The organism is Streptomyces sp. NPDC052301 (genome assembly GCF_044593395.1).
In the GTDB taxonomy this organism is placed as follows: domain Bacteria; phylum Actinomycetota; class Actinomycetes; order Streptomycetales; family Streptomycetaceae; genus Streptomyces.
In genome coordinates this window covers 653,618-708,754 of the sequence record NZ_JBIUBE010000004.1, presented here as the reverse complement: position 1 = coordinate 708,754, position 55,137 = coordinate 653,618, and the positions used below count along the sequence as shown (strand labels likewise).

Below are 55,137 nucleotides of genomic sequence, written 5' to 3'. Positions count from 1 at the left end.
CGACGGTGCCGTGGGCCGCCGCGACCGCGAACGAGCCGGCGCCGAGCGGGTATCCGGGCAGGTCGACCGCGCTGATGTTCACCCGGACGAGGGGACTCGAGGTGGGTTTCAGGGGTGGGGGCAGGACCGCTGCGACCGCGTCCGGGTCGGTCTCCCAGACGGCCACCACCCCGGTGGACCAGATCTCGGGAAGCCGTGCGCCCGCGGTGCGCGTGGCGGCGATCTCCCGCTCGGTCCGTGCTCCGTACCGTACGCGTGCGTGTGCCATGCGTCGTACCGCCCTTCTCCTGACGGACCGCTCCCGAGAGTTCCTGACGGCCCGTCACCTGTAACACAGTTACAGCAGACCTCGTCCGGGGTAAAGACGCGTGTGCGGACCGGAGTTGGGGGGATCATGCCGAGCGGGGCGAGGAGTGCGCTGAGCAGGGAGGCGGTGCTGGACGCCGCGGCGGGACTGGTGCGGCGGCACGGTCCGGACGGCCTCACCATGCGTCGGCTGGCCGCCGAGCTGGGCACCGCCGTGACGTCGATCTACTGGCACGTCGGCGGCCGGGAGGCGCTGGTCGACGCCCTGGTGGAGCGGACCGTGGCCGACCTCGGCGAGATCCGCCCGTCAGGCCGCACGCCGGAGCAGCGTGTGGTCTCCGTGGCGCGCGCCCTGCGCCGGCAGCTGCGCGACCGTCCGCACCTGGTGGCCCTGGTGCACGAGCGGGGCCTGACCGAACGGATGTTCCTGCCCGCCCAGCAGGTCCTGGTGCGCGAGGCGCACGCGGCCGGGCTGCGCGGCGCCCGGGCCGCCGAGTTCGTGCGGGCCGTGCAGTTCCAGGTCGTCGGGCACGTACTGGTCGAGCGCAACCGCGAGCGGGCCCCGGCGCAGCATCCGGGCGAGGAGGAGCTGTGGAGCGCCGAGACCGCAGGGGACGACCCCGCGCTGGCCCGCGCGCTGGCCCTGCCGGTGGACACGGAGCGGCTGTTCGCGACGGTCGTACGGGCCCTGGTGCGGTCCCTGCTGACAGCGCCAGGGACAGAAAGGACATGACGGACCCGCAGCCGACAGGGCCGCCGGGCACGCGCACGCGTGTACGGTGACCGAGCGGGTGGACCGGCCGCGGAGGCGGCGCCGGCACCTGAGGGACGGCGCTGTCAGTCGTGGCCCGTATCCTCAATGACCATGCTCGAAGACCGTGCGACCGCAGTGTCCTCCCCCACCCAGTGGCCGGCCGCGTATCCGAACGGATATGCGGTCGTTGACGTGGAGACCACCGGCCTGGCCCGGGACGACCGGATCATCTCGGCGGCCGTCTACCGGCTGGACGCGCGGGGTGAGGTCGAGGACCACTGGTACACGCTGGTCAACCCGGAGCGGGACCCGGGCCCGGTGTGGATACACGGTCTGACGAGTGAGGTGCTCGCGGGCGCGCCGCTGTTCGCGGACGTCGCCGAGGAGTTCGCGGCCCGGCTCGACGGCCGGGTGCTCGTCGCGCACAACGCCGTCTTCGACTGGCAGATGATCGCGCGGGAGTACGCGCGCGTGCGCGGCGAGGCCCCGGTGCGGCAGCGGCTGTGCACCATCGCGCTGTCGAAAGAGCTGGGGCTGCCGCTGCCCAACTTCAAACTGGAGTCGCTGGCGGCGCACTACGGGGTCGTCCAACAGCGGGCGCACCACGCGCTGGACGACGCGCGCGTGCTGGCGGAGGCGTTCCGGCCCAGCCTGCGGGCCGCGGCGGCGGGCGGCGTACGACTGCCACTCCTGGAGTGCCGCCCGCTGACGGAGTGGTCGGACCGTCCGGTGCCCCGACAGTCGACCGGTGGCTACGGCGGTTACCGGTCCGGCAGTTGGCGCCCGTCCCGCAAGCGCCCCGCCTGCCCCTACCCCAACCCCGGCCGCTACGAAGAGGGCAAACGACTCAAACAGGGCATGCGGGTGGCGTTCTCCGGCGACACCTCGACCGAGCGGGAGCTGCTGGAGGACCGGGCGACCGAGGCCGGGCTGCACGTGGCCTCCAGCATCTCCCGGCTGACCAGTCTGCTGGTGACCAACGACCCGGACTCGGGCACCTCGAAGACCGTCAAGGCGCGGCAGTACGGCACCCCTGTCGTGGACGAGGCGGCCTTCGGTCAGCTGCTGAGGGACGTGGATCCCGCCGACGGCTGACGGCCCGCGGGGGCGAGGTGACCGCACGACGGCCCGCGACGGGCGCATGACCGTAGGACGGCCCGCGGTGAGCAGATGACCGTACGAACGGGTGATTGCCGTACGACTCACCCGCCCGCCGCTCGCCCGCGCCCGGGCGACGGCTCACCCTGTGGCGCATGGCGAAATGCGAAGTTTGCGGCAACGACTATGGAATGACCTTCGAGGTCCACGCACAGGGCGCTGTGCACGTGTTCGACTGCTTCTCCTGTGCGATCCACCGCATGGCCCCCATCTGCGAGCACTGCCGGGTGCAGATCATCGGCCAGGGCGTGGAGGCCGAGGGCAAGTGGTACTGCGGTGCCCACTGCGCCCGGGCCGAGGGGAGGACGGGGATCGTCGACCGGGTGTGACCCGGTACCCGCCTGAATGCACCCCACGGCCCGGCGGTACCGTCGTGGGGTGCACCGCTACCGCTTCCTGTTGTCCCTCCAGTGGGTCATCCTCACGATCGTCGCGATCGCGCTGATCCCGACGATGATCAGGCTGGGTTTCTGGCAGCAGCACCGGTACGAGGAGCGCACGGCCCGCAACAACCTGGTCTCCTCGGCACTGCACGCGAAGCCGGTCCCGGTCGAGCGGCTCACCTCCCCCGGCCACGCGGTGACCCGCACGGAGAAGTACCGCACGGTCACCGCCACCGGCACCTTCGACACCGCCCGGGAGGTCGTGGTCCGGCGCCGCACCAACTCCGACGGCGAGGTCGGCTTCCACGTCCTCACCCCGCTCGTCCTCACGGACGGCAAGGTGGTGCTCGTCAACCGCGGCTGGATCCCCGCGAACGGGGTGCAGACCGCCTTCCCGAGGATCCCCGCCCCGCCGGCCGGCCGGACCACCGTCACCGGGCGGCTGATGGCCGACGAGACGACCGCGGCGAGCGGCATCAAGAACGTCAAGGGCCTGCCCGACCGGCAGATCATGCTGATCAACAGCGCGGAGGAGACGCACCGGCTGGATGCCCGGGTGCTCGGCGGCTACGTCGAGCAGACCGCGCCCACGCCGAAGGGCGGCTCCCCGGAGCAGATCTCCGACCCCGGCAGCGAGGACGCCCCGCTGAACTACGCCTACATGATCCAGTGGTGGCTGTTCGCCGCGGCCGTACCGGTCGGCTGGTGGTTCCTGGTCCGGCGCGAGATCCGCGACCAGGAGGAGGCCGGCGCCGAGGCGGCGCCGGAGGAGACGGAACCGGCCACCGTACAGCGCACCGCCTGATTGGTCCCCCGACCGGCCGGGAAACCGCATCCCGTGAACGTGCACATCGAGGACTACGCCCTCATCGGCGACGAACAGACCGCCGCCCTGGTCGGCAAGGACGGCTCGATCGACTGGCTGTGCCTGCCGCGCTTCGACTCCGGTGCCTGCTTCGCCCGGCTGCTGGGCGACGAGAACAACGGCCACTGGCGGATCGCCCCCGAGGGCGCGGACACCTGCACCCGCCGCGCCTACCGCTCCGACACCCTCGTCCTCGACACCGAGTGGGAGACCGCCGACGGCACCGTCCGCGTCACCGACCTGATGCCGCAGCGCGACCGCGCCCCCGACGTCGTCCGCATCGTCGAGGGCGTCAGCGGCCGGGTCACCGTCCGCAGCACGCTGCGCCTGCGCTTCGACTACGGCTCGATCATGCCGTGGGTGCGCCGCTCGGACGGCCACCGGGTGGCCGTCGCCGGCCCGGACTCGGTCTGGCTGCGCGCCGAGCCGGCCGTGCGCACCTGGGGCGAGGACTTCGGCACCCACTCCGAGTTCACCGTCGCCGAGGGCGAGCGGGTGGCCTTCGTGCTCACCTGGCACCCCTCGCACGAGCGGCGCCCGCCGCTCGTCGACCCGTACGAGGCGCTGGAGAGCAGCGTCACCGACTGGCGGCGCTGGGCGGGGCAATGCCGTTACGACGGCCCCTACCGGGACGCCGTGGTCCGCTCCCTCATCACCCTCAAGGCGCTCACCTACGCCCCGACCGGCGGGATCGTCGCCGCGGCGACCACCTCGCTGCCGGAGAAGCCCGGCGGGGTGCGGAACTGGGACTACCGGTACTGCTGGCTGCGCGACTCCACCCTGACCCTCGGCGCGCTGCTCACCGCGGGCTACCAGGAGGAGGCCGAGGCCTGGCGCAACTGGCTGCTGCGCGCGGTCGCGGGCAACCCGGCCGACCTGCAGATCATGTACGGCGTCGCGGGCGAGCGGCGGCTGTCGGAGACCGAACTGCCCTGGCTGCCCGGCTTCGCCGGTTCCACGCCCGTACGCACCGGCAACGGCGCCGTCGACCAGCTCCAGCTCGACGTGTACGGCGAGGTGATGGACTCGCTGTCGCTGGCCCGCGACTCGGGCCTGACCGCCCGGCCGCACATGTGGGCCATGCAGCGTTCGCTGATGGAGTTCCTGGAGTCGGCGTGGCGGCAACCGGACGAGGGACTGTGGGAGGTGCGCGGCGGCAGGCGCCAGTTCGTGCACTCCAAGGTGATGGTGTGGGTGGCCGCCGACCGGGCCGTGCGGACCCTGGAGAGCCACGAGGACCTCGGCGGCGACCTGGACGGCTGGCGCCGGCTGCGCGACGAGGTCCACCAGGAGGTGTGCGAGAAGGGCTTCGACGCCGAGCGCAACACCTTCACCCAGTACTACGGCTCCCGGGAACTCGACGCCGCGCTGCTGCTCATCCCGCGGGTCGGCTTCCTGCCCCCGGACGACCCGCGGGTCGTCGGCACGGTCGACGCGATCCGCGAGGACCTCGGCCACGGCGGCTTCCTGCGCCGCTACGACACCGAGGCCCCCGACGACTCGGTCGTCGACGGGCTGCCGAGCGGCGAGGGTGCGTTCCTCGCCTGCTCGTTCTGGCTCGCCGACGCGCTGCACATGACCGGCCGGACGAAGGAGGCGCGCGAGCTGTTCGACCGGCTGGTGGGCCTCAGCAACGACGTGGGCCTGCTGGCGGAGGAGTACGACCCCGTCGACGGTGTCCACCTGGGCAACTTCCCGCAGGCCTTCAGCCACATCGGCCTGGTGAACACCGCCCTCACCCTCTTCGGTGACGACCAGAGGCAGGAGGCAGGATAGGAACCATGGATCTTGGACTGAAGGACCGGGTGTACGTGGTCACCGGCGCCACGCGCGGGCTGGGCCACGCCGCCGCGCGCGAGCTCGTCGCCGACGGGGCGAAGGTGGTGATCAGCGGCCGGGACGACAAGCAGGTCGCCGAGGCCGCCGCCGAACTGGGCCCGAACGCGGTGGGCGTGGCCGTCGACAACTCCGCCGCGGACGCGCCCGAGCGGCTCGTCGCGGCCGCCCATGAGCACTTCGGCGGATTCCACGGGGTGCTGGTGAGCGTGGGCGGGCCGCCGCCGGGGTTCGTCGCCGACAACACGGACGACCAGTGGCGCACTTCGTTCGAATCGGTGTTCCTCGGCGCGGTGCGTCTCGCTCGCACGGCGGCGGCCGAGCTGGAGCCGGGCGGAGTGATCGGGTTCGTGCTGTCGGGGTCGGTGCACGAGCCGATCCCGGGGCTGACCGTTTCCAACGGGCTGCGGCCCGGGCTCGCGGGCTTCGCCAAGTCGATCGCCGACGAGCTGGGGCCGCGCGGGATTCGCGTGGTGGGGCTGCTGCCGGCGCGCATCGACACGGATCGCGTGCGGGAGCTGGACGGGTTGTCCGCGGACCCGGAGGCCACCCGGGCCGCGAACGAGGCGAGGATTCCGTTGCGGCGGTACGGGGCGCCGGAGGAGTTCGGCCGGGTGGCCGCGTTCCTGCTGTCTCCGGCCGCGTCGTATCTGACGGGGATCATGGTGCCGGTGGACGGGGGCATGCGGCACGGGTTCTAGCGTGCGAGGGGGCGCTCCTGCGGGTGGTGGGGGTGCTCACGCTGATCCCCGCGCCCCTGGGCCGGTGAGCCGCGCGTCGGATCTCAAGTGACCCTTTCCGCTCGGTGCCTGCCCGCCCTCAGGTGCACCTCCGCCGGGAGTGCCGCCACGCCCGCCGACTCGCGCGCGCGGGTCAGTGACCGGCCGGTGAACGTGTCCAGGGCCGCCGCCGGGGCCACGCCCGGTTCCAGTCGGAGCCGGGCGCTCACCCCGGGCGCCGTGCGACGGCGGCCCCTGAGGAGGACCTGCGCGTGCGCCACGCCGTCCTGGCGGGTCGCTTCCTCGGCCAGGGCCGACTCCAGTGCCCGGCCGCGCAGCAGGGCGCCCCTGCCGTCGCCGGTGTCGACCAGGACCTCGGTCAGCCTGCGGCGGCGCAGGACCGCCGTCAGCCACCACAGGGCGAGCAGGACCACGACGGCCAGGGCACCCAGGACCGTCGGCCACCACCAGCCCGCGCCGCGCCAGTGGGTGCGCTCGGCCCTGGTGAGCAGGACGTCGTGCGGGCCGGTGTGGATCCACCAGGAGGGCGGCGGCGCGCCCAGGCCGACCGCCAGGACGGAGCCGCCGACGGTGAGCAGGACCAGGCCCACGAGGGCGAGCAGGACGCGGTTGAGGACGCCGGAGCGCATCACCGTCACCCCTTCCGTCCGGGCCGGGTCATGCGCATCGAGAGTGTGGGCGGCCGGGTCAGGCCGAGGTCCCGGATCGTCGCGGCGAGCGAGGCGTCCAGGTCGGCGCGGACGTCGTCCAGGTCACGGAAGTGCGAGACGGCTCGGACGTGCGCCTTGGTACGGCGCATCCGCACGCGGACCGCTCGTACGCCGGAGATGTCCATGGCCCGGTCGCGCAGGAACAGGGCCGCCGCGTCGCGGTGGAGGGCGGCGCGGACGTCGGGGTGCGGGCGCCGCATGGGCAGCAGGCCGCGCAGACCGGGGGTGACCGCGAGGACGATCAGCCACAGGCCGAGCGCGGCGACGACGCCCGCGCCGGTGAGCACCCGGACGTCGTCCAGGGGCTGCGTCGCCAACTGCCGGGCGAGTGAACGGCGCCAGTGCATCGCGGAATGGTGGACGCGTACGGCGGCGATGTCGTAGACCAGCAGGCCGGCCCCGGCCGCGAGGAGCACGGCGACGATGCCCGCGGGAACGCGGCGCGGCGACCAGAAACGGCCGCTGCCGCGCCGTTCGCGCCGAGTGGTGCCGGTGTCCTTGTCGAGGACCGGGGTGGTCGTCCGCGGCTCGCTCATCACGCCCTCCCGTGCGGTAGCGGGTGCAGCCGTTCGACGCGGACGGCGACCTCGGACACCTCCATGTCCAGCAACGCACCTACCCGCTCGGTGACTTGACGACGCACGGCGGCGCAGCGGGCGCCGATGTCGCAGGGGTAGCCGAGGTCGATACGGACGCGGACGCGGGCCGTGCCGTGCCGGACCACGACCGTGGCGTGCGGGACCGCGGCCTCGCCGGGCAGGGGCGGCAACGCCTCGCGGGCGGCCAGTGCGGCAATCTTCGTGACGACCCGCTCGGCGATCCGGGTGGCGCCGCGCTCGCCCGCGGGCACGAGGGTCGGCGGCGGGCGCAGGGTGCCGGTCTCGGCGCTCACCACCGTCACCGTCGCCGGTCGCGCCGGTCGTCGCGGGCGCGGATGAAGTCGCCCAGTACGAGGTCGCCCTCCGCGAACCGGCCGATGACGAAGCCGATCGCGCCCAGCGCCGCCACCAGCAGAAAGGCGCCGAAGCCGCCGAAGTACCCGGCGAAGCCCAGCGCCATGCCGGCGATCATGCCGACCATGGCCGTGCTCATGCTGCGCTCCTCAGCTCATCGGGTGTGCGGGGTGGGGCAACGGGTCTCACTGGATCCGGGGCTCCGGTTCCTCGTCCTCTTCCTCGGGCAGCTTGACGTCGCTCACCGCGATGTTGACCTCGACGACCTCGAGTCCGGTCATGCGCTCCACGGCGGCCACCACGTTCTCCCGGACGGCCCGGGCCACGTCTCCGATGGAGACGCCGTAGTCCACGACGATCTCCAGGTCGAGGGCGGTCTGCACCTCCCCGACCTCGGCCTTCACGCCCCGGCTCACCGACTTGCTGCCACCGGGCACCCGGTCGCGCACGGCGCCCAGGCTGCGGGCGAGCCCGCTGCCCATGGCGTGGACGCCGACCACGTCCCGGGCCGCGAGTCCGGCGACCTTCTCCACCACACCGTCGGCGATGGTGGTCCGTCCACGGGTCGCCGGATCGCCGCCGCCGCGGCGGGTGGTCGTGCGGGTCAACTGCGACTCGGGGCCGTCCTCTGGGGTCGTCGTCATGTCGGTCATCGCCGTTACGTCCCTTTCGGTCGTCGTCCTGCCACCACCGTAAGCATGGTTGCGCCGCCGCGCCCCGGGGATGCGGCAGGCTGGAGGAATGACGGATGAGCAGTGGACTCGGGTGGTGCGGTACCAGGTGGGGCTGGGCAGGCTGCTGCCGCTCGGCGGGCCATGCGACGGCGCGTGGATCACCGAGGGGGCGGCCGGGGAGGTTCTGGGGCGCGCGGCGGCCGAGGGTGCGCCGGGGGTGCGGCTGGGGGCGCTGCGGATCGCGCCGGCCGATCCGGAGGAGGGGCAGGCGTCCGTCGTACCGGCTCCGCCGAGCGCGTTGCCGCCGGGCGCGCTGCGGGTGACGGCGGACTTCGCGGCGACGGCCGCGGAGCCCCTGCCGGCGGTGGCGTCCGGGCTGCGGCGGGTGCTGGCGTCGGCGGCGGAGTGGGTCGGGCTCGCGGTCACGGAGGTGGACCTGCGGGTGACGGACCTGCTGGAGGCGGACGAGCCGGCCGCCGCGGTACGCGCGCCACGGCCGGTACCCGCCCGGCAGGTCACGGACCCGGACGAGGCGCGGGTGGCCGCGGTCGTGCTGGCCGTGCCCGGGGTGACCGGACTGACGGGTTCGCTCGGCGGTCTGGGCCGGGCGGTGCATGTGGAGGAGCACACGGACGGCCCGGCGCTGCCGCACCGGCATGTGCGGGTGGAGCTGACGACCGGCACGGGGCACCGGACCCTCGACGTGGCCCGCCGGGTCCGCGCCGCCGTACGGGACGCGCTGGCCGACCGGCCGACGGTGGCGGTCCTGGTGACACGGGTCGACTGAGGGCCGGCGCGCTACCAGCCGGGCCCGGCGAAGCCGCACAGCCGCCGATCCCGCGCCGACCACCCCACAGCCCGTGAAGCCGACCACGCGACCCTCGACATGACCCGCCAGGTCCGCGCCGCCGTACAGCACGCGCCGACCGACCGGCCGACCGTGGCCGTGCTCGTGACGCGCGTCCGCTGAGAATCGGCGTGCTATTCGCCGAGGCCGGCGAGGTCACGCAGCCGTCGGGCCTGAGCGGCCCGCTCCGCCGCGCGCTGCTCGTCGTAGGTACGGTCGACGGCACCACGGAGCAACGCCTTGGTCTCGACGACCGCGTCGCGCGGCGCGGCGAGCAGCGCCGCGGCCAGGTCCCGCGCTGCCTCGTCCAGCTGACCGCCGGGCACGGCGAGGTTGGCCAGGCCGGACGCCACGGCCTCCTCGGCCCCGACGAACCGCCCGGTCGCGCAGATCTCGAGCGCGCGGGCGTACCCGACGAGCCCGACCAGCGGGTGAGTGCCGGTCAGGTCGGGGACGAGGCCGAGGCTGGTCTCGCGCATGGCGAACTGCACGTCGTCCGCGACGACCCTGAGGTCGCAGGCGAGCGCGAGCTGGAACCCGGCTCCGACGGCATGCCCCTGGACAGCGGCGACGGACACGATGTCGCTGCGCCGCCACCAGGTGAACGCCTCCTGGAATTCGGCGATGGTCGCGTCGAGCCCGGCGTCGTCACGACGCGCCAGGTCGATGAAGGTCGGCTCGCCCGGGATCCCCTCCGGGCTGAACATCTGACGGTCCAGCCCAGCGGAGAAGGACTTGCCCTCGCCGCGCAGCACGACGACGCGGACGGAGCCCGGCAGCAGCCGGCCGGCCTCGGTGAGCGCCCGCCACAGGGCGGGGCTCTGCGCGTTGCGCTTGGCCGGATTGGTCAGCGTCACCGTGGCGAGCGCGTCGTCGACGGTGAGCCGTACGCCGTCCTTGTCGAGTACAGGAGCGAGGTCCTGGTCGGGCGTGGCCATGGGGCGCCTCCGAGGGGTGCGGTCATCACACAGTGCCTTACGGCATGCTAAGTGACTGCACAGTAACCACCCGGCCGATCACAGTGCCGACCGGGTGGCCACCATCGAAGACGATGGGCCGCCCGGAGTCAGGACGTAGCGGCCTTCTTGCCCCGGGTCGCTCCGCCACGCCCACGCAGCGTGACGCCCGACTCACTGAGCATCCGGTGTACGAAGCCATACGAGCGGCCGGTCTCCTCGGCCAGCGCCCGGATGCTCGCACCGGAGTCGTACTTCTTCTTCAGGTCTGCCGCGAGCTTGTCGCGCGCGGCGCCGGTCACCCGGCTGCCCTTCTTCAGAGTCTCGGCCACCCGTGCCTCCTCATGGGAAGTGCGCTCTGGTCTCCTCATGATCACCCCTCCGGGGCGTGATGGCCACCCATTCGGCAAGGTCGGTGAGACATCGTTGTGACGACAGGAGCGCGCCCCCACAAGCGGAACAAGGGATTCCAGCAGTTCGTGTCCGCAGGGCCGAACGGGTGGATTCGCGAAGTGCCAGGTCAGCGACGCGAAGCGGTCGATCCCTTGCCATGCAAGGGATCGACCGCGATATCGGTGTAGGACACACCTCGATACGAGGAGATCTCACACAGATGATGGATCACGACTCGGCCGAATGATTCATACTCAGTGGATCATTCTTTGTGGATCGCTCTTCCGATCACGCCAGGGCGACGAGATCCGCGTAGTCGGAGCCCCACAGGTCCTCGACACCGTCCGGCAGCAGGATGATCCGCTCCGGCTGGAGCGCCTCGACGGCGCCCTCGTCGTGCGTGACGAGGACGACCGCGCCCTTGTAGGTGCGCAGGGCCCCGAGGATCTCCTCGCGGCTCGCGGGGTCGAGGTTGTTGGTCGGCTCGTCCAGGAGCAGCACGTTCGCCGCGGAGACCACCAGGGTGGCCAGGGCGAGACGGGTCTTCTCGCCGCCGGAGAGGACACCGGCCGGCTTGTCGACGTCGTCGCCGGAGAACAGGAACGAGCCGAGCACCTTGCGGACCTCGACGAGGTCCATGTCGGGGGCGGCCGAGCGCATGTTCTCCAGGACCGTGCGGTCCGCGTCCAGGGTCTCGTGCTCCTGCGCGTAGTAGCCGAGCTTCAGGCCGTGGCCGGGAACGACCTCGCCGGTGTCCGGCTGCTCCACCCCGCCCAGCAGACGCAGCAGGGTGGTCTTGCCGGCGCCGTTGAGCCCGAGGATGACGACCCGCGAGCCCTTGTCGATGGCAAGGTCGACGTCGGTGAAGATCTCCAGGGAGCCGTACGACTTCGACAGGCCCTCGGCCATCAGCGGAGTCTTGCCGCAGGGCGCGGGCTCCGGGAAGCGGAGCTTCGCGACCTTGTCGGACTGGCGGACCGCCTCCAGACCGGAGAGCAGCTTGTCTGCACGGCGGGCCATGTTCTGCGCGGCGACCGTCTTGGTGGCCTTGGCGCGCATCTTGTCGGCCTGCGAGTGCAGGGCGGCGGCCTTCTTCTCCGCGTTGGCGCGCTCGCGCTTGCGGCGCTTCTCGTCGGCCTCACGCTGCTGCTGGTAGAGCTTCCAGCCCATGTTGTAGACGTCGATCATGGACCGGTTGGCGTCCAGGTAGAACACCTTGTTGACGACCGTCTCGACCAGGTCGACGTCGTGGGAGATCACGATGAAGCCGCCGCGGTAGGTCTTCAGGTAGTCCCGCAGCCAGGTGATCGAGTCCGCGTCGAGGTGGTTGGTCGGCTCGTCGAGGAGCAGGGTGTCCGCGTCCGAGAACAGGATCCGGGCCAGCTCGATACGGCGGCGCTGACCACCGGAGAGGGTGTGCAGCGGCTGACCGAGCACCCGGTCGGGCAGGTTCAGCGCGGCGGCGATGGTGGCGGCCTCGGCCTCGGCCGCGTACCCGCCCTTGGTCAGGAACTCCGTCTCCTGGCGCTCGTACTGCTTCAGGGCCTTCTCGCGGGTGCCGCCCTTGCCGTTCGCGATGCGCTCCTCGTTCTCGCGCATCTTGCGGATCAGTACGTCGAGCCCGCGGGCGGACAGGATCCGGTCCCGGGCGAGGACGTCCAGGTCACCGGTGCGGGGATCCTGCGGGAGGTAGCCGACCTCGCCGGAGCGGGTGATCTGGCCGGCGGCGGGGATGCCCTCACCGGCCAGGCACTTCGTCAGGGTGGTCTTGCCTGCGCCGTTGCGGCCGACGAGGCCGATGCGGTCGCCCTTGGCGACACGGAAGGTGGCGTTCTCGATGAGGACGCGCGCACCGGCGCGCAGCTCGATACCGGAGGCGGAGATCACGGACAGACTCCAGGGCGTACAGGGATTGGCGGGTGGGCGGCTGAGGACGTTCCCGCCGTCTAATGCGCGAGGAGAATGGCCATGAGGCCAAGTCTAACGGGGTCGTGCAAGCAGTTTTTCTGCGTCCAGGTGTTCGGGCCGCCTGTGCGGGGGCGTTGTCGGTGGCGGCTGCCAGACTGAGCGGAACGCCACAGCACCGACGCACGAAGGAGTGATCGGCATGGCAGGCACGGGCGCCGGACGGCCGAGTCTCTACCCCACGCTGTTGTACACGGACGCGAGAGCGGCGATGAGGCAGCTCACCGAGGCCCTCGGCTTCACCGAGCTGTCGCTGTACGAGACGGAGGACGGCAAGGTGATGCACGCCGAGCTGGTCCAGGGCAACGGTGCGGTGATGATCGGCTCCAAGGGCCGCGGCGGCCGCTTCGACGCCCTGATGAAGGACGCCGGGCCCACCGGGGTGTACGTCGTCGTGGACGACGTGGACGCCCACCACCAGCGGGCCCTGGAGCACGGTGTGGAGATCCTCATGCCCCCGACGGACCAGGCCTACGGCTCGCGGGACTACCTGGCCCGGGACATCGAGGGCAACATCTGGAGCTTCGGGACGTACGCCCCGGAGGTCGGCACCTGATCCGCCCCGGCGCCGCTCATCCCCCGGTGTGCACCTGGAAGGCGGCCCGGCGCACGGCCTTGGCGAGGGCCGGGTCGGGGTGTGCGGCGGCGAGCGCGACCAGGACCTGCACGGTGCGCGGGTGGCCGACGGCGCGGACCTCGTCGAGCAGCTGGGGGACGGTGGGCTGCACCGCGGCCTCCAGATGCCGGACCAGCATCGGCGCCTCGCCGTGGTCGGCGACGGCGGCGGCCGTGTCCACCCACAGCCAGGTCGCCTCGTCGCGGGTGAGGACCTCGTGGGCGTCCTCCGGGTCGACGCCGTCGTGCTCGGCGATCCACAGCAGGGCGTAGGGCCGCAGGGCGGGCTCGGAGACGACGGCGCGTACGTCGGGCTCGGCGGGGGCGCCGACGACGCGCAGCGCCTCGAAGGCCAGGCCGCGCAGCAGGGCGTCCTCGCCACGGGCGGCGTGGATCAGCTCGGTGACGGCGCTGCCGACGGGGCGGGCGGCGAGCCAGGCGCGGTACTCGGCGCGGGCCGCGTTGGGCCGGAGCTGGGCGCAGCCGCGGAGCATGTCCTCGGCGGACTGCTCGATGTTGCCGGCGGGGCTCTGCGCGGCGACGCAGATCTGCTCCAGTTTGACCCACACCGCCCAGCTGCCGAGCGGGGTGAGGGTGGCCTGGGCGGCGTCGTAGGTGAGGGCCCCGACCGAGGCGAGGGCGCGCAGTGCCCAGTCGAGCAGAGGGGCGAGCGGGGTGTCCGGGGCGGGTTCCGCCGGGCCCGGAGAACCGGCGCGCTGCTCGGTTCCGGTCCCGTAGGAGACCTCGCAGCGCTCGGTGCGCAGTTCGGTGACCCGCTGCTGGAGCAGGTCCAGCAGCTGCTCGACCGGGACGGGACCGGCGGACAGCTGGAGGAAGGAGAGCACCTGGGGCATGGCGGAGACGACCTCGGCGACGGCGGCCGCCTCGGGCTCGTCGGGCTCGTGGAAGGCGAGCGACCAGGCGTCGAAGAGGGCGACCCAGCCGCGCAGCACGGCGCTGTCGTCGCGGTCCCAGGCGCGCAGGCGCCAGCCGGGGCGCGCGCTGTCGCCGTGCACCTCGATCAGTCCGGCGAGGCGGGCGATGTCCCAGTCGGCGCGGACCTGGGCGCTGCTCAGCCCGAGCTCGGCCGCGGCGCGTTCGGCGGTCTCCGTGGAGAGGGTGGCCTTGCCGTCGGCGGTGGCGCCGTCGCGGCCGGGGCCGAGGGTGGCATCGGCCCAGCGGGCGACGCGGACCGCGCCGGCCAGGCCGGTGCGTGCCATTCCGGCCAGTTCGGCGGGGGCGGGGGTGCCCTCCGGCGGCCGGGGTGCGGGGCGGCGGGGGCGCCGCTGGTTCACAGCTCTGGGGGCGGCGGCCAGGGGTCGCGGTCGGACGAGTCGGAGCCTGGAGTCGCGCGGGATACGGGACGTCACGGGTGCAGTCTTCCGGTTGACGGTCCGAAAACCCAAACGGAATGTCACGGGGGGCGACGGGGCTGGCCAAGGGACGGTGTCCGGTGCGGGGTGAGGAGGCGTGATCGAGCCAGCCGTCCACCCTTAAACGGAATGCCCTGCACCGCCCCGGCGGGCGCCCCGCTCCGGGGCGCCCGGCGGTCCGGTCCGCGCCCTCTCACATCAGCGGGGTCAGGAAGCGGCGCAGCCGCTCCTCGTACTCCTTGGGGTCCGCGTTCCACATGGCCCCGTGCGGGGCGTGCTCCACCGTGTGCAGGGCGACGAGGTCGGGGCGGCGGCGGGCGAGCCGGCGGGAGAACTCCCACGGGGCCACCCGGTCGTCGGGGCCGTGGACGATCAGGGTGGGTACGGCGAGCTCTGCGGGGTCGGCGGTCTCCGCGACCCGGTCGGGGTGCAGCCCGGCCCGGCCCTGGGCGGCCCGCACCGCGAGCGGCAGCAAGGGCTGCGGGGTGTGGCGGGCCTGGGCCAGGGCGCGCAGCGTGGCCTCCCAGCTGAGCACGGGCGAGTCGAGGACCAGCCCGGAGATGCGGTCGCGCACCGGTGAGTGCTCGGCGGCGCGCAGGGCCATGGTGGCGCCGGTGGACCAGCCGAGCAGGACGACCCGGCGGGCGCCGTAGCGGACGGCGTAGCGGATCGCGGCGTCCACGTCCCGCCACTCGGTCTCGCCGAGGTGGTTCAGCCCGTCCGGCGGGCGGGGCGCGCCGAGGTCGCCGCGGTAGGCGAGGGCGAGCACCGGCAGGCGGCGGCCGTGCAGGAAGCCGAGGACGTTCAGGGCGTGTTCGCGGGTGGTGCCGAGGCCGTGCACGGCGATCACCCAGGTGTCCCGGTGACCGGGCACGAACCAGGCGGGCAGGGCACCCAGCTCGCCGGGCACGTCGACGTCGGCGTGGTCGAGGCCGAGGGCGGTGGCCGGGTTGCCGACGTAGAGGTTGGGCGTGAGCCAGGCCGTGTCACCGGGGGCGAAGCTGCCGTGCGTGACGCGCACCAGGCGGCGTACGACGGTGTCGGCGGTGTGCGGGGCCGCCTCCAGGACGGAGCCGACGACCGCGTGGGAGCCGTTCCCGGCGAGGCCGTAGCTGCCGGGGCGCAGGGAGGCCAGATCGCGGGTGAGCGTGATCCGGTCGACGTCCGTGCCGTGCACGGTGAGGCGGGGCTCGGTGGGCAGCGGCCGGCCGGCGGGCGCCTTCAGCGCGGCGTCGCTGGCGAGCCGGCCGGCGGCCACGGACGCCACACCGGCGGCGAGAACCGCGGTGATTGCGGTGGCGGTCGCTCTGACGGTGCGCACGGGTCCAGTGTCGTGGTGGTTCCCGCCACCGGCCAGCGGAAGGGTGGGGGCGGGCGGCCGGAGCGGGGGCGCGAGACGGCGCGGCAGCGCCGGCCAGGGGCCTCGTGGCGGGGCGCCGGCGCGGCGGGCCACGGGCAGCCGACTCAGGAAGGAGCGGCGGGCCGAAGCGAGCCGGGCGGGAAGGGGACGGTGCGCGGGACTGGGCAGCAAGGGGTCACCTCCGTTGGCCGTACCCCTTCAAGCGTTCCCCGACCTCGGCCAGTTGTGCCTCGGTCAGCAGGGAAGGGCTGAGGCCGGGCACGGTGGACGCCGTCAGCCACAGGCGGCACATCCACTCCAGCTGGGCGGTGCGGTCGTAGGCCTGGTCGAGGCCGGCGCCGTAGGTGATCGTGCCGTGGTTCTGCAGCAGGCAGCCGGAGCGGCCGGTGAGGGCGCGGAGCATGTTCTCGGCCAGCTCGTCGCTGCCGTAGGTCGCGTAGGGGGCGACCCGTACGGGACCGCCGAGGGCTGCCGCCATGTAGTGGACCAGCGGAAGCTCCGGCACGAGCGTGGAGACCGCGGTCGCGTGCACGGCGTGGGTGTGGACGACCGCGCGGGCGTCGGTGGTGCGGTAGACGGCGAGGTGCATGGGCAGCTCGCTGGTCGGCACCAGCGTGCCGAGCACCTGGCGTCCGTCGAGGTCGACTCCGGTCAGGTCGTCGGGGGTGAGCCGGTCGTAGGGGACGCCCGACGGGGTGACGAGCACGAGGTCTCCGACGCGTGCGGAGACGTTGCCCGAGGTGCCTACGACCAGTCCGTCGGCGACCGAACGGCGTGCCGTCGCGACCAGTTCCGCCCAGACCCGCGCGTGCTCCGTGTCCCCGTGCCACCGCTGTTCAGCCATGCCCGCGATCCTGCCAGCCGAAGGTTCCGGGGGCGGACCGGTCGTCCGCATCGGGCCGGAAGTCGTGCCACCGAACGGGCGGATGTCGGGGCGAATCACCACGCGTCTACGCCGATCCGGTGAGCGCCCGACCTTCAATGGTCCCTCTTGCCCGCCGGACACCGTCCGTCACCCCGGGGAGACACATGGCCCGTGAACGCACCCCTGCCCGTCGCCGCGCAGGTGCCCTCGCCGCGGCCACGGCGGCGCTGGCCCTGACCGGCACCGCGACTCTCCAGACCGGAACAGCGACCGCCCTCACGGGCACCGCGACCACGCTGACCGGCACCGCGACGGCTCAGTCCGGCACCGCGGCCACCGTGACCGGCACCGCGACCGCTTCCACCGGCACCGCGACCGCCCCGACCGGCGCCGCGGCCGACCGGTCCGTCCTGCCCCCCTGGGCCGGGGCCGTCACCGACCGGTCCGACCTGCCCGCCCGGGCCGCGCGCCCGCCCCGGGGCCCCGACGTGTCGTCCTACCAGAAGCACGTCGACTGGCCGGCGGCACGCACCGAGGGCGCTCGGTTCGTCTACGTCAAGGCGACCGAGTCCACGGACTACCGCAACCCCTACTTCCACCGGCAGTACACCGGCGCGCGCACGGTCGGCCTGATCCGGGGCGCGTACCACTTCGCGCTTCCGGACCGGTCCTCCGGCGCCCGCCAGGCCGCCTACTTCGTGCGGCACGGCGGCGACTGGCGGGCGGACGGCTGGACCCTGCCGCCCGCGCTCGACATCGAGGACAACCCGTACAGCAGGGAGCTCACGTGCTACGGGCTGGGCCAGGGGAGGATGGTCCGCTGGATCCGCTCCTTCAGCGACGAGATCGAGCGGGAGACCGGCCGCCGCCCGGTGATCTACACGACGACCCGTTGGTGGCGGCTCTGCACCGGCGACAGCCGCGCCTTCTCCACGACGCACGCCCTGTGGATCGCCCGGCACGGCACCTCGCGGCCGGGGAAGCTGCCCGGCGGATGGCGGTGCTGGACGTTCTGGCAGTACGACACCGACGGCGGGCTGCCGGGTGACCAGAATCTCTTCAACGGGTCGGCGAGCCGGCTGCGGGACTTCGCGCGAGGCCGGTAGCCCAAGGGGCGCCTGGGGCCACCGGTCCAAGCGGAACCGCACCCACGCGTTGCCGACACCGCGACGCCTGCCTCAGTTCATCTTCCGTTCACCCAGGTTGCCTACGTTCATCCAGCCAATGACCTCGAACGATTGCCTGGGTAAATGGAAAGCTTCTCGCTGATCCTCGCGATTGTGGTGGTAACCGCACTCGCGTTTGATTTCACGAACGGTTTCCACGACACCGCCAACGCGATGGCCACCACCATCTCGACAGGCGCCCTGAAGCCCAAGATCGCGGTGGTCATGTCCGCCGCGCTCAACCTGGTGGGCGCCTTCCTCTCCGTGGAGGTCGCGAACACGATCTCCAAGGGTCTCGTCGACGAGACCGGCATCCGGCCCGAGGTCATCTTCGCCGCCCTGGTCGGCGCGATCCTCTGGAACCTGCTGACCTGGCTGGTGGGCCTCCCCTCCAGCTCCTCGCACGCCCTGATGGGCGGTCTGATCGGCGCCACCGTCGCCTCGGCCGGCTTCGGTGCCGTGCACGGCGACGTGCTGGTCACCAAGGTGCTGCTGCCGGCGGTCGCCGCGCCGGTCGTGGCGGGCGTCGCCTCGATGCTGGCCACCCGCTTCTCCTACGGCGTCGGCGGCAAGGCCGAGGGCGAGGCCACCCGCAAGGGCTACCGCGCCGGGCAGATCGCCTCCGCCGGCCTGGTCTCCCTGGCCCACGGCACCAACGACGCCCAGAAGACGATGGGCATCATCACCCTCGCGCTGATCGCGGGCGGCGCCATCGCCCCGGGCTCCAACCCTCCCACCTGGGTGATCCTCTCGGCCGGCCTGGCCATCGCGCTCGGCACCTACATCGGCGGCTGGCGCATCATCCGCACCATGGGCACGGGCCTGACCGAGCTCGAGCCGCGCCAGGGCTTCGCCGCCCAGACCAGTGCCGCGACCGCCATCCTGGCCTCCTCGCACCTCGGTTTCTCCCTCTCCACCACGCACGTCGTCTCCGGCTCGGTGATGGGCGCGGGCCTCGGCCGCAAGGGCGGGGTGGTCCGCTGGTCCACCGCGACCCGCATGGCCGTCGCCTGGGTGCTCACCCTCCCGGCCGCCGCGCTGGTCGGCGCCGGCGCCGAGTCCGTCACCGACCTCGGTGACTGGGGCACCGCCGTCGTCGCCGTCTTCCTGGTCGCCTCGAGCGCCGCGATCTGGAAGATCTCCCGGCGGGAGGTCGTCGACCACACCAACGTCGTCGCCGACACCGAGGAGCCGGCCGGCGTGGTGACCACCGCCATCGCCGCGGTGACCCCGCCTCCCGCGGGCCAGATCACCGAGGACCTGAAGGCCACGATCGCGGCTCCGGCCCCCGCCGAGCCCGCGGCCCCGGCCGTCCCGCCGGCCGCCACCGTCTGACCCCGGTCACCCCGGTTACTGAAGGAAGCATCCCCATGAAGATCGACTGGGCGGCCCTCGGCTCCGTCTTCGGCGTCAGCCTCGCCTTCACGGTGGGCCTGGTGGCCCTCTTCACCCTCGGCATCAACGGTCTGGCCCGGCGTGAGAAGGCCGCCGCCCAGGGCGACTCCGCCGCCCTCGCCGTCACCGGCGCCTACGTCTGCTTCGCGGCCTGCGCGGCGGCGGTGGCGTACGGCATCTACCTGATCGTGGCCAAGGCCTGATCGAGCATCACGAAGGCTCCCCTCCGTCGGCGACGGAGGGGAGCCTTCGCCGTGCCCAGGGGCCACGGACGCCCCACTGTGTGGGGATCGGCACACTCTCCCCGTCCAGGTCAACGGCAAGTTGACGGCCCTTCCGGGGCCGTGGTGGACTGCCCACGCCATGTACGGCGGCAGGAGAGGAAGCCGGTGCGAATCCGGCGCGGTCCCGCCACTGTCACCGGGGAAGAACTTCCCGGGAGCCAGGAACTCTCACCGCCGAATCTCGTCGAACCAGGGCGCGGACACCCTGAGTGAGGACCTGTATCGCCATGCTCGGCTGCCGTTCGAGGACCACTACCAGGCGCACTCCCGCTCCCACGGCCGGCTGAGCCGATGGGTGCCGATCGCTCCTACGCGTACGGCGCCGCCGCCGGCCTTCTCGGTGACCTGCTCCTCGGCGATCCGCGCCGCGGGCATCCGGTGGCCGTGTTCGGGCGGGCGGCCGCGGCCGTGGAACGCGCGTTGTGGCACGACCACCGCGGCTGGGGTGCGCTGCACACCGCCGTGTGCGCCGGAGGCGCCGTCGCCCTCGGCTCGGTGGCCGCACGCGCCGTACGCCCCTCCTCCGCCGCCTCCGCCGCGCTGACCGCCGCGGCCACCTGGGCCGTCGTCGGCGGCACCTCGCTGGCCCGCGAGGCCCGCACGATCGGCCGCGCCCTCGAAGCCGGGGACGTCGAGGCCGCCCGGGCCCGGCTGCCGCACCTGTGCGGCCGGGACCCGCAGGCGCTGGACGCCGACGGGATCGCCCGGGCCGTGGTCGAGTCCGTCGCCGAGAACACCTCCGACGCCGTCGTGGGCGCCCTGGTGTGGGGTGCCGTGGCGGGCGTGCCCGGGCTGCTCGGGTTCCGCGCCGTCAACACCCTGGACGCGATGGTCGGTCACACGTCGCCCCGCCACCGGCGCTACGGCTGGGCCTCCGCGCGCCTGGACGACGTCGCCGGCTGGCCGGGGGCCCGGCTGACCGCCGTGCTCGCCGCCCTCGCCGGCCCCGATCCCCGCGGTGCCGTACGGGCCTGGCGGGACGACGCGGCCAAGCACCCGAGCCCCAACGCCGGTCCCGTCGAGGCGTCGTTCGCGGGGGCGCTGGGGGTGCGGCTGGGCGGCACGCTGTCGTACGGCGGCCGGGTCGAGCACCGCCCCGTGCTCAACGGAGCGTCCGGACGCGCCGTTCGGGTCACCGACATCGACCGGGCCGTACGGCTCTCCCGCCGCGTCGGCCTGCTCGCGCTCGGCGTCACCGTCGCCGCGCGCCGACTCGTGAAGGGACGTGGGAAGTGAACGGGGGTCTCCTCGTCGCCGGCACCACCTCCGACGCCGGCAAGAGCGTCGTGACGGCCGGGATCTGCCGGTGGCTCGTGCGCCAGGGCGTCAAGGTCGCGCCCTTCAAGGCGCAGAACATGTCCCTCAACTCGTTCGTCACGCGGGAGGGCGCGGAGATCGGGCGGGCCCAGGCCATGCAGGCCCAGGCGTGCCGGATCGAGCCGACCGCGCTGATGAACCCGGTGCTGCTGAAGCCGGGCGGCGAGCAGAGCAGCCAGGTGGTGCTGCTGGGCAAGCCGGTCGGCGAGCTGAGCGCGCGCGGCTACCACGGCGGGCGGCAGCAGAGGCTGCTCGGCACGGTGCTGGACTGCCTGGCCGAGTTGCGGGGCACGTATGACGCGGTGATCTGTGAGGGGGCGGGCTCGCCAGCGGAGATCAATCTGCGCCGGACGGACATCGTGAACATGGGGATCGCGCGCAACGCGCGGCTGCCCGTGCTGGTGGTGGGGGACATCGACCGCGGGGGCGTCTTCGCCTCCTTCTTCGGCACGGTCGCCCTGCTCTCCCCGGAGGACCAGGAGCTGATCGCCGGCTTCCTGGTGAACAAGTTCCGCGGCGACGTCTCCCTGCTGGAGCCGGGCCTGGAGATGCTGCACGGCCTCACCGGACGGCGCACCTACGGCGTCCTGCCGTTCCGGCACGGGCTCGGCATCGACGAGGAGGACGGACTGCGTGTCTCGCTGCGCGGCACCGTCCGCGAGTCCACCGTGGCCCCGCCCGTCGGCGAGGACGTGCTGCGGGTCGCCGTGTGCGCGATCCCGCTGATGTCCAACTTCACCGACGTGGACGCGCTGGCCGCCGAACCCGGAGTCGTGGTGCGGTTCGTGGACCGCCCGGAGGAGCTGGCGGACGCGGACCTGGTCGTCGTACCGGGCACGCGCGGCACCGTACGGGCGCTCGAGTGGCTGCGCGCGCGGGGCCTCGCCGACGCACTCGTACGGCGGGCCGCCGAAGGGCGCCCGGTCCTCGGCATCTGCGGCGGCTTCCAGATCCTCGGCGAGCACATCGAGGACGAGGTCGAATCGCGCGCCGGCGCGGTCGACGGGCTCGGGCTGCTGCCCGTGCGGGTGCGGTTCGCCCGCGAGAAGACCCTCACCCGGCCGGTGGGCGAAGCCCTCGGCGAGCGGGTCGAGGGGTACGAGATCCACCACGGGGTGGCCGACGTCCTGGGCGGTCAGCCCTTCCTGGACGGCTGCCGGGTCGGCCAGACCTGGGGCACCCACTGGCACGGTTCGCTGGAGTCGGACGGCTTCCGGCGGGCCTTCCTGCGCGAGGTGGCCGCCGCCGCGGGCCGCCGCTTCGTGCCCGCGCCGGACACCTCCTTCGCCGCGCTGCGCGAGGAGCAGCTCGACCGGCTCGGCGACCTGATCGAACAGCACGCGGACACGGACGCGCTGTGGCGGCTCATCGAGTCGGGCGCGCCGCAAGGACTGCCTTTCATCCCACCGGGAGCGCCCGCATGAGCACAGTGTTGTTGTTGTCGACCGCCGACACGGATCTGCTGGCGGCCCGGGCCTCCGGCGCGGACTACCGCATCGGCAACCCGACCCGGGTGGACGTCGCCGGGGAGCTGCCGGGCCTGCTCGACGGCGCGGACCTCGCCGTCGTACGGCTGCTGGGCGGCAAGCGCGCCTGGGAGGAGGGGCTGGCCGCGCTGAAGGCGGCCGGGATCCCCACCGTGCTGCTGGGCGGCGAGGCCGTGCCGGACGCCGAGCTGATGGCCGAGTCGTCCGTGCCGGCCGGTGTGGTGGCGGAGGCCCTGAAGTACCTGGTCGAGGGCGGCCCGGCGAACCTGCTGGAGCTGTCCCGGTTCCTGTCGGACACCGTGCTGCTGACCGGCGAGGGGTTCGAGGAGCCACGGAAGATGCCGGAGTACGGCGTCCACGGCTCGTACGAGGTCCGAGACGGCCGTCCGACCGTGGGCGTGCTCTTCTACCGGGCGCACGAGCTGAGCGGCAACACCGCCTTCGTGGACACCCTGTGTGCGGCGATCGAGGCGAAGGGCGCCAACGCCCTGCCCGTCTACTGCGGTTCGCTGCGTGGCGCGGACTCCGGGCTGTACGAGCTGCTGGGCCGGGCCGACGCGCTGGTCGCGACCGTGCTCGCGGCCGGCGGCACCCACGCCTCGCAGGCCTCGGCGGGCGGTGACGAGGAATCCTGGGACATCGGCGCGCTGGCCGACTTGAACGTCCCCGTGCTGCAGGGGCTCTGTCTCACCTCCTCGCGGGCCGCCTGGGCGGAGTCGGACGCCGCCCTCTCCCCCATGGACGCGGCGATGCAGGTCGCGATCCCGGAGTTCGACGGCCGGCTGGTCACCGTGCCGTTCTCCTTCAAGGAGCAGGGCCCGGACGAGGTCCCGGTGTACGTGGCCGATCCGGAGCGGGCCGCGCGGGTGGCCGGGATCGCCCTCGGGCACGCGCGGTTGAAGCACAAGCCGAACGCCGAGAAGAAGATCGCGCTGGTCTTCACCGCGTACCCGACCAAACACTCCCGGGTCGGCAACGCGGTCGGCCTGGACACGCCCGCGTCGGCGGTGCGGGTGCTGGACGCGCTCCGGGACGCCGGGTACGCGCTCACCGAATACCCCTCCGGCGGCGACGAGTTGATCCACCGGCTGATCGAGGCGGGCGGCCACGACGTCGAGTGGCTCACCGAGGACCAGCTGGCCGCCGCGCCCGCGCGGGTGCCGCTGGCGGACTACCGCGCCTGGTTCGGGAAGCTGGACCCGGAGCTGCGGGACGCGATGACCGAGGCGTGGGGCGAGCCGCCGGGCAGCCTGTACGTCGACGGTGAGGACATCGTGCTCGCCTCCCTGCAGTTCGGGAACGTCGTCGTGATGATCCAGCCGCCGCGCGGCTTCGGCGAGAACCCCATCGCGATCTACCACGACCCCGACATGCCGCCCTCGCACCACTACATGGCGGCCTACCGCTGGCTGGAGAACAGTTTCGGCGCGGACGCGATCGTGCACATGGGCAAGCACGGCACGATGGAGTGGCTGCCGGGCAAGGGCCTCGGCCTGAGCGCGGGTTGTGCCCCGGACGCCGTCCTCGGCGACCTGCCGCTGATCTACCCGTTCATCGTGAACGACCCCGGCGAGGGCACCCAGGCCAAGCGGCGCGGCCACGCCACGGTGGTGGACCACCTGGTGCCGCCGATGGCCCGCGCGGACACCTACGGCGACCTGGCCAAGCTGGAGCAGCTGCTCGACGAGTACGCGCTCGTCTCCGACCTGGACCCGACCAAGGCCCCGGCGGTGCGCGCCCAGATCTGGACGCTGGTCAAGGCGGCCGAGCTGCACCACGACCTGCATGTGGCCGAGCAGCCGGACGACGACGAGTTCGACGAGTTCGTCATGCACATCGACGGCTACCTCTGCGAGATCAAGGACGTGCAGATCCGCGACGGCCTGCACATCCTGGGCGGCGGTCCGGTGGGCGAGCCGCGCGTGAACCTGGTGCTGGCCGTGCTGCGCGCGTCCCAGGTCTGGGGCGGACAGGCGAACGCCCTGCCGGGGCTGCGGTCCTCGCTGGCGGCGCACTTCGGGCTGGACGAGAAGGAGCTGCTGGGCGAGCCCGGCGCCCCGGTGAAGGTGCCGGTGGAGCTGACCGACCTGGTGGCGGGGCCGGCGCGTACCGCCTCCGACGCGATCGACCTGCTGGAGCAGCTGTGCCGGCGGATCGCGGAGGGCATGGAGCAGCGGGCCTGGGAGCGCGCGGCCGTCCCGGCCGTCCTGTCGGACGTGCTCGGCGCCGAACTGCCGGCCGCGCTCGCGGTGCTGGAGTTCGCCTGCGACGAGGTCGTCCCGCGGCTCGCGCGGACCACGGACGAGATCGGGCACATCCTGCGGGCGCTGGACGGCGGTTACGTCCCGGCGGGTCCGTCGGGCTCCCCGACCCGCGGCCTGGTGAACGTCCTGCCGACCGGCCGGAACTTCTACTCCGTCGACCCCAAGGCCATTCCGTCCCGGCTGAGCTGGGAGGTCGGGCAGTCGCTGGCCGACTCGCTCGTGCAGAGGTATCTGCAGGACACCGGCGCGTACCCGCGGTCCGTCGGCCTCACGGTGTGGGGCACGTCCGCGATGCGCACCCAGGGCGACGACATCGCCGAGATCCTGGCGCTGCTGGGCTGCCGTCCGGTGTGGGACGACGCCTCGCGCCGGGTCACCGGCTTCGAGGTGGTCCCGCTCGAGGAGCTGGGCCGTCCGCGCATCGACGTCACGGTCCGTATCTCCGGGTTCTTCCGGGACGCGTTCCCGCACGTGGTCGGGTTGATCGACGACGCGGTGCGGGCCGTGGCCGAGCTGGACGAGCCGGCGGAGCGGAACTTCGTGCGGGCGCACGCCGACGAGGACATCCGCGAGCACGGCGACCGGCGGCGCGCGACGGCCCGGATCTTCGGCTCGAAGCCGGGCGCGTACGGCGCCGGCCTGCTGCCGCTGATCGACGCCCGCAACTGGCGCTCCGACGCGGACCTGGCCGAGGTGTACGCCGTCTGGGGCGGCTACGCCTACGGGCGCGGGCTCGACGGGCGGGCGGCGCGCGGCGACATGGAGACCGCGTTCAAGCGGATCGCGGTCGCCGCGAAGAACGTCGACACGCGCGAGCACGACCTGGTCGACGCCGACGACTACTTCCAGTACCACGGCGGCATGGTCGCCATGGTCCGGCACCTGACCGGCGCCAACCCCGAGGCGTACGTCGGCGACAGCGCCGTACCTGACCAGGTGAAGACCCGCACGCTCGGCGAGGAGACGCACCGGGTGTTCCGGGCCCGCGTGGTCAACCCGCGCTGGATGGCGGCCATGCGCCGGCACGGTTACAAGGGCGCCTTCGAGATGGCGGCGACCGTGGACTACCTGTTCGGCTACGACGCCACGGCGGGCGTGGTCGACGACTGGATGTACGAGAAGCTCAGCGCTGAGTACGTCTTCGACCCGGAGAACCGGGACTTCATGAAGACGTCCAACCCGTGGGCGCTGCGCGGCATCACCGAACGGCTCCTGGAGGCGGCCGACCGCGGCCTGTGGGCGGAACCGGACGCGGACACGCTGGAGCGGCTGCGCGCCACCTACCTGGAGCTGGAAGGCGACTTGGAGGGCGACGACCAGTGACCACCCCCTTCCCTTTCACGGCCGTTGTCGGCCAGGACGACCTGCGGCTCGCGCTGCTGCTGAACGCCGTCTCGCCGGCGGTCGGCGGGGTGCTGGTGCGCGGCGAGAAGGGCACGGCCAAATCGACGGCCGTGCGCGCGCTGTCGGCGCTGCTGCCCGAGGTGGCCGTGGTCCCCGGCTGCCGGTTCTCCTGCGACCCGGCGGTACCGGACCCGTCCTGCCCCGACGGTCCGCACGAGCCGGGGCCGGGCGCGCACCGGCCCGCCCGGATGGTCGAGCTGCCCGTCGGCGCCTCCGAGGACCGGCTGGTCGGCGCCCTGGACATCGAGCGGGCCCTCGCGGAGGGCGTGAAGGCGTTCGAGCCGGGCCTGCTGGCCGACGCGCACCGCGGGATCCTGTACGTCGACGAGGTCAACCTGCTCCACGACCACCTGGTCGACCTGCTGCTGGACGCGGCGGCGATGGGTGCCTCGTACGTGGAGCGCGAGGGCGTCTCCGTGCGGCACGCCTCGAAGTTCCTGCTGGTCGGCACCATGAACCCCGAGGAAGGCGAGCTGCGCCCGCAGCTGCTGGACCGGTTCGGGCTGACCGTGGAGGTCGCCGCCTCGCGGGAGCCGGACCAGCGGGTCGAGGTGGTGCGGCGCCGGCTGGCGTACGACGACGATCCGGCCGGCTTCGCCGCACGCTGGGCGGAGGAGGAGGCCGCCGTACGGCAACGCATCGTGGCGGCACGTCAGTTGCTGCCGCAGGTGCGGCTGGGCGACGGCGCGCTGCGGCAGATCGCGGCGACCTGCGCGGCCTTCGAGGTGGACGGCATGCGCGCCGACATCGTGATGGCGCGTACGGCGACCGCGCTGGCCGCGTGGGCCGGGCGGACCGACGTGCTCGCCGAGGACGTGCGGCAGGCCGCGCTGCTCGCGCTGCCGCACCGCAGGCGCCGTAACCCCTTCGACGCGCCGGGGCTGGACGAGGACACGCTGGACGAGACCCTGGAGCAGTTCTCCGGGGAGGACGAGGGCGACGACGATCCCGATCCCGACGGACCCGGCGGGGGCGGCGGCCGGCCGCAGCCCGACTCCGGCCCGCAGGGCGGCGGAGACACCTCCGCCCGCCCGGAGGCCGGTGAGGGCGGCGAACCGCAGACGTCCGGTTCCCGGGAGCAGTCGGCCGTCCGGGCCGCCGAACCCTTCCGTACCAAGGTGCTGAGCGTCCCCGGGATCGGCGAGGGCGCCGCAGGGCGGCGGTCGCGGGCCCGCACCGAGCACGGGCGGACGACCGGCGCCCGGCGGCCCCGGGGCGCGCTGACCAAGCTGCACCTGGCCGCCACCGTGCAGGCGGCGGCTCCGCACCAGCGGGCGCGCGGCCGGTCCGGGCCGGGGCTGGTGATCCGCCGGGACGATCTGCGGCAGGCGGCCCGGGAGGGGCGTGAGGGCAACCTCGTGCTGTTCGTGGTGGACGCCTCGGGGTCGATGGCGGCGCGGCAGCGGATGAGCGCCGTGAAGGGCGCCGTGCTGTCGCTGCTGCTCGACGCCTACCAGCGGCGGGACAAGGTGGGGCTGGTGACGTTCCGCGGGTCCGGTGCGGAGGTGGCGCTGCCGCCGACCTCGTCCGTGGACGCCGCCGCCGCGCGGCTTCAGTCGCTGCCGACCGGTGGCCGTACGCCGCTGGCGGCCGGGCTGCTCAAGGCGCACGAGGTGCTGCGCGTGGAGCGGCTGCGGGACCCGGCGCGGCGGGCGCTGGTCGTGCTGGTGACGGACGGGCGGGCCACCGGCGGCCCGGAGCCGGTCGCGCTGGCCGGCCGCGCGGCTCGGCTGTTCGCGGCCGATCAGGTCGCCTCGGTGGTCGTGGACTGCGAGTCGGGGCCGGTGCGGCTGGGGCTCGCCGGGCAGCTCGCGGGTGAGCTGGGCGGTACGGCGGTGACGCTCGACGAGTTGCGGGCGGACTCGATCGCCGGGCTGGTGAAGGACGTGCAGAGGAGGGCCGCGTAATGCCGCAGGGACAGCCGAGTGTGGTGCCGGACGACGGTCTGACGACCCGGCAGCGCCGGAACCGGCCGCTGGTAGTGGTGCACACGGGCGTGGGCAAGGGAAAGTCCACCGCCGCGTTCGGGCTCGCGCTGCGTGCCTGGAACCAGGGGTGGCCGATCGGGGTGTTCCAGTTCGTCAAGTCGGCGAAGTGGAAGGTCGGCGAGGAGAACGCCCTGCGGGTGCTCGGCGCCTCCGGCGAGGGCGGGACCGTCGACTGGCACAAGATGGGCGAGGGCTGGTCCTGGGTCCAGCGCGACGCCCAGATGGACAACGAGGAGAAGGCCCGGGAGGGCTGGGAGCAGGTCAAGCGGGACCTGGCCGCCGAGACGTACCGGTTGTACGTGCTGGACGAGTTCGCCTACCCGATGCACTGGGGGTGGGTGGACACGGACGAGGTCGTGGACGTGCTGCGGAACCGGCCCGGTACCCAGCACGTGGTGATCACGGGGCGCAACGCCCCGGAGAAGCTGGTGGACTTCGCCGACCTCGTGACCGACATGTCCAAGGTCAAGCACCCCATGGACGTGGGACAGAAGGGCCAGAAGGGCATCGAGTGGTGACATCGTCGGTGCCTCGGCTGGTCGTCGCCGCGCCCTCCTCGGGCAGCGGCAAGACCACCGTCGCCACGGGGCTGATGGCCGCGTTCGCCGCGCGGGGACTCGCCGTGTCCCCGCACAAGGTCGGGCCGGACTACATCGACCCCGGGTATCACGCGCTGGCGACCGGGCGGGCGGGGCGCAACCTGGACGCGTACCTGTGCGGTCCTGAGCTGGTCGCTCCGCTGTTCCTGCACGGGGCGCGGGGGTGCGACATCGCCGTCGTCGAGGGCGTGATGGGGCTGTACGACGGGGCGGCGGGCGAGGGCGAACTCGCGTCCACCGCCCATGTGGCCAAGCTGCTGCGGGCGCCGGTGGTGCTGGTCGTGGACGCGTCGTCGCAGTCGCGGTCGGTGGCGGCGCTGGTGCACGGGTTCGCCTCCTGGGATCCGCAGGTGCGGGTCGGGGGCGTCATCCTGAACAAGGTGGGGTCCGACCGGCACGAGTCGCTGCTGCGGGAGGCCCTGGACGCGGCGGGGGTGCCTGTTCTGGGCGTGCTGCGGCGGGTTGATCAGGTGGATACGCCGTCCCGCCATCTGGGCCTGGTACCGGTCGCCGAACGGCGCTCCGACGCGATGGACGCCGTCGGGGCGATGGCTGCGCAGGTGGAGCGCGGGTGCGACCTCGACGCTCTGCTGGGACTGGCACGCAGTGCGGGAGACCTGTCCTGCGCTCCGTGGGAACCTCCCGTGGCCACGACGGGGACACGTGAAGTGGTCGCCGTCGCCGGCGGGCCCGCGTTCACCTTCTCCTACGCCGAGCACACCGAACTGCTCACCGCCGCCGGTGCCGAGGTCGTTCCCTTCGATCCGCTGCGGGACGAGCAGCTGCCCGAGGGAACGGCCGGGCTGGTCATCGGGGGCGGATTCCCCGAGGTGTACGCCGGTGAGCTGTCCGCCAATGAACCCCTCCGCAAGGCCGTCGCCGAACTGGCCCTGAGCGGCGCCCCGGTGGCCGCCGAGTGCGCCGGTCTGCTCTACCTGTGCCGCGAGTTGGACGGGCAGCCCATGTGCGGGGTGCTCGATGCCACCGCGCGGATGACGGAACGGCTGACCCTGGGCTACCGGGACGCCGTGGCGGTCGGGGACAGTGTGCTGGCCGTCGCCGGGACGCGGATGCGGGGGCACGAGTTCCACCGCACGGTCGTCGAGCCCGGGGCCGGGTCCGCCCCGGCCTGGGGGGTGCGGGGTCCCGTGCGGCGGGTCGAAGGTTTCGTACAGCAGGGCGTGCACGCGAGTTATCTGCACACGCACTGGGCGTCGCAGCCCGGTGTCGCCCGTCGGTTCGTGGAGAGGTGCCGGACGTCATGAGCAGCAGGCTGGTCGGAGTCGGGGTCGGTCCCGGGGATCCGGAGCTGGTGACCGTCAAGGGGGTCAACGCCCTGCGCGCGGCCGATGTCGTCGTCGTCCCCGTGATGGACACGGGCGAGCGGGGCCGGGCCGAGGCGACCGTGTTGCACTACGTGCCCGAGGACAAGGTCGTCCGGGTGGTGTTCGCGTTGAACGAGCGGACCGACCGGGCGCGCCGGGAGGCCGCGTGGGACGCGGCGGGCGAACGGGTCGCCGGGCTGCTGCGGCGGCACGCGTGCGTCGCCTTCGCCACCATCGGCGACCCCAACGTGTACTCGACGTTCACCTATCTCGCGCAGACGATCATCGAACTGGTGCCGGGTGTCGTGGTGGAGACCGTGCCCGGCATCACCGCCATGCAGGATCTCGCGGCGCGCTCCGGTGCCGTGCTGACCGAGGGCACCGAGCCGCTGACGCTGGTGCCGGTCACCGCGGGGTCGGCCGTGCTCAAGGACGCCCTGGCCGGGCCCGGGACCGTGGTCGCGTACAAGTTCGGGCGGCAGGCCGCCGAGGTCGCCGAGGTGCTGGCGGAGACCGGGCGGCTCGGGGACGCGGTGTGGGGGTCGGCGCTGGGGCTGCCGGAGGAGTCGGTGCGGCCGGCCGCCGAGCTGGACGGGGCGCCGTTGCCGTACCTGTCGACGCTGATCGCCCCGCCCCGGCGCGACGGCGGGCGGGGCGGGAAGCTGTGACGCGGCGGACCCGGTCAGGCGGAGAGGCCGACCACCAGCCAGATGAACGCGGCGCCCGCCACCGTGCACAGCAGGGTGGAGCGCGCCGGGTGCTCGTGGTGGGCCTCGGGCAGGATCTCGGCGGCGGCGAGGTAGAGCAGGACGCCGCCGAAGAGACCCAGATAGCCGCCGAGCACCCGTTCGGGGATGTGGAAGAAGGCGGTCGACAGCGCGCCCAGCAGGGGTGCGCAGGCGTCGGCCACCAGCATGCCTATCGCCCGGCGGCGCGCGTTGCCGTACAGGCTCGTGATGGTGAAGGTGTTGAACCCGTCGGCGAAGTCGTGGGCGATCACGGCGAGCGCGACGGCCGCGCCCATGCCGCCGCCCACCTGGAAGGCCGCGCCGATGGCCACGCCGTCCATGGCGCTGTGTCCCACCATCGCCCCGGCCGCCGTCAGGCCCACCTCGGGCGCCCGGTGGTCGTGTCCCTCGGCGCCGCCGTGCGCGGCCTGCCGGGCGGCCAGCGTGCGCTCCACCAGATGGGCCAGGAGGAAGCCGGTCACGAACAGCAGCAGGGCGGCGGGTACGCCGAAGACCTTGCGGCCGGCCGCGGCGAGCGCCTCCGGCAGCAGGTCCAGGCCGACCACGCCCAGCATCAGACCGCCGGCCAGGCCCAGGACCAGGTGCCGACGGTCGGTCACGCGCTGAGCCGTCCAGCCGCCGGCCAGCGTCATCAGGAACGCGCCGAGCGCGACGAAGACCGCCATAGGCCCTTGCTATCCGATGGAGGCGGCTTCGCGCACATCCGGCGCCTCCCGCACTCCCCCACATCCTGACATTCCGCCCGTTGCTGACGTGTGTTCCCGTACGAGAGGACCCCTTCCCATGGCCGATGCCCCCACCGGCAAGGTGACGTTCGTCGGTGCCGGCCCCGGCGCCGCCGATCTGCTGACGTTCCGTGCCGCACGCGCGATCGCCGAGGCGGACGTGGTGATCTGGGCGGCGAGCCTGGTCCAGGCCGAGGTCCTCGAGCACGCGCGCGAGGACGCGGAGATCCTGGACTCGGCGACCATGTCCCTGGAGGACGTCGTCGCCGTCTACCGGCGCGCCCGCACCGAGGGCCTGAAGGTCGCGCGCATCCACTCCGGCGACCCGGCGCTGTGGGGCGGGACGCAGGAGCAGCTGGACCGGTGCGCGGACCTGGAGATCGCGACCGAGGTCGTGCCGGGCGTCTCCTCGTTCTCGGCCGTGGCCGCGCTCGCGCAGCGCGAGCTGACCGTCCCCGAGGTCGCGCAGTCCGTGGTGCTCACCCGGCTGGGCGGCGGCAAGACGCCGATGCCGCCCGGCGAGGAGGTGCGCGAGTTCGCCCGGCACGGCACCACCATGGCGGTCTTCCTGTCGGCGGCACGCAGCGGGCAGCTGGTGCGCGAGCTGCTGGAGGGCGGCTATCCGACCGACACCCCGGTGGTCGTCGCCTACCAGGCCACCTGGCCGGAGGAGCTGGTCGTGACGTGCACGATCGGCACGCTGGAGGAGACGGTGAAGGAGCACAAGCTCTGGAAGCACACGCTGTTCCTGGTCGGCCCGGCGCTGGCCGCGCACGGCACCCGTTCGCACCTGTACCACCCGGGACACTTCCACGGCTACCGCAAGGCCGACCCGGAGGCCCGCCGGGCGCTGCGCGAGCGCGGGGCGAGCAGTTGATCACGGTCGTCGGCACGGGCACGGGAGCGCCCGTCCCGCAGGGCGTCACGGAAGGGGTGGCCCTCGTCGTCGGCGCGCGGCGGCACCTGGACGCCGTGCGGGTGCCCGAAGGGGCCGAGCGGGTCGTGCTCGGCCCGCTGGCGCCCGCCCTGGTCACGATCGGGGAGTACGTCGGCAAGGAGCTGCCGGTTCTCGTGCTGGCCTCCGGGGATCCCGGGTTCTTCGGGATCGTGCGGGCGCTGGCGGAGCGGTTCGGCCCGGACCTGCTGGACGTACGGCCGGGGGTGTCCTCCGTGGCCACGGCCTTCGCCCGGATCGGGCTGCCCTGGGACGACGCGGTCGTCGTCAGCGCGCACGGCCGGGATCTCCGTACGGCCGCCAACGCGTGCCGGGCCCACCCCAAGGTGGCCGTCCTCACCGGCCCGGGAGCCGGACCCGCCGAGCTGGGCGCGGCCCTCGCCGGCGGTGACCGGGTCCTCGTCGTGGCGAGCGCGCTCGGCGATCCGCGGCGGGAGCGCGTGGAGCGGGTGACGCCGGCCGAGGCGGCGGCCCGGGACTGGGGCACGGCGGTGAGCGTGGTGCTGTGCCTGGACGGGACGCGGGCGCTCGGCGCGGTGCGCACGGTCGCCGGCGCGGCGGCCCGGCCCGGCCGGTGGGCGCTCGACGAGAGCGAGTTCGCGCACCGGGACTCGATGATCACCAAGTTCGAGGTGCGGGCGCTCGCCCTGGCCCGGCTCGGGCCGCGCCTGGGCGAGCTGGTGTGGGACGTGGGTGCCGGGTCGGGCTCGGTGGCGGTGGAGTGCGCGCGGCTCGGCGCCGCCGTCGTCGCCGTCGAGCGGACCCCGGACGGTGTGCAGCGGATCCACGCCAACGCGCGGGCCCACGGCGTCGACGTGCGGGTGGTGCACGGCTCGGCGCCCGCTGCCCTGGAGGGGCTGGCGGATCCCGACGCGGTGTTCGTCGGCGGCGGGGGGCGCGAGCTGCCCGCCATCGTCACCGCGTGCGCCCGGCGGGCCCGGCGGACGGTCGTCGTCGCCATGGCCGCCCTGGACCGGGTGCCGGCGACGCGCGAGGCGCTCACGGCCGCCGGGTTCACCTGCGACGGGGTGCTGCTGCAGTCGTCGCGGCTGGCCCCCCTGCCGGGCGAGGTCACCCGGCTCGCGGCGACCAATCCTGTGTTCCTGCTCTGGGGCGTGAGAACCCCGGCGCCTACCGAAGGAGTTGACCAGTGATCGGCCTCATTTCCGCCACCACGGCGGGGGCGGCGGCGCGGGACCGGCTGGCCGCGGCCTGGCCGGACCGGACGCGGGTGTACGAGGGTCCCGTCGGGGACGCCGTACGGGCCGCGTTCGCCGAGTGCGAGCAGCTGGTCTGCTTCCTGGCGACGGGCGCGGTGGTGCGGCTGATCGCCCCGCTGCTCGGTGACAAGACGGCCGACCCGGGCGTGGTGTGCGTGGACGAGGGCGGCCGGTTCGCGGTGTCGCTGCTCGGCGGGCACGGCGGCGGCGCCAACGAACTGGCGCGTGAGGTCGGGGAGTCGCTGGGGGCCGAGCCGGTGGTGACGACCGCGACGGACGCCGTCGGGCTTCCGGGCCTGGACACGCTGGGCCTGCCCCACGAGGGCTCGGTCGCGGTGGTCTCCCGGGCGCTGCTGGACGGCGAGCCGGTGGCGCTTCAGGCCGAGGTGGCGTGGCCGCTGCCCGCGCTGCCGACCGCGCCGCGGGGGTCGTACACCATCCGGCTCACCGACCGGGAGGTCGCACCGGGCGAGCGCGAGGTGCTGCTCAGGCCGCCGTCCCTGGTGGTCGGCGTCGGCGCGTCCAGGGGCGCGCCGGCCGAGGAGGTGCTGGGGCTGGTCGAGCGGGCGCTGGCCGAGGCGGGGCTCTCGCCGAAATCGCTCGCCGAGCTCGCCACCGTGGACGCCAAGGCGGAGGAGCCCGGCATCGTGGCCGCCGCCGAGCGGCTCGGGGTCCCCCTGGTGACGTACTCCGCCGAGGAGCTGGCCGCCGTCGAGGTGCCCAACCCGTCGGACGCGCCCCTCGCGGCCGTCGGCACGCCGTCCGTGGCGGAGGCCGCCGCCCTGGTCCGGGGCGGTGAACTGGTCGTCCCCAAGCGGAAGTCCGAGCGTGCCGACGGGCAGCCCGCGATGGCGACCTGTGCCGTGGTACGGCGGCCGGGGCGCGGGCGGCTCGCGGTGGTCGGGCTCGGGCCCGGCGCCCGGGACCTGCTCACCCCGCGCGCGGCGGACGAGCTGCGGCGGGCCTCGGTACTGGTCGGGCTCGACCAGTACGTCGACCAGATCCGCGATCTGCTCCGGCCCGGCACCCGGGTGCTGGAGTCGGGGCTCGGCGCGGAGGAGGAGCGGGCCCGTACGGCGGTCGCGGAGGCCCGCAAGGGGCACGCGGTGGCGCTGATCGGCAGCGGGGACGCGGGCGTGTACGCCATGGCCTCCCCGGCGCTCGCCGAGGCGTCCGACGACATCGACGTGGTCGGGGTGCCCGGGGTGACGGCCGCGCTGGCCGCCGGCGCGATCCTGGGCGCGCCGCTGGGCCACGACCACGTGTCCATCAGCCTGTCCGACCTGCACACGCCGTGGGAGGTCATCGAGCGCCGGGTGCGCGCGGCGGCCGAGGCGGACCTCGTGGTCACCTTCTACAACCCGCGCTCCCGGGGCCGCGACTGGCAGCTGCCCAAGGCGCTCGCGATCCTCGCCGGGCACCGGGAGCCGGCGACCCCCGTGGGTGTCGTCCGCAACGCGTCCCGGCCGGACGGGTCGAGCCGGGTGACCACGCTCGCCGGACTCGACCCGGCGACGGTCGACATGATGACGGTCGTGACCGTCGGCAACACCGCGACCCGGATCATCGCGGGCCGCATGGTGACCCCGCGCGGATACCGCTGGCAGGAGGAGCCGAAGTGAACGGTGCGGCCCGTGTGGTCCATCCCATCGAGGAGGAGTCCTACCGGCGGCTGCGCGCCCGTCTGGACACCTCGCACTTCCCGCCGCTGACCCGGGCGGTGGTGGAGCGGGTCATCCACTCCGCCGCCGACCTGGAGTACGCGACCGACCTGGTCATGGACGAGGACGACCTGGTGCAGGCGCACGCGGCGCTGCACGCCGGGGCGCCGGTCGTCGTGGACGTGGAGATGGTCGCGGCCGGCATCACCCGCCGGGAGACCGTGTGCCGGCTGAAGGAGGCGCAGTCCGGCCCCGGACTGACCCGTTCGGCGCACGGGATCCGGCTCGCCTACGAACAGGTCGGGCCCGGCGCCCTCTGGGTGATCGGGAACGCCCCGACCGCGCTGGAGGAGCTGCTCACCCTGGGCGCCTCCCCCGCGCTCGTCATCGGCCTGCCCGTCGGCTTCGTCGGAGCGGTCGAGTCCAAGGCCGCGTTGCGCGAGAGCGGGCTGCCCGCCGTGAGCAACGTGTCCGAGAAGGGCGGCTCGGCGGTCGCCTCCGCCGCGCTCAACGCCCTGCTGTACCACCCCGTTTCGTCTGAGGAGATCTCGTGACCACCCCGCCCGCCCTGCTCATCGCCGGACACGGCACCCGTGACGACGCCGGAGCCGAGGCGTTCCGCGACTTCGTCCGGGAGCTGGGCCGCCGTCACCCCGAGCTGCCCGTCGCGGGCGGCTTCATCGAGCTGTCCCCGCCGCCGCTGGGCGAGGCCGTCACCGAGCTGGTGGAGCGGGGCGTACGCCGGTTCGCGGCCGTACCGCTGATGCTGGTGTCCGCCGGGCACGCCAAGGGTGACATCCCGGCCGCGCTGGCCCGCGAGAAGGAACGGCACCCGGGGATCTCGTACACCTACGGCCGCCCGCTGGGCCCGCACCCGGCGCTGCTGAACGTGCTGGAGCGGCGGCTGGACGAGGTGCTGGGCGACACGGACCGCTCGGAGGTGACCGTGCTGCTCGTCGGGCGCGGCTCGACCGACCCCGACGCCAACGCCGAGGTGCACAAGGCGGCCCGGCTGCTGTGGGAGGGGCGCGGGTACGCCGGCGTGGAGACGGCGTTCGTGTCGCTGGCGGCGCCGGACGTGCCGAGCGGGCTGGACCGGTGCGCGAAGCTGGGCGCCCGGCGGATCGCCGTCCTGCCCTACTTCCTGTTCACCGGGATCCTGCCGGACCGGGTGCGGCAGCAGACCGAGGCGTGGGCCGCAGCGCACCCGGAGACCGAGGTGCGGTCGGCCGACGTCATCGGGCCCGAGCCGGAGCTGCTGGACCTGGTGATGGAGCGGTACGCGGAGGCCGTCAAGGGTGATCTGCGCATGAACTGCGACTCGTGCGTGTACCGGATCGCGCTGCCGGGCTTCGAGGACAAGGTGGGGCTGCCGCAGCAGCCGCACTTCCACCCGGACGACGACGGCCACCACCACGGGCACGGGCACCACCATCACGGGGGGCACTCGCACAGTCATGCGCACTGACGACACGGGGCCGGATCTGCGTCATCACGGGGACGCCGAGGTACGGGACGACGGGGCGCAGCTGGTCGACCTCGCCGTCAACGTCCGCGCGGACACCCCTCCCCCGTGGCTGCGGCAGGAGATCGCCGGCTCGCTGGCGTCCCTCGCGGCCTACCCGGACGGGCGGGCGGCGCGGGCGGCGGTGGCGGCGCGGCACGGGCTGCCGGTGGAGCGGGTGCTGCTGACGGCGGGGGCGGCGGAGGCCTTCGTGCTGCTCGCCCGGGCCCTGAAGGTGCGGCGGCCGGTGGTCGTGCACCCGCAGTTCACCGAGCCGGAGGCGGCGCTGCGGGACGCGGGACACTCCGTGGACCGGGTGCTGCTGCGGGAGGAGGACGGGTTCCGGCTGGATCCGGCGGCCGTGCCGGAGGACGCGGACCTGGTCGTGATAGGCAACCCCACCAATCCGACGTCGGTCCTGCATCCGGCCGCGACGATCGTCCGGCTGGCCCGTCCCGGGCGGACGCTGGTGGTCGACGAGGCGTTCATGGACGCGGTGCCGGGTGAACGGGAGGCGCTGGCCGGACGGACCGACGTGCCCGGTCTGGTGGTACTGCGCAGCCTCACCAAGACCTGGGGACTGGCAGGGCTGCGGATCGGCTACGTGCTGGCTCCCGCGGAGATCGTCGCCGAGCTGGATCGGGTCCAGCCGCTGTGGCCGGTGTCGACGCCGGCGCTGGCCGCGGCCGAGGCGTGCGTGGCGCCGCGGGCGTTGGCGGAGGCGGGGCACGCGGCGCACCGGATCGCGGCGGACCGGGCCCATCTGGTGGCGGGGCTCGCGGAGTTGGCCGGGCGGGGAGTGCGGGTGGTGGAACCCGCGGAGGGCCCGTTCGTGCTGGTCCGTATGCCGGGGGCCACCGCGGTACGACACCGGCTGCGTGAGCTGGGCTACGCCGTGCGGCGGGGGGACACGTTCCCGGGGCTCGGTGCGGACTGGGTGCGGATGGCCGTGCGGGACCGGGCCACGGTGAACGGGTTCCTGGAGGCGCTGAGGGGTTCTCTCACGAGATCGCCGTGAGCCGGTTCGGTCCGGTCGTGGGTTCGTGGGTGACCGGACAGGCCCGGCGGCACGGCGGGTTCGATGTGGACGTCGTCGACCTGGCCGACGTCGCCATCCCGTTGGCGCTGCCGGAGGTCTAGCCGAAGTCCGCCGGTGACGACCACCCGCGGCGGGCCGGGAAGGCGAGGCCGACCGCGGCGCTGGAGGAGGCGGACGCGTTCGTCATCGTCACCCCGGAGTACGACCACAGCTACCCGGCCTCCCTGAAGGCGGCCATCGACTGGCACTTCACCCGGTGGACGGCCGAGCCCGTCGCCTTCGCCGGCTACGGCGGCGCGGCGGGCGGACGGCACGCGGCGCTGCACCCGGAGAACGTGCTGACCGAGCTGCACGCGGTCACCGTCCGGGACGGGCTGGGCTTCCCGGACTCCTCACCGCCTGGCAGGACGGCCACCCGCTCCACGGGCAGGCCCCGGGTACGCCGAGACCCTGCTCGACCCGTTGTCCTGATGGGCGGCGGCGCCGCGAAGCCGCCCCCTCCCCGGCGTGACGGCGGCCGGGCGGGCAGCGGCCGGGGTCCTGCCGTCAGCCCCTGCGGCGGCGGGCCACCGTCACCGCACCCCCGCCGACCAGCAGCAGCGCGAGCGCACCGCCGGCGATGTACGGGGTCGCCGAGCTGCCGCCGGTCTCCGCGAGGTCGGACTTGGCCGTGCCGCCCTGGGGCTTCACGTCCGGGGCCGTTTCGGCCTTCCCGGGGGCGTCCTCGGACTTCGTCCCCGCCGCCGGGTCGTGGCTCGGCACCGGGTGTCCGGTCGGCGGGGCCGTCGGGGACTCGCAGGTGGCCTCTGCCAGCGTGACCGTGCCCTCGACGTCGGCGACGTTGAGTCTCAACGGGTTGACGGACACCTTGAGTTGCAGCGCCGTGGCGGCGGCCGTGCGGGTGGTGGTGCGCCGCTGGGCGAGGTCGAGCCGGACCTCGCCGACGCCGGGCACCTTCACCTCGGTCGGGCCGCCGGCGGTCAGTGTGACGCGCTTGCCGAGGACGGTGACGGCGCCGAGGACGTTCGCGGAGGCGACCGGTGCCTTGCCGGCCTCGCACGTCGCCTTGGCGGTGACCGTGTCGGCCTCGATCAGGGACAGCAGGGGCAGGCCGGGGACGTGCAGCCGGGCGTGGACGAGCCGGACCGACCCCTCGGCGCGCTTCGGCGTGGCCGTGGCCCGGGACTGGGCGACGTCCGCGCCGAGCACGCTGAACGGCTTGCCGCCGGCCACCCCGTCGAGCCGGGCGGACAGGGCCGTGCGGTCCGCGCTCCGCGGTGCCTGGACCTGGTTGAGGGAGACCGCGAGCGGCACGTCGACGGTCTTGTTGAGCAGGGACACGTCGAGCCCGGTGCGCAGGACGACGGCGGAGGCGCGACCGTGGTCGGTGGTCGCGTGCGCGGCGCCCGCGCCCAGGGCCGCGGGCGCCGCGGCGAGGGCGGTGACCGTCGCCGCAGCGGCGACACGGCGTGCGGGCATACGGAAGTTTTTGCTGTTCAAGGCGGTGGGACCCCCAGACGGGACATGCTTGGGACCCGTCAACCTTGTACGCACTGTGGGTGAACGGTCAGCGATCCTGGGTTACTTCACTCAAACGTGAATATTCCGCACTCGCCTTCGAATCACCGGGCACAGGCGTTCCCCCGCCCCCCGCCGGGCCCCGCCGTCGCGACCGTGACTACTCGACGACGAGCCCGTTCAGCACCACCCGGCGCGGCGCCGCCAGCACCCGTACGTCCGCCCGCGGATCGCCCTCGTAGACCACCAGGTCGGCCGGTGCGCCCTCCTGGAGGCCGGGGCGGCCGAGCCAGGCGCGGGCGGCCCAGCTCGTCGCGGCGACGGCGTCCACGGCCGGGATGCCGGCGGTGACCAGCTCGGCCACCTCCGCCGCGACCAGGCCGTGGGCCAGCGAGCCGCCCGCGTCCGTGCCGACGTAGACCGGGATCCCGGCGTCGTAGGCACCGCGCACGGTGTCGTAGCGGCGCTCGTGCAGCCGGCGCATGTGGGCCGACCAGCGCGGGTACTTGGTGTCGCCGCCGGCCGCGAGGTGCGGGAAGGTGGCGATGTTCACGAGGGTGGGGACGATCGCGACGCCGCGCTCGGCGAACAGCGGGACCAGGTCCTCGGTCAGGCCGGTGGCGTGCTCGATGCAGTCGATGCCCGCCTCGACGAGGTCGCGCAGGGAGTTCTCGGCGAAGCAGTGCGCGGTGACGCGGGCGCCGAGCCGGTGGGCCTCGGCGATGGCCGCCTCCACCGCCTCGCGCGGCCAGCAGGGGGAGAGGTCGCCGAGGTCGCGGTCGATCCAGTCGCCGACCAGCTTGACCCAGCCGTCGCCGCGCCGGGCCTCCTGGGCGACGTACGTGACGAGGTCGTCCGGCTCGACCTCCCAGGCGTAGTTGCGGATGTAGCGGCGGGTGCGCGCGATGTGCCGGCCGGCCCGGACGATCTTCGGCAGGTCCTCGCGGTCGTCGATCCAGCGGGTGTCGGAGGGCGAGCCCGCGTCCCGGATCAGCAGGGTGCCCGTCTCGCGGTCGGTCAGGGCCTGCTTCTCGGCGGTGTCCGCGTCGACCGGGCCGTCCGGGCCGAGGCCCACGTGGCAGTGCGCGTCGACCAGGCCGGGCAGGACCCAGCCCTCGACGGTGATGACGTCCCGGGCGGCGGCGGGGCGGTCGTAGGAGACGCGGCCCCCGACCACCCACAGCTCGTCGCGGACGTCCTCGGGTCCCACGAGGACCCGCCCCTTCACATGCAGCACCGCGCCATCGCTCATGCACCGCACCCTAACGAGCTACGGCCGGTCCTTCCCCACCCGGTCGGAGTTCTCCTCCTCGACCTGGGCCATCGCCGGGTCGAGCAGGCGGGAGAGGAAGTGGCGGGTGCGCTCGTGCTGCGGGTTCCCGATGACCTGGTCGGGGCTGCCGTCCTCGACGATCAGGCCGCCGTCCATGAAGACGACCCGGTCGGCGACCTCGCGGGCGAAGGTCATCTCGTGGGTGACGACCATCATCGTCATGCCCTCGGTGGCCAGCATGCGCATGACGGCGAGGACATCGCCGACCAGTTCCGGGTCGAGCGCCGAGGTCGGCTCGTCGAACAGCATGACCTCCGGGCCCATCGCCAGCGCCCGGGCGATGGCCACGCGCTGCTGCTGGCCGCCGGAGAGGGACGACGGGTAGGCGTCCGCCTTCTCGGACAGGCCGACCCGGGCGAGGTTCTCGGCGGCGGTCTTCTCGGCCGTCGCCTTGTCCCGCTTGAGGACCCGGCGCTGGGGCAGCGTGAGGTTCTCGGTGACGCTCAGGTGCGGGAAGAGGTTGAACTGCTGGAAGACCATGCCGATCCGGCGGCGTACCGCGTCGATGTCGACGTCGGGGTCGGTCAGCTCGGTGCCGCCGACGAAGACCCGGCCCCCGGTCGGCTCCTCCAGCAGGTTCACACAGCGCAACAGCGTCGACTTGCCGGAGCCGGACGGGCCGATGACGCAGACGACCTCGCCCTGGCCGATCTCCAGGTCGATGCCGCGCAGGACGTGGTTGTCACCGAAGGACTTGTGCAGATCCTGGACGCGGATCTCGGGGCGGCTCACCGGATCTCCCTCTGGGCCTTGGACTCCATACGGCGCACGACGAGGCTGAGCGGGATGGTGATCAGCAGGTAGCACAGGCCCGCCACCAGGATCGGCGTGGAGTTGGCGGTCGTGCTGGCCAGGTCGTTGCCGAACTTGGACAGTTCGCGCTGCTCCAGGGTGACGCCGAGGAACAGCACCAGCGAGGAGTCCTTGAAGAGCAGGACGAGTTCGTTGGTCAGCGGCGGCAGGATGATCCGGAAGGCCTGCGGCAGGATGATGGAGACCATGGCCCGCGCGGGCGTGAAGCCGAGGGAACGGGCCGCCTCCATCTGCCCCTTGGGCACCGCCTGGATGCCCGCGCGGATCGTCTCGGCCATGTAGGCGGCGGAGACCAGTCCGAGCGCGACGGCGACCTTGCCGTAGATGCCGCCCGGGTACTGGACGCTCGGGAAGGCCAGGGGCACGCCGGTGCCGACGAAGATGAAGATCAGCAGCGCGGGCAGGCCGCGGAAGATCTCGATGTAGACGCCGGCGAGCCAACGGTACGGCCCTACGGACGACAGGCGCATCAGGGCGATGACCATGCCGAGGACCAGGCCCACGACGAACCCGGACAGCGTGTACAGCACGGTGTTCTTCAGGGCCACCGTGATGATGTCCGGGAACAGCTGCTCGGCGATCTCGGGCTGCGCGAACTGGTTCTGCAGCCGGCCCCAGTCCGCGGTGACCGCGAACGCGACCACCGCGGCGACGAAGAGGGCGTACTGCGCCCCGCGTGACAGCCGACGCTTCTGACGGAGCGTCAGTCCGGATTTCCTGGGCTGGATACGTGTGTCCGTGTCGGCCATGGGGTCAGGAGGCGGACGGGGCCGGGGAGGCGACGGAGGCGTTGTACGGACCGATCCACTTCTCGTAGATCTTCTTGTACGTGCCGTCGGCCTTGGCGTCCTTCAGGGCCTTGTCGACGGCGTCGAGCAGGGCCTTGTTGCCCTTCTTGACCGTGAAGCCGTACTGCTCGCCGGTCTTGAGGTTGTCGACGACCTTGAAGGCGTCCGCGTTGGCCTTGTCCTTCAGCCAGCCCTGGACCACCGGGTAGTCGATGACGACGGCCTGGACCTGGCCGGTGCGCAGGCCGTTGAGGACCGCGTCGGAGGAGGCGAAGGAGACCGGGTCGAAGCCCTTGCTCCGGGCGTAGTCCTCGCCGGTGGTCTGCGCCTGGGCGCCGAGCTTCTTGCCCTTGGCCTTGACGTCCGCGAGGGAGGTGATGCCGGCGCTCTTGTTCACGAGCACGGCCTGGGTGGCCTCGAAGTACGGGTCGGAGAAGTCGACGTTCTTCTTGCGTTCGGCGGTGATCGTCATACCGGCGGCGGCGAGGTCGCACTGGCCGGAGTTCAGGAAGGCGCCGGTCTTGAAGTTCTCGAACGGGGTGTCGAGGATCTGCTGCTTGACGCCGAGATTCTTGGCGACGAGGTCGATGAGGGAGACGTCGAAGCCCTGCACCTTGCCGTCGATCTCCGACTGGAACGGCGGGTACGGCAGGTGGGTGCAGGTGGTCAGCTGACCGGCCTTGACGAGGTGGACGCCCTTGACGGTGGTCTTGCCGCTCCCCGAGTCGCCGGAGGAGCAGCCGGCCACGAGCACGAGCCCGGCCGTCAGGGTGGTGGCGGCCAGGAGGCGGGCCCGGCGCCCGAGGAGCGTTTTCATGGGGGGAATCTCCCTGTGGGTGAACTGTGGGTTCCGATTATAAGGAAAGGTTTGGGTCTCTCAAATCAAACCGATGGTCACCGGGCCGTCCGACCTAAGATCGGGGAAGCCGACCCGAATCCTGCGACCTGAACCCCGAGAACGAAGAGAGCACCGCCGTGACGCACCCTTTTCTGGATCTGCCCCCGCTGCGTGCCGAGCGCTTCGCCGCCGTCGAGGACGGGGTGGCCCGGCTGCTGGACACCCGGCAGGACGTCGTCATCACCCAGGGTGAGGCGCTGCTGCCGCTGGAGGGCGCGATCCGCGCGGCGGCCGGTCCGGGCACGGTCGCGCTGAACGTGATCACGGGCCCGTACGGGCAGACCTTCGGGGACTGGCTGCGGGACTGCGGCGCGACCGTGCACGACATCTCCGTCCCCTTCCACACGGCGGTGACCGCCGGGCAGATCCGGGAGGCGTTCGCCGAGCACCCGGAGATCGACTTCGTCTCGCTGGTGCACGCGGAGGCGGCGACCGGCAACACCAACCCGGTGGCGGAGATCGGCGAGGCGGTACGGGAGCAGGGTGCCCTGTTCTACCTGGACGCGGTGGCCTCCGTGGGCGCGGAGCCGGTGCTGCCCGACGCGTGGGGCGTGGACCTGTGTGTGATCGGGGCACAGAAGGCGATGGGCGGCCCGGCGGGTGTGTCGGCGATCTCGGTGAGCGAGCGGGCCTGGGCGCGGATGGCGGCCAACCCGCACGCGCCGCGCCGTTCCTACCTGTCGCTGCTGGACTGGAAGGAGCGCTGGATCGACGCCGGCCGCCGGGTGCTGCCGCACGCCCCGGCCCAGCTGGAGATGCTGGCGCTCGAGGCCTGTCTGGAACGGATCGAGTCGGCCGGCCTGGACGAGGTCATGGCCCGGCACCGGCGCGCCGCGCTGGCCACGCGGGCCGGTGCGGTGGCCCTGGGCGGGGGGCTCGAGCCGTACGTGTACGAGGAGCGGGACGCGGCGCCGGTCGCCACGACCCTGCGGGTGCCGTCGGGCACCGTCGCCTCGGAGCTGGTGGCGCGGGCGCTGGCGAGCGACCCCGCGTTGCCGCTGGCGGCGGGCGGGGGCTCGCTGTCCAAGGAGATGATCCGGGTCAACCACTACGGGGCCGACGCCGCTCCGGGTGCGGTGCAGGGTTCCCTGGCCGCGCTGGGCGCGGCTCTGGCCGAGCAGGGACTCGCCGTGGACCTGGAGGCGGCCCGGCGGGCGGTGGAGGACGCCTGGGGCTAGGGCGATTCGTTTGGATCACCGCTGGCGAGGCGTCTTCGTGGCCTACGGGTAGCCGCGCTGTCAGCACCACGGTCTACGGTGCGACCATGTCGTTTGTCCTTCCCGATGGTCTGCCTCCCGGCCGGTTCCTGTCTTCCGGTCCCGCACACGTCTGGGTCTCTGACGAATTTCCTCAAGACGTCGATCAGCTGTGGCCACGCCTGCTGAGCGAGCAGAAAGCCTGGGGCCTGGTCCCGCTCCTGTGCTGGCCCGATGCCATGGGAAGACCGCTCGGCCTGAACCACGTTGATGCCGTCCGCCTGGAGGAGGTGCTGGCCACGGACTTCGCCGAGTACCGGCGCAGGAGGCTGCCCTTCTGGATGGACCCGACGCCGGCCCCGGCGCCGGAGGGGATCGAACCATGGCCACACGACCCCGGGCCGCCCTTCGAGCAGTGGCCGGGCCTGGCACCGCAGATGCCGGCCGCGTTCGCAGACCCGAAGCCCGAGGAAGCGGCAGCAAGCCTCCTGGCTTGGTTCATCGAGACGGGGCAGTTCGGGCTGGACGAGTGCCGCCTCGTGCTTGTCCCTGCCCGTCGCGGCAGCGATGCTCTGGCGTCGATCGGCTGGTCCGCGGAGGCACCGCTGCCTCTGCTGTGTGCCCTTCTGCGGAGCTGGGAGGACCGCTTCGGCGCCCAGGTCGTGGCGGTGTTCGGCAGCGAGCTGCACGTCTCGGTCGCCAGGCCGCCGGTCGATGCAGAGCACGCGAACCTGCTCGCCTTGGAACACGTGCTCTCGACCGCGGACAACATCGTCGACGACCCGCCCACACCGTTCCCCGAGTACGCGATGGACCTCGTGGGACGGACTTGCTGGTCGTTCTGGTGGGACTAGGCATGACGGCCGTGCCGCCTGCTTCGTTGGTTCGGATGTGCCGTTGACTGATGCCCAGTGGGCGAGGATCGAGCCGTTGCTCCCGGACCGAACGCCGAAACGCGGGGGCCGGCGGAGAGACCATCGCGAAGTGATCGACGCGATCGCCTGGAAGTTCCAGACTGGCTCGCAGTGGGTCCACTTGCCGGAGAAATACGGCAACTGGCGAGGCGTCTACAACCGGCTGCGGATGTGGGCCATCGACGGCACGTGGGAGCGCGTCTTCACCACGCTCATCGCGCAGGCCGATGCCGAAGAAGACCTCAACTGGGCCGTCTCGGTCGACTCCACCATCGTGCGCGCTCACCAGCACGCGGCCGGGGCCCGCAAAAAGGGGCCTTGGCCGGCGAGCCTGACGACCACGCCATCGGCCGGTCCCGCGGCGGATTGACCACGAAGATCCATCTCGCGTCCGATGCCCACTGTCGGCCTCTGGCCTTCTACCTCACGGCCGGACAGGCCGACGACGCGCCCGCCTTCCCGCACGTGATGGCCCGCCTGCGCGTTCCACGTCGACGAGGACGGCCCCGCACCAAGCCAGACCTGATCCTGGCCGACAAGGCGTACTCCTCCCGCGCAATCCGCGACCATCTCCGCAAGCGCGGGACCCGCGCAGTCATCCCGATCCCGGCCGATCAACGCAGTCACCGGCTTCGTCGCGGAGCCGCGGCGGCAGGCCCCCGGCATTCGACCGCGAAGCATACAAACAGCGGAACACGGTCGAACGCTGCATCAACCGCTTGAAACAGTGGCGAGGGCTCGCGACCCGCTACGAGAAGACCGCAATGATCTACCTGGCCGGACTCCACGTTGCGGGCATCTTCCTCTGGTCTGCCCGGTGATCCAAACGACAGGCCCTAGGCGGACCCAGGTGCCGACGGCCCGCGTGCGCAGCGCCGCGGGCCGTTGTCGTACCCGCGGGCCGTTGTCGTACCCGCGTGCCATGCTGCCCCGCATGACCACAGGAGACGCTCCCCACACCCTCCCCGACGGCCGCCCCGTTCCCCCGATGACCGGCTCCGAGCGCACGCAGCTGGAAGGCTGGCTGGACTTCCACCGGGCCACGCTGGAGCTGAAGTGCCGGGGACTGGACGACGCGCAGGTACGGCTCGCCGCCGCCGAGCCGTCCGAGCTGACGCTGCTCGGGCTCGTCCAGCACCTGGCCGAGGTCGAACGGAACTGGTTCCAGCGGGTGCTGGCCGGGCTGGCGGTGCCACCGGTGTTCGAGGAGGAGTCGGGGTACGCCCTCGACTCCGGACGGGGACTGGAGGAGGCGCTGGCCGTGTGGCGGCGGGAGATCGCGCGCGGCCGGGAGCTGCTCGCCGGCAGGGCCCTGGAGGACACCGGGCGGATCGTCGGAGAGCCGATGGCCGGCGTCGAGGTCAGTGTGCGCTGGGTGCTGATCCACCTCATCGAGGAGTACGCCCGCCACAACGGGCACGCCGACATTCTGCGTGAACGAATCGACGGAACCACCGGCACGTGAATTCAATTCAGCTTCACAATTTCCGCTAATTCTCCGGACGATAGCTTCCCGTCTTCTTCTGCCCGCTTTTTGCAACCCTAAACGGCAGAGTTTCCCGGGAGTTTTCGGACGGTTTCCGCCTTGTGACACACTCCACAGCGCGCCACTTTTGTCCCGATTTGATGCGGGTCATTTCGGTCATTTCACCGGCAGCCCCGTCCGACCCGGCCGCAGCGCCCGTGCATTTTCTAATTCGCCTCGCTAAATTCGTGCCGCATGACTGCCGCACCCGCAGACCTGCTCATCGACCGACCGGCGATGACGGACGGAGCCGCGCTCTGGCGTCTCGCCAAGGACTCGAAAACACTCGACCTGAACTCTTCGTACAGCTATCTGCTGTGGTGCCGGGACTTCGCCGGCACCTCGGCGGTGGCGCGCGGTGCGGACGGGGAGCCGGTCGGTTTCGTCACCGGCTACGTACGCCCGGACCGCCCCGGCACCCTGCTCGTCTGGCAGGTGGCGGTCGACTCGGCCCACCGGGGCCACGGCATCGCCGCCGCTCTGCTGGACGGGCTGACCGCACGGCTCGCCGCCGAGCGGGGCATCACCGACGTCGAGACCACCATCACCCCCGGCAACACCGCCTCCGAGCGCTTGTTCACGTCGTTCGCCGCCCGGCACGGAGCGCAGGTCGGCCGCGAGGTGCTGTTCCCCGCCGACCTGTTCCCGGACGGCCCGCACGACCCCGAAGTGCTTTACCGCATAGGCCCGTTGAACTCTGCCGCAGCCCATTGAGGAGCGAATCACCGTGACCATCACCCAGCCCGACCTCAGTGTCTTCGAGACCCTCGAGTCCGAGGTGCGCAGCTACTGCCGCGGCTGGCCCACCGTCTTCGACCGCGCGCAGGGCAGCCGGATGTACGACGAGGACGGTCATGCGTACCTCGACTTCTTCGCCGGTGCCGGCTCACTCAACTACGGCCACAACAATCCCGTACTCAAACGGGCCCTGATCGACTATCTGTCCCGGGACGGGGTCACCCACGGCCTGGACATGTCGACCACGGCCAAGCGGTCCTTCCTGCAGACCTTCCAGGACCTGGTGCTGCGCCCGCGCGACCTGCCGTACAAGGTCATGTTCCCGGGCCCGACGGGCACCAACGCCGTCGAGTCGGCGCTGAAGCTGGCCCGGAAGGTGAAGGGACGCGAGGCGATCGTGTCGTTCACCAACGCCTTCCACGGGATGTCCCTCGGCTCCCTCGCCGTCACCGGCAACGCCTTCAAGCGGGCCGGGGCCGGCGTCCCGCTGGTGCACGGCACCCCGATGCCCTTCGACAACTACTTCGACGGCACGGTCCCGGACTTCCTGTGGTTCGAGCGGCTGCTCGAGGACCAGGGCTCCGGCCTGAACAAGCCCGCCGCGGTGATCGTGGAGACCGTGCAGGGCGAGGGCGGCATCAACGTCGCCCGGCCCGAATGGCTGCGCGCGCTCAAGGAGTTGTGCGAGCGGCAGGACATGCTGCTGATCGTCGACGACATCCAGATGGGCTGCGGCCGTACCGGCGCCTTCTTCTCCTTCGAGGAGTCGGGCATCACCCCGGACATCGTCACCGTCTCGAAGTCCATCAGCGGCTACGGCCTGCCGATGTCGCTGTGCCTGTTCAAGCCCGAGCTGGACGTCTGGGAGCCGGGCGAGCACAACGGCACCTTCCGCGGCAACAACCCCGCGTTCGTCACCGCGACCGCCGCCCTGGAGGCGTACTGGACCGACGGCTCGGCCATGGAGAAGCAGACCCGCACCCGCGGCGAGCAGGTCGAGCAGGCGCTGATCTCCATCACCGAGGAGAACCTCGCCGATGTGCGGGAGTACCGCGGGCGCGGTCTGGTCTGGGGCATGGAGTTCCGTGACAAGGCGCGGGCCTCGCGGGTGGCCCGGCGGGCCTTCGAGCTGGGGCTGCTGATCGAGACGTCCGGCCCCGAGGGCGAGGTCGTCAAACTGCTGCCCGCTCTCACCATCACCCCGGAGGAGCTGGACGAGGGCCTGAGCATCCTCGCCCGCGCCGTCCGCGAGACCGCCTGACCCGGTCTCTTCCGTACAGCCCGTTCGTACAGCTAGGAGGAAGTACAGCACCGTGATCGTCCGATCGTTCAAGGACATCGAAGGCACCGACCGGCACGTCAAGTCGAAGTCCGGCACGTGGGAGAGCAAGCGGATCGTCCTCGCCAAGGAGCGGGTCGGCTTCTCCGTGCACGAGACCATCCTGTACGCCGGCACCGAGACGCACATGTGGTACGCCAACCACATCGAGGCCGTCGTCTGCACCCGGGGCGAGGCCGAGCTGACCGACCGCGAGACCGGGCAGACCTACACCATCACGCCCGGCACCATGTACCTCCTGAACGGGCACGAGCGGCACACGCTGCGCGTCAAGGAGGACTTCCACTGCATCTGCGTGTTCAACCCGCCCGTGACCGGACGGGAGGACCACGACGAGAACGGCGTCTACCCGCTGCTCACCGAGCCCGAGGAGGTGTGAGGAACCATGACCACTGCTCCCGTCAAGGACCTCTACCCGACGCGCGGCACCACCGAGGTGACCGTCCCGCGCCAGGACCCGGTCGTCTGGGGCTCCCCGGACACACCGGGCCCGATCCCCACGGCGGATCTGCAGGCGTACGAGCGTGACGGCTTCCTCGCCCTCGACCAGCTGATCACCCCGGACGAGGTCGAGGTCTACAAGCGTGAGCTGGACCGCCTGGTCGGCGACCCGGCCATCCGCGCCGACGAACGCTCCATCGTGGAGCCGCAGTCGAAGGAGATCCGCTCGGTCTTCGAGGTGCACCGGATCAGCGAGGTGTTCGCGAACCTGGTGCGCGACCCCCGGGTGGTCGGCCGCGCCCGGCAGATCCTCGGCTCGGACGTGTACGTCCACCAGTCCCGGATCAACGTCAAGCCCGGTTTCGGCGCGAGCGGCTTCTACTGGCACTCGGACTTCGAGACCTGGCACGCCGAGGACGGCCTGCCGAACATGCGCACGGTGTCCGTCTCGATCGCGCTGACCGAGAACCACGACACCAACGGCGGCCTGATGATCATGCCGGGCTCGCACCGGACGTTCCTGGGCTGCGCCGGCGCCACGCCCAAGGACAACTACAAGAAGTCGCTGCAGATGCAGGACGCGGGCACCCCGTCCGACGAGGCGCTGACCTCGCTGGCGAGCGAGCACGGCATCCGGCTGTTCACCGGCAGGGCCGGGTCGGCGACCTGGTTCGACTGCAACTGCATGCACGGCTCCGGCGACAACATCACGCCGTTCCCGCGCAGCAACGTCTTCATCGTGTTCAACAGCGTGGAGAACACGGCCGTGGAGCCGTTCGCGGCACCGATCCGCCGGCCGGAGTTCATCGGGGCGAGGGATTTCACTCCGGTGAAGTGACCTCGTCGGCGTGACCCCCCGACCACCGGGCCGGGGCCTCCTCGTGTGGGACGGGAGGCCCCGGCCCGGTCGTGTCAGCCGGACAGGGCCGCCAGCAGGCGGTCCACGTCGGTGGCGGTGTTGTACAGGTGGAAGGCCGCACGCAGATTGCCCGCGCGGTTGGACACCTCGATGCCCTCCTCGCTCAACTCCGGCTGCCGGGAGCCGAGTCCCGGCACCGAGACGATCGCCGAGCCGGGCGCGGCCACGGGCTTGTGACCCAGGTCCGCGAGGCCCGCCCGGAACCGGTCGGCGAGAGCCACGTCGTGGGCGTGGATCGCCGCCACGCCGAGTTCCTCGACGAGGTCCAGGGAGCGGCGCAGGCCCGCGAAGGTGAACAGGGCGTGGCTGAGGTCGAACCGCCGCGCGGAGCGCGCGAGTTCCGCGACCGGGCCGTAGCAGCTGTCCCACGGCTTCTCGGCCGCCACCCAGCCCGCGAGCACCGGCGTCAGCCCGCCGAGATCCTCGGGGACGGTGAGGAAGGCGGCCCCGTGCGGGCCCAGCAGCCACTTGAAGGTGACGGAGGCGGTGAAGTCGTAGGCGCCCGCGTCCATGGGGAGCCAGCCGGCGGACTGGGAGAAGTCGACGTAGGTGCGCGCGCCGTGCCGGCGGGCGGCCTCGCGCAGGGCGGGCAGGTCGGCGAGGCGTCCGTCGGCGGACTGGGCGGCGCTGACCGCGACGAGCGCGGTGCCGGGACGGACGGACTCGGCGATCCGCTCCAGCGGGACCGTGCGGACCTTGAGGTCGCCGCGGACGTGGAAGGGGTTGAGCACGGAAGTGAAGTCGTCCTCGGCGGTGAGGACTTCGGCGCCCGCGGGCAGCGACGCGGCGATCACGCCGGTGTGCGCGGCGACCGAGGCGCCCGCCGCGACCCGGCCGGCCGGGACGCCGGCGAGCCGGGCGAACGCCGCCCGGCAGGCCTCCACGTCCTCGTACAGCGGCGTCAGCGGCCGGCCCTCGGCCCGCAGCAGCGCCGCTTCGTGCAGGGCGGCGACGGCGCGGGCCGGCAGCAGACCGTTGCTCGCGGTGTTGAGGTAGATGCTCTTCGGGGCGAACTCGGCGCGGACGAGGTTCTCGAACGTCTCCGTGGTCTCCATGGGACCACTCTGCGGCCCCGGGAAGTCACCGTCCATTGCGATTTTTCGCGTGGCTCCCCTCAGGAGTCCTTATACATGCGCCCCGACCTGCGGTTCAGCCCTGCTGCGGCACCGCGCAGCCGTCCGGGCCGCAGGCCGCCCCGTCCTCGTGGTCCCCCTGGCCGACCGGCTTCAGCAGCGGGGAGCGCTCGCCCCAGGCCTGCGTCAGCGCCTGGGTGAAGACCTCGGACGGCTGGGCGCCGGAGACGCCGTAGGTCCGGTCCAGGACGAAGAAGGGCACGCCGGTCGCGCCCAGCCGGGCGGCCTCGCGCTCGTCGGCGCGGACGTCGTCGGCGTGGGCGTCCGGATCGGCGAGCACCGCGCGGGCGGCCTCGGCGTCCAGACCCGCCGCGGCGGCCAGTTCCACCAGCCGCTCGTCGCCCTCGGTGAAGACGGACCGCTCCTCGGCGAAGTTCGCCCGGTACAGGACCTGGATCAGCTCGTCCTGCCTGCCCCGCTCCTTGGCGAAGTGCAGCAGGCGGTGCATGTCGAAGGTGTTGCCGTGGTCGCGGTCCCGGGTGCGGTACTCCAGGCCCTCGGCGGCGGCCTGGGCGCCCAGGTGGTCCTCGCCGGCCTGGGCCTGCGCCTCGCTCATGCCGTACTTCCTGGTCAGCATGGTGATCACCGGCTGGACGTCACCCTTGGCGCGGCCGGGGTCGAGCTCGAAGGAGCGGTGCACCACCTCGACCTCGTCACGGTGCGGGAAGGCGGCCAGCGCCTTGTCGAAACGGGCCTTGCCGACATAGCACCAGGGACAGGCGATATCGGTCCAGATTTCGACACGCATACTCTCGGCTCTTCTCCAGGTCGTACGGGCACGGAGGATCTCCCCGCCGCCGGTACGTGAACGTTCAAGCAGCGCGTTTCATTCCCGGGACGGCACGGCGTACCGCAGATACAGGTGGTGGTCTCCCTCGACGGGCGGGTTCTCCGGGTCCGGGACCCAGCCCTGGCGGGCGTAGAAGGCCTGGGCGCGCCGGTTGTCCACGTGGACGTCGAGGACGGCGGTCCGCCTGCCGTCGGCCCGCCACTGCTCCACGCAGTCCGCGTGCAGGGCCGTGCCGACGCCCGAGCGCCAGTGGCCGGGGTCGACGTGGAACTGGAACAGCTTGACCGTGTCGGCGGCTGCGCCGTCCGGGGTGCGGAAGGAGGCGATCCCTACGATCCGGCCCTGTTCGACGGCGCACAGCACATGGCCGTCGGGGCGCTCGATGGAGCCGCGCCAGGCCTCGCTCCAGTCGATCCCGTCCTGCGGGAGGCCGTCCGGGTAGTACGTCGAGCGGGCCCGCAAGTGCAGATCGGCGATGGTCCCGGCCTCGGCGGGCAGGGCGGTGCGGATCAGCAGGGCGCTGGTGACACGTGCTCGGATCATGCATCGGAGGACGTGACAGCGCCGGTACCGGTTCCGTCGTGGCCGGTTCGGCCGGACCGGCCACGGCAGGCGCCCCGGCCTTCCCGCTCAGCTGCCGTCGCGCAGGTCGGCCGGCCAGGAGTGCCGGAACTCGAGGTGGTCGTAGGTGACCACGCACCCCTCCCCCAGTGGCGACTGGGTCATGAACCCGACCAGCGCGGCGTCCGCCTCCTTCTCCTCACCCAGGGTGAACAGCCGGACGAAGGTCCAGCGTTCCCCGTCGCGGGAGGCGTGGAAGGCGAAGGCCCGCCCGGTGCGACTGACCCGCAGCCACACCGAACTGCCCTGAACGGTGAAGGAGTTGGCGTCGTCGGAGTGTCCCCGGGTGACCACCGTGCAGACGGTGGGCACGTCCGGGGAGTACTCCAGGCAGAGCTTGGCCCAGGCCCGCTCGCCGACGTGGACGTACAGCACGCCGGCGTCGAAGGACGCGTTGAACCCGACGGTGACCCGGGCGATCAGCTGGAAGTCCCCCACGGGCGCCCCGAGCAGCCGGGGCGCGTCGGTCGCGGGATCCAGCGCTTCCCCGGTGGGCGTGACGAACCGGTCCTGCCGGGGCCCGGCCCATCCGGTGAGTACGCCGTCCTCGTAGGACCAGTTGCCGTCGGGGCCGTAGGTGCGAAGCAGGAAAGGCAGTTCGGGAAGTTCCACGTCCATGGGCCGATTCTCGCAAGGGTGTCCGGGCGCCCGGGGTGCTACCGCTCCAAAACCCCGTTGAACCGCCGGGGAAGTCCGAGGGGGTTGTCGTCGCGCAGCTCCTGCGGCAACAAGGCCGTCGGCGCGTTCTGGTAGACGACCGGGCGCAGCCACCGCTCGATGGCCGTGCCGCCCACGGACGTGGAGGTGGAGGTCGTCGCGGGGTACGGCCCGCCATGGTGCTGGGCCGGGGCCACGGCGACACCGGTGGGCCACGCGTTCACCACGACGCGCCCGGCCAACGGGGTCACCTCGGCGAGGAGTTCGGCGCCCCGCCCCTCGCCTGCGGCCTCCTCCGCGGACAGCTGCACCGTGGCCGTGAGGTTGCCCGGGAGCCGGGAGAGGACCGCCGCGGCCTCGCCCTCCTCCTCGTAGCGGGCCACGACGGTGACCGGCCCGAAGCACTCCTCCAGCAGCACGTCGTACGCCCCCTCCTGCGCCAGCCTGCTCGCCGGCACCGTGAGGAACCCCGCGCTGACCGTGTGCGCGCCGCCCGCGCCCGGGGTCACCGGGGACTCGACCTCCGCCAGCCGGGACCGCTCCTCGACCCCGGCGATGAAGTTGTCCCGCATGCGGTGGTCGAGCAGGACCCCGGCCGCGGTGTCGCCGACCGCGTCGGTCAGGGCCTTCACCAGCCGGTCACCCGCCGCGCCGGACGGCACCAGCACCAGGCCCGGCTTGACGCAGAACTGCCCGACGCCGAGGGTCATCGACCCGGCGAGCCCGCCGCCGATCTCCTCGGCCCGCTCGGCCGCCGCGGCCTGCGTGACGAGGACCGGGTTCAGCGAGCCCAGCTCGCCGTGGAACGGGATCGGCACCGGACGCGCGGCGGCGGCGTCGAACAGGGCCCGCCCGCCCCGGACCGAGCCGGTGAACCCGGCGGCGGCGACCAGCGGGTGCCCGATCAGCTCGACGCCCGCCTCGAAGCCGTGCACCAGGCCGACCACACCCTCCGGGATGCCGTGCTCGGCGGCGGCCCGGCGCAGCACCTTCGCGACCAGCTCGGACAGGGCCGGGTGGTCGGGGTGGGCCTTGACGACGACCGGGCAGCCCGCGGCGAGCGCGCTCGCGGTGTCGCCGCCGGCGACGGAGAAGGCGAAGGGGAAGTTGGAGGCGGAGTACACGGCGACGACGCCGAGCGGGACCTTGTAGCGGCGCAGGTCCGGGACGGGCGGGGTCGCGGTCGCGTCGGGGTGGTCGACGACGACGTCGAGGAAGGCGCCCTCGTCGACGATGTCCGCGAAGGCCCGCAGCTGGTAGACGGTGCGGGCGAGTTCGCCGGTCAGCCGGACCGGGCCGAGCGCGGTCTCGGCGTCGGCAGTCCCGACCAGGCCGTCCCCGGCCGCCTCCAGGCCTGCCGCCGCCGTGCGCAGGAAGGCGGAGCGTACCGCCCGGCCGGCGAGGGCGCCGCGCGCGGCGTGGGCGGCCCGGACTGCCGCGTCCACCTCCTGGGCTGTGGCTTCCACCGCAACCCGTTCACGCTGCTTCCCGGTGCGCGGGTCGACACTCCAGACTGGTGCTGCTGCCACCGCGGGTCCCTCCCAGTAAAAGGCCGCACTATCCAGGTCACCCATCAGCCGCGTTCGATATACTGAACACTGTCTCTGATGATGAATTCGCTGTTCGGAGACTATATATCTCAGGTCCTCGTCGAACGAAGGGGTCAAGGCCGATGACGG

Annotated in this window: 55 protein-coding genes, 2 pseudogenes and 1 riboswitch (2 of these 58 only partly in view); of the genes and pseudogenes, 34 read left to right on the top strand and 23 right to left on the bottom strand. The window is 72.9% G+C overall.

Annotated elements, in window-relative coordinates:
• Positions 1-268, bottom strand: the 5' end (the start) of a protein-coding gene (locus ACIHEJ_RS14260; RefSeq protein WP_400135083.1) for an acetoacetate decarboxylase family protein. It extends 536 nt beyond the left edge of the window; only the first 268 of its 804 coding nucleotides appear in the window; it begins with the start codon at positions 266-268; the stop codon falls past the left edge of the window.
• A 126-nt stretch (positions 269-394) separates the two neighbouring features.
• Between ACIHEJ_RS14260 and ACIHEJ_RS14255 the strand changes: the two genes are divergently transcribed.
• From ACIHEJ_RS14255 to ACIHEJ_RS14230, 6 genes are all read left to right on the top strand, one after another.
• Positions 395-1,039, top strand: coding sequence for a TetR/AcrR family transcriptional regulator (locus tag ACIHEJ_RS14255; protein WP_400135082.1), 645 nt, complete (start codon positions 395-397; stop codon positions 1,037-1,039).
• 132 nt (positions 1,040-1,171) lie between these two features.
• A complete protein-coding gene (locus ACIHEJ_RS14250) occupies positions 1,172-2,155 on the top strand; it encodes a DEDDh family exonuclease (protein WP_400135081.1) in 984 nt (327 codons plus the stop codon).
• A 158-nt stretch (positions 2,156-2,313) separates the two neighbouring features.
• Positions 2,314-2,547, top strand: coding sequence for a hypothetical protein (locus ACIHEJ_RS14245; RefSeq protein ID WP_366013497.1), 234 nt, complete (start codon positions 2,314-2,316; stop codon positions 2,545-2,547).
• Positions 2,548-2,563: 16 nt separating this feature from the next.
• Positions 2,564-3,406, top strand: coding sequence for an SURF1 family protein (locus ACIHEJ_RS14240; protein WP_400135080.1), 843 nt, complete (start codon positions 2,564-2,566; stop codon positions 3,404-3,406).
• 33 nt (positions 3,407-3,439) lie between these two features.
• Entirely contained in the window at positions 3,440-5,242 is a 1,803-nt protein-coding gene (locus tag ACIHEJ_RS14235; RefSeq protein ID WP_400135079.1) for a glycoside hydrolase family 15 protein, read from the top strand.
• Positions 5,243-5,247: 5 nt separating this feature from the next.
• A complete protein-coding gene (locus ACIHEJ_RS14230) occupies positions 5,248-6,003 on the top strand; it encodes an SDR family oxidoreductase (RefSeq protein WP_400135078.1) in 756 nt (251 codons plus the stop codon).
• An 83-nt stretch (positions 6,004-6,086) separates the two neighbouring features.
• On the opposite strand, the gene amaP is transcribed toward ACIHEJ_RS14230, so the two are convergent.
• From amaP to ACIHEJ_RS14205, 5 genes are read right to left on the bottom strand one after another with little or no spacing between them, the layout of a single operon-like run.
• A complete protein-coding gene (gene amaP, locus ACIHEJ_RS14225; RefSeq protein WP_400135077.1) occupies positions 6,087-6,671 on the bottom strand; it encodes an alkaline shock response membrane anchor protein AmaP in 585 nt (194 codons plus the stop codon).
• Positions 6,672-6,676: 5 nt separating this feature from the next.
• On the bottom strand, positions 6,677-7,288 hold the full coding sequence (locus tag ACIHEJ_RS14220) for a DUF6286 domain-containing protein (RefSeq protein WP_400135076.1): 612 nt from the start codon (positions 7,286-7,288) through the stop codon (positions 6,677-6,679).
• A complete protein-coding gene (locus ACIHEJ_RS14215) occupies positions 7,288-7,653 on the bottom strand; it encodes a hypothetical protein (RefSeq protein ID WP_400135075.1) in 366 nt (121 codons plus the stop codon). Before ACIHEJ_RS14215 ends, ACIHEJ_RS14220 begins: the two co-directional genes overlap by 1 nt.
• Positions 7,650-7,844: a hypothetical protein gene (locus ACIHEJ_RS14210; RefSeq protein ID WP_400135074.1), complete on the bottom strand. Its 195-nt coding sequence runs from the start codon at positions 7,842-7,844 to the stop codon at positions 7,650-7,652. The genes ACIHEJ_RS14215 and ACIHEJ_RS14210 overlap by 4 nt, the downstream gene beginning before the upstream one ends.
• A gap of 46 nt (positions 7,845-7,890) precedes the next feature.
• Positions 7,891-8,358: an Asp23/Gls24 family envelope stress response protein gene (locus tag ACIHEJ_RS14205; RefSeq protein ID WP_400135073.1), complete on the bottom strand. Its 468-nt coding sequence runs from the start codon at positions 8,356-8,358 to the stop codon at positions 7,891-7,893.
• Between the two features lie 88 nt (positions 8,359-8,446).
• On the opposite strand from ACIHEJ_RS14205, the gene ACIHEJ_RS14200 reads away from it, so the two are divergent.
• The gene (locus ACIHEJ_RS14200) at positions 8,447-9,166 is read left to right on the top strand and encodes a nucleopolyhedrovirus P10 family protein (protein WP_400135072.1); all 720 of its coding nucleotides are present in this window, start codon (positions 8,447-8,449) and stop codon (positions 9,164-9,166) included.
• A gap of 194 nt (positions 9,167-9,360) precedes the next feature.
• Here the strand turns inward: ACIHEJ_RS14200 and ACIHEJ_RS14195 are convergent, their stop codons facing one another.
• From ACIHEJ_RS14195 to ACIHEJ_RS14185, 3 genes are all read right to left on the bottom strand, one after another.
• Complete coding sequence (locus ACIHEJ_RS14195) at positions 9,361-10,164, bottom strand: enoyl-CoA hydratase/isomerase family protein (RefSeq protein ID WP_400135071.1); 804 nt, start codon at positions 10,162-10,164, stop codon at positions 9,361-9,363.
• A 128-nt stretch (positions 10,165-10,292) separates the two neighbouring features.
• A complete protein-coding gene (locus tag ACIHEJ_RS14190; RefSeq protein WP_010355597.1) occupies positions 10,293-10,514 on the bottom strand; it encodes a helix-turn-helix domain-containing protein in 222 nt (73 codons plus the stop codon).
• A 349-nt stretch (positions 10,515-10,863) separates the two neighbouring features.
• A complete protein-coding gene (locus ACIHEJ_RS14185; protein WP_400135070.1) occupies positions 10,864-12,462 on the bottom strand; it encodes an ABC-F family ATP-binding cassette domain-containing protein in 1,599 nt (532 codons plus the stop codon).
• A gap of 220 nt (positions 12,463-12,682) precedes the next feature.
• Between ACIHEJ_RS14185 and ACIHEJ_RS14180 the strand changes: the two genes are divergently transcribed.
• Positions 12,683-13,096, top strand: coding sequence for a VOC family protein (locus ACIHEJ_RS14180; RefSeq protein WP_400135069.1), 414 nt, complete (start codon positions 12,683-12,685; stop codon positions 13,094-13,096).
• 16 nt (positions 13,097-13,112) lie between these two features.
• Here ACIHEJ_RS14180 and ACIHEJ_RS14175 read toward each other — a convergent pair whose 3' ends face one another.
• The 3 genes from ACIHEJ_RS14175 to ACIHEJ_RS14165 all read right to left on the bottom strand — a co-directional run bounded on the left by ACIHEJ_RS14175 (position 13,113) and on the right by ACIHEJ_RS14165 (position 16,732).
• The gene (locus tag ACIHEJ_RS14175; protein WP_400135068.1) at positions 13,113-14,525 is read right to left on the bottom strand and encodes a hypothetical protein; all 1,413 of its coding nucleotides are present in this window, start codon (positions 14,523-14,525) and stop codon (positions 13,113-13,115) included.
• Between the two features lie 196 nt (positions 14,526-14,721).
• Positions 14,722-15,849, bottom strand: coding sequence for an alpha/beta hydrolase (locus ACIHEJ_RS14170; RefSeq protein WP_400135067.1), 1,128 nt, complete (start codon positions 15,847-15,849; stop codon positions 14,722-14,724).
• Between the two features lie 214 nt (positions 15,850-16,063).
• Positions 16,064-16,732, bottom strand: coding sequence for a class II aldolase/adducin family protein (locus ACIHEJ_RS14165; RefSeq protein WP_400135066.1), 669 nt, complete (start codon positions 16,730-16,732; stop codon positions 16,064-16,066).
• Between the two features lie 185 nt (positions 16,733-16,917).
• Between ACIHEJ_RS14165 and ACIHEJ_RS14160 the strand changes: the two genes are divergently transcribed.
• From ACIHEJ_RS14160 to cobI, 10 genes are all read left to right on the top strand, one after another.
• Positions 16,918-17,859: a lysozyme gene (locus ACIHEJ_RS14160; RefSeq protein WP_400135065.1), complete on the top strand. Its 942-nt coding sequence runs from the start codon at positions 16,918-16,920 to the stop codon at positions 17,857-17,859.
• A gap of 144 nt (positions 17,860-18,003) precedes the next feature.
• Positions 18,004-19,254 (top strand): anion permease, encoded by a 1,251-nt coding sequence (locus ACIHEJ_RS14155; RefSeq protein WP_400135064.1) that lies wholly within the window; start codon positions 18,004-18,006, stop codon positions 19,252-19,254.
• Between the two features lie 35 nt (positions 19,255-19,289).
• Positions 19,290-19,517 carry a hypothetical protein gene (locus ACIHEJ_RS14150; protein ID WP_400135063.1) on the top strand — a complete coding sequence of 76 codons (228 nt, stop codon included), beginning with the start codon at positions 19,290-19,292 and terminating at the stop codon, positions 19,515-19,517.
• 128 nt (positions 19,518-19,645) lie between these two features.
• Positions 19,646-19,789, top strand: a riboswitch (cobalamin riboswitch).
• Between the two features lie 100 nt (positions 19,790-19,889).
• Entirely contained in the window at positions 19,890-20,834 is a 945-nt protein-coding gene (locus tag ACIHEJ_RS14145; RefSeq protein WP_400135062.1) for a cobalamin biosynthesis protein, read from the top strand.
• Positions 20,831-22,339 carry a cobyric acid synthase gene (locus tag ACIHEJ_RS14140; RefSeq protein WP_400135061.1) on the top strand — a complete coding sequence of 503 codons (1,509 nt, stop codon included), beginning with the start codon at positions 20,831-20,833 and terminating at the stop codon, positions 22,337-22,339. Before ACIHEJ_RS14145 ends, ACIHEJ_RS14140 begins: the two co-directional genes overlap by 4 nt.
• Positions 22,336-25,989: a cobaltochelatase subunit CobN gene (cobN, locus tag ACIHEJ_RS14135; protein WP_400135060.1), complete on the top strand. Its 3,654-nt coding sequence runs from the start codon at positions 22,336-22,338 to the stop codon at positions 25,987-25,989. Before ACIHEJ_RS14140 ends, cobN begins: the two co-directional genes overlap by 4 nt.
• On the top strand, positions 25,986-27,977 hold the full coding sequence (locus tag ACIHEJ_RS14130) for a putative cobaltochelatase (protein ID WP_400135059.1): 1,992 nt from the start codon (positions 25,986-25,988) through the stop codon (positions 27,975-27,977). The genes cobN and ACIHEJ_RS14130 overlap by 4 nt, the downstream gene beginning before the upstream one ends.
• Positions 27,977-28,576 carry a cob(I)yrinic acid a,c-diamide adenosyltransferase gene (gene cobO, locus ACIHEJ_RS14125; protein WP_228623965.1) on the top strand — a complete coding sequence of 200 codons (600 nt, stop codon included), beginning with the start codon at positions 27,977-27,979 and terminating at the stop codon, positions 28,574-28,576. Before ACIHEJ_RS14130 ends, cobO begins: the two co-directional genes overlap by 1 nt.
• Entirely contained in the window at positions 28,573-29,922 is a 1,350-nt protein-coding gene (locus tag ACIHEJ_RS14120; RefSeq protein WP_400135151.1) for a cobyrinate a,c-diamide synthase, read from the top strand. The genes cobO and ACIHEJ_RS14120 overlap by 4 nt, the downstream gene beginning before the upstream one ends.
• Positions 29,919-30,650, top strand: coding sequence for a precorrin-2 C(20)-methyltransferase (gene cobI, locus ACIHEJ_RS14115; RefSeq protein WP_400135058.1), 732 nt, complete (start codon positions 29,919-29,921; stop codon positions 30,648-30,650). Before ACIHEJ_RS14120 ends, cobI begins: the two co-directional genes overlap by 4 nt.
• A 14-nt stretch (positions 30,651-30,664) precedes the next feature.
• Here cobI and ACIHEJ_RS14110 read toward each other — a convergent pair whose 3' ends face one another.
• Positions 30,665-31,396 carry a ZIP family metal transporter gene (locus ACIHEJ_RS14110; protein ID WP_400135057.1) on the bottom strand — a complete coding sequence of 244 codons (732 nt, stop codon included), beginning with the start codon at positions 31,394-31,396 and terminating at the stop codon, positions 30,665-30,667.
• Positions 31,397-31,514: 118 nt separating this feature from the next.
• Here ACIHEJ_RS14110 and cobM point away from each other — a divergent pair, with 118 nt between their 5' ends.
• The 7 genes and pseudogenes from cobM (at position 31,515) to ACIHEJ_RS14075 (ending at position 38,306) form a co-directional block, all read left to right on the top strand.
• The gene (gene cobM, locus ACIHEJ_RS14105) at positions 31,515-32,333 is read left to right on the top strand and encodes a precorrin-4 C(11)-methyltransferase (protein ID WP_400135056.1); all 819 of its coding nucleotides are present in this window, start codon (positions 31,515-31,517) and stop codon (positions 32,331-32,333) included.
• Positions 32,330-33,565 carry a precorrin-6y C5,15-methyltransferase (decarboxylating) subunit CbiE gene (cbiE, locus tag ACIHEJ_RS14100; RefSeq protein WP_400135055.1) on the top strand — a complete coding sequence of 412 codons (1,236 nt, stop codon included), beginning with the start codon at positions 32,330-32,332 and terminating at the stop codon, positions 33,563-33,565. The genes cobM and cbiE overlap by 4 nt, the downstream gene beginning before the upstream one ends.
• Positions 33,562-35,253, top strand: coding sequence for a precorrin-3B C(17)-methyltransferase (cobJ, locus tag ACIHEJ_RS14095; protein ID WP_400135054.1), 1,692 nt, complete (start codon positions 33,562-33,564; stop codon positions 35,251-35,253). Before cbiE ends, cobJ begins: the two co-directional genes overlap by 4 nt.
• Positions 35,250-35,846 (top strand): precorrin-8X methylmutase, encoded by a 597-nt coding sequence (locus tag ACIHEJ_RS14090; RefSeq protein WP_400135053.1) that lies wholly within the window; start codon positions 35,250-35,252, stop codon positions 35,844-35,846. Before cobJ ends, ACIHEJ_RS14090 begins: the two co-directional genes overlap by 4 nt.
• Positions 35,843-36,760: a sirohydrochlorin chelatase gene (locus ACIHEJ_RS14085; RefSeq protein WP_400135052.1), complete on the top strand. Its 918-nt coding sequence runs from the start codon at positions 35,843-35,845 to the stop codon at positions 36,758-36,760. Before ACIHEJ_RS14090 ends, ACIHEJ_RS14085 begins: the two co-directional genes overlap by 4 nt.
• Positions 36,750-37,814, top strand: coding sequence for an Rv2231c family pyridoxal phosphate-dependent protein CobC (gene cobC, locus ACIHEJ_RS14080; RefSeq protein ID WP_400135051.1), 1,065 nt, complete (start codon positions 36,750-36,752; stop codon positions 37,812-37,814). The genes ACIHEJ_RS14085 and cobC overlap by 11 nt, the downstream gene beginning before the upstream one ends.
• Positions 37,805-38,306, top strand: a pseudogene (locus ACIHEJ_RS14075) (NAD(P)H-dependent oxidoreductase). Before cobC ends, ACIHEJ_RS14075 begins: the two are co-directional and overlap by 10 nt.
• A 75-nt stretch (positions 38,307-38,381) precedes the next feature.
• On the opposite strand, the gene ACIHEJ_RS14070 reads toward ACIHEJ_RS14075, so the two are convergent.
• The 5 genes from ACIHEJ_RS14070 to ACIHEJ_RS14050 form a co-directional block, all read right to left on the bottom strand.
• Positions 38,382-39,335: an SCO1860 family LAETG-anchored protein gene (locus ACIHEJ_RS14070; protein ID WP_400135050.1), complete on the bottom strand. Its 954-nt coding sequence runs from the start codon at positions 39,333-39,335 to the stop codon at positions 38,382-38,384.
• A 178-nt stretch (positions 39,336-39,513) separates the two neighbouring features.
• Positions 39,514-40,605, bottom strand: coding sequence for an amidohydrolase family protein (locus tag ACIHEJ_RS14065; protein ID WP_400135049.1), 1,092 nt, complete (start codon positions 40,603-40,605; stop codon positions 39,514-39,516).
• A gap of 18 nt (positions 40,606-40,623) precedes the next feature.
• The gene (locus ACIHEJ_RS14060; RefSeq protein ID WP_400135048.1) at positions 40,624-41,418 is read right to left on the bottom strand and encodes an amino acid ABC transporter ATP-binding protein; all 795 of its coding nucleotides are present in this window, start codon (positions 41,416-41,418) and stop codon (positions 40,624-40,626) included.
• Positions 41,415-42,248, bottom strand: coding sequence for an amino acid ABC transporter permease (locus ACIHEJ_RS14055; RefSeq protein WP_400135047.1), 834 nt, complete (start codon positions 42,246-42,248; stop codon positions 41,415-41,417). The genes ACIHEJ_RS14060 and ACIHEJ_RS14055 overlap by 4 nt, the downstream gene beginning before the upstream one ends.
• A gap of 4 nt (positions 42,249-42,252) precedes the next feature.
• Entirely contained in the window at positions 42,253-43,104 is an 852-nt protein-coding gene (locus ACIHEJ_RS14050) for a transporter substrate-binding domain-containing protein (protein WP_400135046.1), read from the bottom strand.
• A gap of 158 nt (positions 43,105-43,262) precedes the next feature.
• Here ACIHEJ_RS14050 and ACIHEJ_RS14045 point away from each other — a divergent pair, with 158 nt between their 5' ends.
• From ACIHEJ_RS14045 to thpD, 8 genes and pseudogenes are all read left to right on the top strand, one after another.
• Positions 43,263-44,363, top strand: a complete 1,101-nt coding sequence (locus ACIHEJ_RS14045; protein ID WP_400135045.1) for a pyridoxal-phosphate-dependent aminotransferase family protein — start codon at positions 43,263-43,265, stop codon at positions 44,361-44,363.
• A gap of 86 nt (positions 44,364-44,449) precedes the next feature.
• Complete coding sequence (locus tag ACIHEJ_RS14040) at positions 44,450-45,235, top strand: DUF4253 domain-containing protein (protein ID WP_400135044.1); 786 nt, start codon at positions 44,450-44,452, stop codon at positions 45,233-45,235.
• Positions 45,236-45,272: 37 nt separating this feature from the next.
• Positions 45,273-46,116: pseudogene (locus ACIHEJ_RS14035) on the top strand (IS5 family transposase).
• 113 nt (positions 46,117-46,229) lie between these two features.
• Positions 46,230-46,760: a DinB family protein gene (locus tag ACIHEJ_RS14030; RefSeq protein ID WP_400135043.1), complete on the top strand. Its 531-nt coding sequence runs from the start codon at positions 46,230-46,232 to the stop codon at positions 46,758-46,760.
• 255 nt (positions 46,761-47,015) lie between these two features.
• Positions 47,016-47,534, top strand: coding sequence for a diaminobutyrate acetyltransferase (gene ectA, locus ACIHEJ_RS14025; protein WP_400135042.1), 519 nt, complete (start codon positions 47,016-47,018; stop codon positions 47,532-47,534).
• Positions 47,535-47,547: 13 nt separating this feature from the next.
• A complete protein-coding gene (gene ectB / locus ACIHEJ_RS14020; protein ID WP_400135041.1) occupies positions 47,548-48,819 on the top strand; it encodes a diaminobutyrate--2-oxoglutarate transaminase in 1,272 nt (423 codons plus the stop codon).
• Between the two features lie 52 nt (positions 48,820-48,871).
• On the top strand, positions 48,872-49,276 hold the full coding sequence (locus ACIHEJ_RS14015) for an ectoine synthase (protein WP_362112171.1): 405 nt from the start codon (positions 48,872-48,874) through the stop codon (positions 49,274-49,276).
• Positions 49,277-49,282: 6 nt separating this feature from the next.
• Positions 49,283-50,176, top strand: coding sequence for an ectoine hydroxylase (gene thpD / locus ACIHEJ_RS14010; RefSeq protein ID WP_400135040.1), 894 nt, complete (start codon positions 49,283-49,285; stop codon positions 50,174-50,176).
• A gap of 74 nt (positions 50,177-50,250) precedes the next feature.
• On the opposite strand, the gene ACIHEJ_RS14005 is transcribed toward thpD, so the two are convergent.
• From ACIHEJ_RS14005 to ACIHEJ_RS13985, 5 genes are all read right to left on the bottom strand, one after another.
• Complete coding sequence (locus ACIHEJ_RS14005; protein ID WP_400135039.1) at positions 50,251-51,312, bottom strand: aminotransferase class V-fold PLP-dependent enzyme; 1,062 nt, start codon at positions 51,310-51,312, stop codon at positions 50,251-50,253.
• A gap of 94 nt (positions 51,313-51,406) precedes the next feature.
• Complete coding sequence (locus tag ACIHEJ_RS14000) at positions 51,407-52,138, bottom strand: DsbA family oxidoreductase (RefSeq protein WP_400135038.1); 732 nt, start codon at positions 52,136-52,138, stop codon at positions 51,407-51,409.
• Positions 52,139-52,216: 78 nt separating this feature from the next.
• Positions 52,217-52,723 carry a GNAT family N-acetyltransferase gene (locus tag ACIHEJ_RS13995; protein ID WP_400135037.1) on the bottom strand — a complete coding sequence of 169 codons (507 nt, stop codon included), beginning with the start codon at positions 52,721-52,723 and terminating at the stop codon, positions 52,217-52,219.
• A gap of 87 nt (positions 52,724-52,810) precedes the next feature.
• Positions 52,811-53,419 (bottom strand): DUF1349 domain-containing protein, encoded by a 609-nt coding sequence (locus ACIHEJ_RS13990; protein ID WP_400135036.1) that lies wholly within the window; start codon positions 53,417-53,419, stop codon positions 52,811-52,813.
• A 38-nt stretch (positions 53,420-53,457) separates the two neighbouring features.
• Positions 53,458-54,987, bottom strand: a complete 1,530-nt coding sequence (locus ACIHEJ_RS13985) for an aldehyde dehydrogenase (NADP(+)) (RefSeq protein WP_400135035.1) — start codon at positions 54,985-54,987, stop codon at positions 53,458-53,460.
• 143 nt (positions 54,988-55,130) lie between these two features.
• Between ACIHEJ_RS13985 and ACIHEJ_RS13980 the strand changes: the two genes are divergently transcribed.
• On the top strand, positions 55,131-55,137 hold the 5' portion of the coding sequence (locus ACIHEJ_RS13980) for an IclR family transcriptional regulator (protein ID WP_400135034.1). 767 nt of this gene lie beyond the right edge of the window; the window shows 7 of its 774 coding nt (coding positions 1-7); its start codon is at positions 55,131-55,133; its stop codon lies beyond the right edge, outside the window.

What these genes read in the sequence shown, in the direction of transcription:
- cobI (WP_400135058.1), top strand. Translation starts at nt 29,919, where the DNA reads ATGAGCAGCAGGCTGGTCGGAGTCGGGGTCGGTCCCGGGGATCCGGAG.
- cobC (WP_400135051.1), top strand. Translation starts at nt 36,750, where the DNA reads ATGCGCACTGACGACACGGGGCCGGATCTGCGTCATCACGGGGACGCC.
- amaP (WP_400135077.1), bottom strand. Translation starts at nt 6,671, where the DNA reads ATGCGCTCCGGCGTCCTCAACCGCGTCCTGCTCGCCCTCGTGGGCCTG.
- ACIHEJ_RS14220 (WP_400135076.1), bottom strand. Translation starts at nt 7,288, where the DNA reads ATGAGCGAGCCGCGGACGACCACCCCGGTCCTCGACAAGGACACCGGC.
- ACIHEJ_RS14055 (WP_400135047.1), bottom strand. Translation starts at nt 42,248, where the DNA reads ATGGCCGACACGGACACACGTATCCAGCCCAGGAAATCCGGACTGACG.
- ACIHEJ_RS14245 (WP_366013497.1), top strand. Translation starts at nt 2,314, where the DNA reads ATGGCGAAATGCGAAGTTTGCGGCAACGACTATGGAATGACCTTCGAG.
- ACIHEJ_RS14030 (WP_400135043.1), top strand. Translation starts at nt 46,230, where the DNA reads ATGACCACAGGAGACGCTCCCCACACCCTCCCCGACGGCCGCCCCGTT.
- ACIHEJ_RS13990 (WP_400135036.1), bottom strand. Translation starts at nt 53,419, where the DNA reads ATGGACGTGGAACTTCCCGAACTGCCTTTCCTGCTTCGCACCTACGGC.
- ACIHEJ_RS13995 (WP_400135037.1), bottom strand. Translation starts at nt 52,723, where the DNA reads ATGATCCGAGCACGTGTCACCAGCGCCCTGCTGATCCGCACCGCCCTG.
- ACIHEJ_RS14255 (WP_400135082.1), top strand. Translation starts at nt 395, where the DNA reads ATGCCGAGCGGGGCGAGGAGTGCGCTGAGCAGGGAGGCGGTGCTGGAC.
- ACIHEJ_RS14240 (WP_400135080.1), top strand. Translation starts at nt 2,564, where the DNA reads ATGCACCCCACGGCCCGGCGGTACCGTCGTGGGGTGCACCGCTACCGC.
- ACIHEJ_RS14040 (WP_400135044.1), top strand. Translation starts at nt 44,450, where the DNA reads ATGTCGTTTGTCCTTCCCGATGGTCTGCCTCCCGGCCGGTTCCTGTCT.
- ACIHEJ_RS14065 (WP_400135049.1), bottom strand. Translation starts at nt 40,605, where the DNA reads ATGAGCGATGGCGCGGTGCTGCATGTGAAGGGGCGGGTCCTCGTGGGA.
- ACIHEJ_RS14205 (WP_400135073.1), bottom strand. Translation starts at nt 8,358, where the DNA reads ATGACCGACATGACGACGACCCCAGAGGACGGCCCCGAGTCGCAGTTG.
- cobO (WP_228623965.1), top strand. Translation starts at nt 27,977, where the DNA reads ATGCCGCAGGGACAGCCGAGTGTGGTGCCGGACGACGGTCTGACGACC.
- cobN (WP_400135060.1), top strand. Translation starts at nt 22,336, where the DNA reads ATGAGCACAGTGTTGTTGTTGTCGACCGCCGACACGGATCTGCTGGCG.
- ACIHEJ_RS14210 (WP_400135074.1), bottom strand. Translation starts at nt 7,844, where the DNA reads ATGAGCACGGCCATGGTCGGCATGATCGCCGGCATGGCGCTGGGCTTC.
- ACIHEJ_RS14160 (WP_400135065.1), top strand. Translation starts at nt 16,918, where the DNA reads ATGGCCCGTGAACGCACCCCTGCCCGTCGCCGCGCAGGTGCCCTCGCC.
- ACIHEJ_RS14230 (WP_400135078.1), top strand. Translation starts at nt 5,248, where the DNA reads ATGGATCTTGGACTGAAGGACCGGGTGTACGTGGTCACCGGCGCCACG.
- ACIHEJ_RS14150 (WP_400135063.1), top strand. Translation starts at nt 19,290, where the DNA reads ATGAAGATCGACTGGGCGGCCCTCGGCTCCGTCTTCGGCGTCAGCCTC.
- ACIHEJ_RS14200 (WP_400135072.1), top strand. Translation starts at nt 8,447, where the DNA reads ATGACGGATGAGCAGTGGACTCGGGTGGTGCGGTACCAGGTGGGGCTG.
- ACIHEJ_RS14180 (WP_400135069.1), top strand. Translation starts at nt 12,683, where the DNA reads ATGGCAGGCACGGGCGCCGGACGGCCGAGTCTCTACCCCACGCTGTTG.
- ACIHEJ_RS14145 (WP_400135062.1), top strand. Translation starts at nt 19,890, where the DNA reads ATGGGTGCCGATCGCTCCTACGCGTACGGCGCCGCCGCCGGCCTTCTC.
- thpD (WP_400135040.1), top strand. Translation starts at nt 49,283, where the DNA reads ATGACCACTGCTCCCGTCAAGGACCTCTACCCGACGCGCGGCACCACC.
- ACIHEJ_RS14155 (WP_400135064.1), top strand. Translation starts at nt 18,004, where the DNA reads ATGGAAAGCTTCTCGCTGATCCTCGCGATTGTGGTGGTAACCGCACTC.
- ACIHEJ_RS14005 (WP_400135039.1), bottom strand. Translation starts at nt 51,312, where the DNA reads ATGGAGACCACGGAGACGTTCGAGAACCTCGTCCGCGCCGAGTTCGCC.
- ACIHEJ_RS14250 (WP_400135081.1), top strand. Translation starts at nt 1,172, where the DNA reads ATGCTCGAAGACCGTGCGACCGCAGTGTCCTCCCCCACCCAGTGGCCG.
- cobM (WP_400135056.1), top strand. Translation starts at nt 31,515, where the DNA reads ATGGCCGATGCCCCCACCGGCAAGGTGACGTTCGTCGGTGCCGGCCCC.
- ACIHEJ_RS14050 (WP_400135046.1), bottom strand. Translation starts at nt 43,104, where the DNA reads ATGAAAACGCTCCTCGGGCGCCGGGCCCGCCTCCTGGCCGCCACCACC.
- ectA (WP_400135042.1), top strand. Translation starts at nt 47,016, where the DNA reads ATGACTGCCGCACCCGCAGACCTGCTCATCGACCGACCGGCGATGACG.
- ACIHEJ_RS14110 (WP_400135057.1), bottom strand. Translation starts at nt 31,396, where the DNA reads ATGGCGGTCTTCGTCGCGCTCGGCGCGTTCCTGATGACGCTGGCCGGC.
- ACIHEJ_RS14000 (WP_400135038.1), bottom strand. Translation starts at nt 52,138, where the DNA reads ATGCGTGTCGAAATCTGGACCGATATCGCCTGTCCCTGGTGCTATGTC.
- ACIHEJ_RS14195 (WP_400135071.1), bottom strand. Translation starts at nt 10,164, where the DNA reads ATGGCCACGCCCGACCAGGACCTCGCTCCTGTACTCGACAAGGACGGC.
- ACIHEJ_RS14165 (WP_400135066.1), bottom strand. Translation starts at nt 16,732, where the DNA reads ATGGCTGAACAGCGGTGGCACGGGGACACGGAGCACGCGCGGGTCTGG.